The following is a 55,108-nucleotide window of genomic DNA, read 5'->3' on the forward strand; positions in this document are numbered from 1 at the left end:
AAAAAAAAACACGGCCGGGTTGCCCCGGCCGTTTTCAGTCATGCATCAAGCTCGATGGATCAGAACTTGTACTTCAGGGTCAGCTGCATCGACCAACGCGACACGCCGGTGTTGCCCTTGTCGTTGTTGTTTTCCTGGATGGTCGGGGTGTCGGTGGTACCGGTGAAGTTGTAGATGTACTTGCCGGTTGCCGGGTCGATACCCGCGTAGCTGGCCACGCGTGCGGTCGAGTTGAAGCCGTAGTCTTCAATGCGACCCCACTTCTTGTTGATCAGGTTGCCGACATTCATGATGTCCAGCGCCAGCTCACCCTTGTGCTCCTTCATGAAGCCCGGGAATTCCTGGGCAACGTGCAGGTCGAAGCTGTTGACGAACTTGGTGCGGAAGGCATTGGCCGGGGCGATCTGGCCCTGGTACGCCTTCAGTTCCGGGTTCTTGGCCAGCCAGTCGAAGAACGACTGCTCCATCGCCGCGCCGCCAACCCACTTCACATCGCCCGGGCCGTTCGGCACGTAGAACAGGTCGTTGAAGTAGCCGGCACCCGAGGTGGAGGCGGCATCGCCGTTCATGTCGTTGTAGTAGATGTAGCTGAACGGACGACCCGAACGGCCTTCGTAGAACAGGCCGACGCTGGTGTTGTAGTCGCCGAAGAACGCCTTCTTCCAGTTGATCGAGCCGGTGATACGGTCCTTGATCGCGTAGCGCGAGTCATAGGCCACGTTCTCGTTGGCGTTGCCGATCAGGGTGCTGCCCCAGTTGGAGGTGTTCTGCGAGCTGGTCAGCGGGCTGACTTCGCTGGCGGCGGTGTAGGTGTAGGCCAGCGACCAGCCCCAGTTCTCGGTCAGCGGCTTGTTCAGGCCGGCGGTGAACTGGCGGCTGCTGCCCTTGTCCGTGTTGCGCATGAGCATGACGTCGCCCATGTCGGTCGGACGGTTGGCCTTGCCGCTGACCGCGCCACCCTGCTGCACCGAGCAGGTGGTTGCGGGCGCAACCGGTACGCACGGGCGGTAGCCAGCGGCGTTCCAGAACAGATCACGACCATCCTGGCCGACGCGGGTCGCACCCACGCCATTCTGGTCGTACAGGTCCAGACGCTCGAAGAAGATCGCGTTGTTGACCTTGGTGTACAGGAACTCGGCCGACGCGACGATGCCGTACCACGGCAGTTCGTGGTCGAAGGCGATGTTGGTCTTCCACACCGACGGCAGCTTCAGGTCAGGCGCGGCGATGTCCACGTTCTGACGTGCACCGGCACCCGAGGCCGGGATGTACGGCGGGTTGGTGTTCGGGGTGAAGGTGCCCACCGGCGGGTTGTTCACCGTGTACTCGGTGTAGTTCAGACCGGTGTTCTGGTACACGCCGGCCAGCCACACGTTCGGGGCCGCGCCGCCGAACAGGCCCACGCCACCGCGCAGCTGGGTCGGACGGTCGGTGTCGAAGGTGTAGTTGAAGCCGAAGCGCGGCTGGACCAGCTTGTCATCCGGCAGCACGGTGTTGTCGTACCCGTACAGGTCCATGATGCGCTGGTTGTACAGCTTCTGGGTGCTGAAGTCCGGCATGTCGATGCGCACGCCGCCCTGCAGGGTCAGGTTGCTGTTGACCGCCCAGCTGTCCTGCAGGAACAGGCCGGTGTTCTTCAGGGTGTACTTGGCCGGGATGTCATCGTAGCTGCCACCGGCACGCGGGGCGCGCACGATGTACTGGTTGATGCGACCCGCGGCGAAGTCGTTGAGGTTGTTGAACACGTACACGCCGTTGATGTTGCGGCCGTAGTAGTTCAGCAGGTCATTGTCCGAGTAGTCGAAGCCGAACTTGACGGTGTGGTCGCCCACATACCAGGTGGCGGCACCGAAGGCGCTCAGTTCCTTGCTCTCGACGGCGTTGACGTGCGAGTTCTGCTCGGTACCGAAGTACAGCGAGTTGTTCGCGGTGCCGCCGAAGCCACGGACCTGGATCTGCGGCAGGGTCGAGTTCGGCTCACGGATGGCCGTGTATTCCTTGTGCGACAGCTTGAACTCGGTCGAGAAGTTCTCGGACCAGTCGCTGAACAGCTCACCCATCCAGGATTCGTAGGTCTTCGGCTGCTGGTACCAGAAGCTGCTGAGCGACACGGCGCTGTTGCTGATCTGCGGGAAGCGGACGACGTTCTGCTCGAGCTTGTTGTAACGAACGGCAGCGCGGTGGTTTTCGCTGATGTTCCAGTCGATCTTCAGCGCGTACTCTTCGACTTCGGTGTTGTTGGCCGGAACGTTGAGCGAACCTGCGTCGAAGCCGTAACCGGTGGCGATCTGCTGCGCACGGGCGATGTCGGCGTCGGTGATGGTGCCCTTGCCGTACGGCGAGTCGGTCAGGCTGACGCCCGGGGCCGAACGCTCCATCTTTTCGTAGTTGGCGAAGAAGAACAGCTTGTCCTTGATGATCGGGCCACCCAGGGTCATGCCGTAGGTCTTTTCGTCATCGAAGCCGTTGAAGCGGACGCCGTCCAGCTCCTTGCGCACCATGTCCTTGTCGCGGTACGCGTAGTACACGGTGCCGCCGAAGTTGTTGGTACCCGACTTGGTCACGGCGTTGATCACCGCGCCCGTACCACCGGAAATGGTGGTGTCGTAGTTGGCGATGTCGATGTTGATTTCCTGGATCGCATCCATCGACACCGGCTGACGCTCGGTCGGCAGGTTGTTGGATTCCAGGCCGAACGGATCGCCGGCGCCGATGCCGTCGATGCGGATCGCGTTGTAACGGGTGTTCTGGCCGCCCACCGAGATGGCGCCGTCGGCCTTGCTGACCTGCGAGATGCGCGGGTCGAGGCGGACGTAATCCTGGATGTTGCGGTTGACCGACGGCAGCGACTCGATGGTCTCGCGGGTCACGTTGGTGCCGGTGCCCATCTTGTAGGCGCTGAACACGTCCGAACCACCGGCCACGGCCACGACCTGCACGGCATCGAGGTTGGTGGCACCGGCGACGTCGCCGGCCAGGTTGGCGTTGATGGTGTTGACCTGATTCAGGTTCAGGTAGACACCCTCTTCGGTCTTGGTGCCTTCACCGGCCTTGTTGATGGTGATGGTGTACGGACCACCCACGCGCAGACCGCGCGCGGCGTAACGGCCGGAGGCGTCCGTGGTGGCACGGCTGACGGTGCCCGACTCGGTGTGCGTGATGGTGACTTCGGCACCAACCACAGGCGCACCTGCGGAAGACGTGACCTGACCGCCGACACCGGCAGAGGTGCTCTGGGCGAAGGCGGGAGCGGCAGCAAGTGCGGCCACGAGACCAAGGGTGAGCTTGGACATCCGAAGATAGCGCGGGTGGGTCATTGGGAAGTAGCCTCGATGCGAGTTGGCGATGGCGGAAAAAAAAACGCGCCCAAGCAGCCATTCAGGCGGCTGTCTGGACTTTTATCTGGGTTCCCTTGCCGCAGGCTGGTTTCAGCCGCAACGGTTAACACTAGATTAACACGATAAGCCCGCTATATGACCGTTTGGCGACAAAACACACGCCATCACAACGCAACCGTGACAAGAACTTCACATTTGGCTGAATGAGGGTGCTGAAGGGGTTGGTCGGGCGTTCAGGGGGCCGCGTGGCGGTCCATGGCTGGCGAGAGCCAAAGGGACGCTGGGCAGAGCCTGTCAAACAGCCGGGCAGAGCCCGTAAAGCAGCCGGGCAGAGCCCGGCTCTACGCCGCGGGGATTATCGGGGGGGTGCGTTGCGCGCTTATGACGCCAGGTCGAGGACCTGGCCCCGATAGACGGCGCCGGCGGGCGACAGCAGCGTGACGGCGGCGGCGGCGCACAGGGCCGGATCGCGGGCGGTGCCGTCCTCGTCGATCGAGAAGGCCCGGGCCCGCAGGGCCGTGCGCATCGGGCCGGGATGCAGGCCGGAGACCCGCACCGGGCCGCGGGCCAGTTCGTCGTCCAGCGCGGTGATCAGCCCACGCAGGCCGTGCTGGGCGGCGCCATAGCCGCCCCAGTAGGCCTTCCCTACCCTGCCCGGATCATCGACGGTGAACACCAGCGCGGCATCGTCGCGCTGGCGCAGCAGCGGCAGGCAGGCCTGGGCCAGCCAGGCCGGGGCGGTGAGGTTGACGTGCACCGCGCGGGCGAACGCGGCCGGGTCGGCCAGTTCGAACGGGGTCAGGCCGGCGAAATCGGCGGCGCAGTACAGCACGCCGTCCAGGCGGCCCAGTTCGGACTGCAGGCGGTCCGCCAGCGTGGCGTAATCGTCCGGGGTGGCCCCTTCCAGGTCCAGCGGATACAGCAGCGGCTCCGGCCCGGCGGCCTCGACCGCGCTGTAGACCCGGTCCAGCCGGCGCGGCTTGCGCCCCAGCAGGACCACGGTCGCACCGGCAGCGGCACAGGCCACGGCGGCGGCACTGCCGAACCCGCCGCCTGCGCCGGCAATAAGAATGACGCGATCGACCAGCGATCCGGTCCCGACCACCACGGACGGGACCGCACTCATGGCTGGGAGGCCTCTTCGACGATCCGCTTGAGTTCGCCGGACTCGAACAGCTCCAGCACGATGTCGCAGCCGCCGATCAGTTCGCCGTGGATGAACAGCTGCGGGAACGTCGGCAGGTTCGAGAAGCGCGGCAGGTTGGCGCGGATCTCCGGTTCTTCCAGCACGTTCACGGTGCGCAGCGCGACGGCGCCGGCGGCCATCAGGGCCTGCACGGCGCGGCTGGAGAAACCACACATGGGGTACTGCGGGGTGCCCTTCATGAACAACACGAGGGGGTAACGCTCCACTTCGGTCTGGATCTGCTGCATCACCGCCACCACGTCTCTCCCTGCACTGGGGACAACCCGGCCTCGCCGGTCGGATAGACTTCCCTACACGGTCATTGTAATCCTACTGGCCCTGCCTCCGGCGCCCCGTCTCCAGCCCGCAGCGACCCATGCCCCTCGAATTGCCCCGCCTGCCCTACGACCGCACTGCCCTGCAGCCCCATTTCTCGGCACCTGCGCTGGACCTGCACCTCGCCCGCCACCGCGCCTGCGTGGAGGCGGTGAACGCGCGTATCGAGGGCACCGAACTGGCCGAGCTGGGCCTGGACGAGATCGTCCGGCAATGCCAGGGCAACCTGTTCGACATGGCCGCCCAGGCCTGGAACCACGCCTTCTACTGGCAATGCCTGCATCCGCGCGGGGGCGGCGATCCGGCCGGGCTGCTGGGCGAACTGACCGGACGCCATTTCGGCGATGGCAAGCGCCTGCGCGAGGAATTCGACCGGGTCGCGCTGGCCGTGTTCGGCTCCGGCTGGGTCTGGCTGGTGCAGCACCCCAGCGGCGCGCTGGCGATCCAGTCCACCCGCAACGCCGGCACGCCGCTCACCGGGCAAAGCACGCCGCTGCTGGGCTGCAACGTCTGGGAACACGCGTATTACACCGATTACCAGAACGCGCGCGGGCGTTACCTCGAGGCGTTCTGGAAACTGGTCAACTGGGATTTCGTGGCCGCGCAGCTGCGCGATTGAAGCGCGTACCGACCAACGGTCGGTACCTACCCCGCCGGTAGGTCACGACCGTGACTCACCGGGCGAGCAGCGTCGCCACCGCAGGGGCCACCTGCTCCGCGCGATCCAGCTGCGCGCCCACCGCCTCCAACGACGTGGCCAACGCCGCTGCGCCATCTTCGCGCAACGTGGCATGCCCCACCTTGCGGCCGTCGCGCGGCTGCTTGCCGTAGTCGTGCCAATGGCCGCTGGCCTGCGCCAGCACCGCCGCGGCGTCCGGCATCTCACCGATCCAGTTGAGCATGCAGGCATGGCCGAGCATGCGGGTGTCGCCCAGCGGCAGACCCAGCACGGCACGCAGGTGATTCTCGAACTGCGAGGTCTCGCTGCCTTCGATGGTCCAGTGGCCGGAGTTGTGCACCCGCGGCGCCATCTCGTTGGCCAGCAGCTCATCGCCGCGGCAGAACAGCTCCAGCGCAAACACGCCCACGTAATCCAGCCGCTCGGCCAGCGCCTGCGCGTAGCCGATGGCCGCCTCGTGCTGCGCGGCGCTGAGCTGGGCCGGGGCCAGGCTGGCCGACAGCACGCCCTCCACATGCCAGTTGCCGGTGACCGGCCAGGCGCGGAACTCGCCATCCTGGCCGCGCACGGCGACCACGCTTACCTCACGCTCGAAGGCGACGAAGCCCTCCAGGATCAGGCCGGTGCGCTCCACCTGGCCACCCAACGCGGCCCAGGCGGCGTCGATGTCGGCCTCGATGCGGAGGCGGAACTGGCCCTTGCCGTCGTAGCCGAAGCGGCGCGTCTTGAGAATGCAGGGCAGGCCGAATTCGGCCACGCTCGCAGCCAGCGCGTCGCGGCTGCGGATATCGGCGAATGCCGGCAGCGGAATGCCCAGTTCGCGGAACAGGGTCTTCTCGCTCAGGCGATCCTGCGCCACGGCCAGGGCATCGGGGTTGGGATACACCGGCACCCGCCCGGCCAGGAACTGCGCGCTGCGCGCGGGCACGTTCTCGAAGTCGAAGGTCACCACGTCCACCCGTTCGGCGAACGCGGCCAGCGCAGCCTCGTCCTCGAACGCGGCCACCTGCAGCGGCGCCACTTGCCCACCGCAGGCATCCGCCGCCGGGTCGAACAGTTCAAAGCGCAGCCCCATCGGCGCACCGGCCAGGACCATCATGCGGGCGAGCTGGCCGCCGCCCAGGATGCCAACGGTCAACGAGGTCATTGGCGCGGGTCGTCGTGGGCCATGACGTCTTCGGTCTGGCGGGCGCGGAAGCCCTCCAGCGCCTGGCCGATGGCAGGCTGTTCCGGCGCCAGCATGGCGGCGGCGAACAGCGCGGCATTGGAGGCCCCGGCATTGCCGATGGCGAAGGTGGCCACCGGGATGCCGGCCGGCATCTGCACGATGGAGAGCAGCGAATCCATGCCGTTGAGGGCCTTTGACTGCACCGGCACGCCCAGCACAGGCACCGCCGTCTTGGCCGCGATCATGCCGGGCAGGTGCGCCGCGCCACCGGCGCCGGCGATGATGGCACGCAGGCCACGCGGGCCGGCCTGTTCGGCATAGGTGAACAGCACGTCGGGCGTACGATGCGCCGACACCACTTTCACTTCGTAGGGAACACCGAGCGCATCGAGCTTCTGCGCGGCGTGCTGCATGGTCTCCCAGTCGGAGCGGGAACCCATGACGATGCCGACGAGCGGCGCGGATTGGTTGGGGGTCATTGGCCGTCACCTGCCTTAAAGACGTATTCTAGCCGCCTTCCACGCAAGACGAAGAATTCATGGATCGCAAGCTGATCGACCTGCTGTGCTCGCCCGACACCCGCCAGCCCCTGTCCCTGCTCGATGCCCGGGGCCTGGACGCGCTCAACCACGCCATCGGCGCCGGTGGCGTGGTCAAGGCCGACGGCAGCGCACAGGCCCATACCCTGCGCGAGGCGCTGCTGACCCGCGACCGCAAGCAGGTGTTCCGCGTCGACGACGGCATTCCGGTGCTGCTGGCCGAAGAGGCCATCGCGACCGCGCAGATCGCCGATTTCCCGGAAAAATGAGCCGCGCCCCGCTGACGGCCCCGGCGGCCGGCCAGGTCCAGGACGATGTGGCGCGCGCCCTGGCCGAGGACATCGGCAGCGGTGACGTGACCGCCGCCCTGCTCCCCGACCAACCCGAACGTGCCTACCTGCTGTGCAAGCAGGACGCGGTGATCGCCGGCCGGCCCTGGTTCGACGCCACCCACCAGGCGCTGGATCCGGACGTCACGATCGACTGGCGCGTGGCCGAAGGCGACGCGGTATGCGCGGGCACCGTGCTGGCGATCCTGCACGGGCGCAACCGCAGCCTGGTCAGCGCCGAGCGCACCTCGCTGAATTTCCTGCAGACCCTGTCCGGCACCGCCACCACCACCGCGCGCTATGTGGCTGCGGTGGCCGGCACCGGCACCCGCATCCTCGACACGCGCAAGACCCTGCCCGGCCTGCGCGCAGCCCAGAAGTACGCCGTGCGCTGCGGTGGCGGCGACAACCATCGCCAGGGCCTGTTCGACACGGTGATGCTCAAGGAAAACCACATCCGCGCGGCCGGCTCGCTGACGGCGGCAGTGCAGGCTGCGCGCACGCAGTGGCCGCAGTTGCCGCTGGTGGTGGAAGTGGAAGACCTCGAGCAGCTGCGCGAGGCGCTGGCGGTGGGCTGTGACCGCATCCTGATCGACGACTTCGACGCGGCCATGCGCCGCGACGCGGTGCGCATCGCCGCCGGGCAGATCCCGCTGGAGGTGTCCGGCAGCGTCGACCTGGCCGGGCTGCGCACGATCGCCGAGGACGGCGTGGACTGCATCTCCATCGGCGGCCTGACCAAGCACGTGCAGGCCATCGATCTGTCGTTGAAGCTGGGCGATCCGCCGGGCTGAAATGCCCCGGCGCTACCCCGGCTTCACGGTATGGGCAGACGTTGTCTGCGAGGCTTCGCTTGCCCCCCTCCGGACACCGCGCATGCGCCCCCTGCTCCTGCTCGCCTGCCTGTCACCCCTGGCCACCCTGCTGTTGCCGGGTACCGCCGCCGCCGCCGAAGTCTGTGACATCCCTCCACGCTACGGCCTGAGCCCGCTGGCCGTGAGCATCGTGCGCACCGCCTGCAACGAACATCGGCTGTGGTACCGGCCCTTCATCGACGGCGAAGGCCGCGCCGCCAACCTCGGCGTCAGCGAGGCCGAGCGCGAGTACCTGGCCGACAACGGCATGGTCGCGTGGCAACGCGTCGTGGGCTACTGGCGCGACAGCGGCACCCTCGGGCCGATGGGCAGCCAGCCCGGCGCGAGCAGTTGCATGGAGCCCTTTGGCTCGCGCTACACCGACAGCGATTGCCGCGCGTTCCTGATCGACAACCCGTGGTCGGCCGCCTTCATCTCCTGGGTGATGAGCCGCGCCGGCGTGCCCGGCTTCACCCGCTCGCCGCGCCACATCGACTACATCCGCGCGGCGTACCAGAACAGCGGCCCGTACCGGATGACCGACCCCGCACAGGAAAAGCCCGCCCCCGGCGACCTGCTCTGCTACCTGCGCGACCGCAGCGAAACGCTCAGCTACGCCGGGCTGGTGCAGCAGTTCAGCAGCGGCAAGGTGGCCAACTGGAAATCGCACTGCGAAGTGGTGATCGCAGCCAACATGGGCGGTGACCACACGCTGTACCTGATCGGCGGCAACGTCATGAACACGGTGGCGATGCGCAAGCTGTCGCTGGATCGAAATGGCCGCATCGAACTGCCACCTGCCCGCTCCAGCGACCCCTATGACGTGGGCTGTACGCCCGGACGCGAGGACGAGTGCAACTTCAACCGCCAGGACTGGGCGGCGCTGTTGAAGCTGGTGGTGACCACGCCGATGGGGGCGACCTCCAGCTACCCGCCACCGGTCACGCCGGCATCCGCACTGCCGCTCCCGCCCGCCCAGCCCGGCGCACCCGCCACGAATCCCCCGCCCAAACTCACCTTCCCGCGCGTTGTGCCGCCGCGGCCGACGCCGGCGGCCCCGCCGCAACAGCAGCAACCGCCCCAAGCGCAGCCACAGCCGCAGCGACAGGATCCACCACCGCGCCCGTCCTGAGCCGCGTTGTCGGCATCACGACCAACGGTCGCGATCTACCGGCAGGTGCAATGGCTTGATCCACGGACGGTTCGTCGCCATGTTGGGCGTTCCTGACCCGATTCCGCACCGAGCCGCCGATGCCCAGTTTGATCCTGATCATGATTGCCGGTGCGTTTGTCTACGCCTTCTGGAACTCGTCGCGCGCTGCGGCCGAACGCGCCATCGAACTGGGCCGCAATGCCTGCCGCGCGGCCGACGTGCAGTGGCTGGACCAGGCCGTGCACGCCAGCGGCATCCGCGTGTGCCGCAAGGACAACGGCTGGCTGGGCTGGGAGCGCACCTACCGCTTCGAGTATTCGTATGACGGCATCGACCGCCATACCGGCCGCATGGTGCTGCGGGGCGACCAGCTGATCGCCTTCGTGGGACCCTCGGCGGCGCGGATCAGCGAGATCCGGCGCAGCGTGGATACCAGCGACGCCGAGGATGTGTAAATGAACACGCCGCCCGAAGGCGGCGTTGTTTTTTTTATTTCACCACCCGCAGATGCGGGCGGCCGCTGGGCTTGGGCGGGGTGTCGTCCGGGGTCGGCGTATCGTCCGGCGGCAGCTCGTCGTCCGCGCTCGGCTCGTGGCCGGGAATATCGTCCGGGAGCGCCATGCCCTGCCCCGTCTCGCGCGCGTACACGGCCAGCACGGCCGAGATCGGCACCTGCACCGGGTAGCTGGTGCCGGAGAAGCGGGCCGAGAAGCTCACGGTCTCGTTGTCGATGTGCAGCCGGACCACCGCGCGCTCGGCGATGTTCAGGACCACCCGACCGTCCTTCACCGCGCTCTGTGGCACCTGCACGCCAGGCATGCCGGCGTCGACCAGGATGTGCGGGGTCAGTTCGTTGTCGTTGATCCATTCCACCAGGGCCCGCAACAGGTACGGACGGTGGCTGGTCATGCGGAAAGTGTCTTCAGTCATTATGTGGCGCCGCGTATCGCTAGACGGCTCTGGATTCTGGTTGCCTGGTGCAAGTGTACGCGCCAGCCCCTGCAGTGGTCAGCATGCGGACGCCCGGACGTAAAGCGTCGATGCAGGCAGGCCGTTGCGAAGCCCCGCAGCGGCTGCCCCCGCATCGATCAGACCGGCAGATCGCGCAGCTTCTTTTCTTGGTCGGTCAGGCTGCGGATGAAGCCAGGGTGGCGGAAAATGCGGTTGCCATAGTCTTCGATGGACTTGCCATCCTTGGGCAACGGCACGTCCAGCGACTGCAGGCGCCAGATGATCGGGGCCATCGCGCAGTCGGCCAGGCTCATTTCCGGATTGAGGAAGAACTTGCTGGCCTTGAACAGCGGCACCGCGCTGGTCAGCAGTTCTTTCAGGCGCTTGCGCCCGGCTTCGGCCTGGGCCTTGTTGCCCAGCTGGATGGCCTGCACCTGCGGCACCCAATCGTGTTCGATGCGCAGCATGGCCAGGCGGATGCGCGCGCGTGACAGCGGGTCGACCGGCATCAACGGCGGATGCGGGTAGCGCTCGTCCAGGTACTCGCTGACCACCGACGCCGCGTACAGCACCAGCTCGCGTTCCACCAGCGTGGGCACCGAGTGGTACGGATTGAGGTCGATCAGATCCTCGGGCGGGTTCTGCGGGTCGACCGGGACGAAGTCATAGGTAACGCCCTTGGCAGCAAGCACCAGGCGCACGCGATGGCACAGCACGTCGTCGTTCGAGGAAAACAGCGTCAGGGTATTCCGCATGCGTACGCTCGCCGCCATCAAAGGCTCTCCAGCGACCGATATCCGCCGGCCGCGTCGGCGCCGCCGGCCCATTGCCGACGGTCGTCACAGTACCCGAGTGTGCAACTGAGCCTCACAAAAGCCAATAGGCCATTCGGCGACCTCAGTGCACGTCCTTCCAGTACTCTTTCTTCAACAGATACGCCAGGAAGGTCAGCAGGGCCAGGAACAGGATCACCCATACGCCCAGCTTCTCCCGCTTCAACGCCGCCGGCTCGCCCGCGTATTCCAGGAAGTTGGTGATGTCACGCACCGCCTGGTCGTACTGCGCAGGAGCAAGCGTGCCCGGCTCGGCCAGCTTCAGGCCGATCACCGGCGCGTCGGCACCGGCCGTTTCCGGCTTGCCGAGCACCGGGTGCTGCAGGCCCTGCATCTCCCACAGCGGGTTGGGCATGGAGGCATTCGGGAACAGCGTGTTGTTCCAGCCCAGTGGCCGGCTCGGGTCGAGGTAGAACGACTTGAGGTAGGTATAGATCCAGTCGCTGCCGCGTACCCGCGCAATCAGGCTCAGGTCCGGCGGCATCTTGCCGAACCACTTCTCCGCCTGCGCCTTGGGCATCGTCACCGGCACCGGCTCGCCGATCGGCACGCCGCTGAAGTTGAGGTTGTTCATGACCTCTTCTTCGCTCAGCCCCAGGTCTTCGGCCATGCTTGAATAGCGCAGGTACTTGAGCGCGTGGCAGCCTGAGCAGTAATTCATGTAGAGCTGCGCGCCGCGCTGCAGCGAGCCGCGGTCACCCAGGTCGTTGCCCGCCTGCAGGGTCTTGCCGCCTTCGGCGGCCCCGGCCACGGCGCTGGCGAACATCAGGGCGGCCGCGCAGGCCAGCCGGACAATCCAGTGGTCAGTCATGCGTGGTCACCCGGTCCGGTACCGGCAAGGTCCTGTCCAGCTTGGTCCATAGCGGCATGGTGATGAAGAAGGCGAAGTAGAGGAAGGTCAGCACGCGCCCGATGTAGGTTTCATGCACGTCGGTACCGGGACCGGAACCGATCACCCCGAGCCAGACGAAGCACACCGCGAACACGCCCAGCAGCGCGCGCGACAGCCAGCCGCGGTAGCGGTAGGACTTCACCCGCGCCCGGTCGAGCCAAGGCACCAGGAACAGGATCGCGATGGCCGAGAACATCACCAGCACGCCGCCGAGCTTGTTGGGCACCACGCGCAACATGGCGTAGTACGGCGTGTAGTACCACACCGGCTTGATGTGCTCGGGCGTGACCAGGCGGTTGGCCTCGGTGAAGTTGTCGTGCTCCAGGAACAGCCCGCCGAAGCCCGGTGCGAAGAAGATGATGAAGGCGGCGATGATCAGCAGGAACCCGGCACCCACGCCGTCCTTGAGCGTGTAGTACGGATGGAAGGGAATGCCGTCGGTCGGTGCGGTGGCAGACCAGCGGTTGCCCTTCGGGCCCTTCTTGATCTCCACGCCGTCGGGGTTGTTCGACCCCACCTCGTGCAGTGCACCCAGGTGCAGCACGACCAGCAGCAGGATCACCAGCGGCAGCGCGATGACATGCAGCGCGAAGAAGCGGTTGAGGGTGGCATCGCTGGGCAGGTAGTCGCCCATGATCCATTCGGTCAGCCCGTTGCCGATCACCGGAATGGCGCCGAACAGCGAGATGATCACCTTCGCGCCCCAGAACGACATCTGGCCCCATGGCAGCACGTAGCCCATGAAGGCTTCGGCCATCAGCACCAGGTAGATCAGCATGCCCAGGATCCACACCAGCTCGCGCGGCTTCTGGTAACTGCCGTACATCAGGCCGCGGAACATGTGCAGGTAGACCACGATGAAGAACAGCGAGGCCCCGGTGGAGTGCATGTAGCGGATCAGCCAGCCCCACTCCACATCACGCATGATGTATTCGACGGAGTTGAAGGCCTCCAGTGCACTGGTCTTGTAGTGCATCGTGAGGAAGATGCCGGTCACGATCTGGTTGACCAGGATCAGCAGCGCCAGCGAACCGAAGTAGTACCAGAGGTTGAAGTTCTTCGGCGCGTAGTACTCGCTCACGTGCTTGCGATACACCGGCATCAGGCCGGGGGCGCGTGCGTTGACCCAGTCGGCCACGCCGGTGGCGGTGCGGGAAAGGATATTGGCCATGATCAAGCCGCCCCCTGCGGATCAACGCCGATGATGATGGTGTTGTCGTCCTGATAATGGTGCGGCGGCACCAGCAGGTTGATCGGCGCCGGAACATCCTGGAACACGCGACCGGACATGTCGAAACGCGACTTGTGGCAGGGGCAGAAGTAGCCGCCCTTCCACTGGGGGTCGAACGGCTCGGGGCGGATTTCGCCGACCATTTCCGGCGAACAGCCCAGATGGGTGCACAGCCCGACCAAGACCGAGATCTCGGATCGGATCGAGCGGAATTCGGGATTCTGCTTGAGCACGTAGGCCGGCTGCTGGTCCACCACGGTGGACTCGGGATCCTTCAGGCGTCCGTCCAGCCCGTGCAGGGCCTCGAGGATCGCCTTGGAGCGTTTGACGATCCAGATCGGCTGTCCACGCCACTCCATGACCAGACGCTGGCCCTCCTGGAGCGCGCTGATATCGGCAAGCACGGGCGCACCGGCCAGTTTGGCGCGGGCACTGGGATTCCAGGACTTGATGAACGGAACTGCTGCGAAACCGACGCCGACTGCGCCCACAACTGCGGTGGTTGCTGAAAGAAATCGTCGACGTCCAGTGTTGACTGGATCGTTTACCCCATCGTTGGCCATCCGGCACTCCGATATTGATTTAGGTAGCTTGAGGCTGCCAGTAGACCGGTGGGGGCCAGTCCACAATGAATCCTGATCGACTATAGCGGAACCTGACTCGGCGACACAATGGTGGTCGCGTGCGTGCCTGCCGCGCAGGCGAGTCGGGCTTATTGCGATGACGCAGTAGCACCCCGGTAGCGGTCCGCGAGCAGCGCGACGCGCTTCACGTAGTACTGGGTCTCGCTGTAGGGCGGCACGCCGCCGTGGCGGTCGACCGCGCCCTCGCCTGCGTTGTAGCCGGCGGCCGCCAGGGTGAGGTTGCCGTTGAACCGCTTGAGCAGCCACGACAGGTACTGCACGCCGCCGCGGATGTTCTGCGCGGCATCGTACGAGTCGGTCACGCCGAAGCGCCGCGCGGTCGGCGGCATCAACTGCATCAGGCCCTGAGCGCCGGCGCGGCTGAGCGCGGTGGGGTTGTAGGCCGATTCGGCATGGATGATGGCGCGTACGACCGCTTCTTCGACGCCGAACTCGCGCGCGGCGGCGGCGATCTCGCTCTGGAAGGCAGTCGTATTGAGCCTCACCGAGCCGAAGTTCACGCCGGGATTGGCGCCGCACGCGTAGCAGCGCTCGATGAAGCTGTAATGGATGGTGCGGACCTGGCCCAGGCTGGCCAGCTGCGCCGGACGGCTGCTGGTGTAGTGGCGCACCCCATCCTTCATATAGGAGTAGACCTGCCCGCTGACCACCCGGCCGGCCTTGCCGGTGCGCGCTGCCGGCGCCGGGGCGGCGGTCAACACGGTGGCAGCCTGGGCGGGTGCCGGGGTGGGGGCGAGTGCGGTGCTGCCTGCGGCGCCATCGGCGGGCGCCGGGGCTGCCACGGTCGCGGCGACGGCGGAAGGCGTGGCGACCGGCGCAGGCGCCGGCGGGGGAATATAGCGCCGGGGCGCATTGCGGTCGGGCCGGTAATTGCTGACCACGCTGCAGCTGGCGCCGGAGACCCGCTTGCTGACATAGCTGGGGATGCCGTCGGCGCCGACACACTTGTACAGCGTGCCCGCACTGGCCGGCAATGCGGTCAGCGCAGCCAAGGCCAGCGCAGCGATCCCCAAGATCCCCTTCATGGGGCGGAGTGTCCCTGTTTCGCGCGCCCTTGCCAAGCCTTTGACGCGTCCCCCACACCGGACCGTGTTCCCCGTCGCGGATTGGTGCACCTGACGGCAGCCACGCATGGCGTGGCTCTACCGGCCGTGTGAACGCCACGCCCCCCGGTGGTAGAGCCACGCCCTGCGTGGCTGCCCTGCCGACCGCGCTACAATGGGCGGCTATCCGCAGCCCTCCAGGGCTGCCTGCCCGCCCACCCGACTGGAATAAGCGCCATGACCGGGACGCCAGCTTCGACCCTGCCGACCTCGGCCGGCACCCCCGTGCCCGCCCCCCCTGACACCGCCTCGCCCCGCCCCGACCTGCTGCCCCTGCCCGGCACCCGGCCGCAGGTGGCCGGCCCCGTGCGCGGCAAGCTGTACATCAAGACCCACGGGTGCCAGATGAACGAGTACGACTCGTCCAAGATGGCCGACGTGCTCGCCGCCGAGGAGGGCCTGGAGCTCACCGACGACCCGGCCGAGGCCGATGTGCTGCTGATGAACACCTGCTCGATCCGCGAGAAGGCGCAGGAGAAGGTGTTCAGCCAGCTCGGCTACTGGAAGGCGCTGAAGAACAACGGCCGTGGCGTGATCATCGGCGTGGGCGGCTGCGTGGCCTCGCAGGAGGGCGAAGCGATCATCAAGCGCGCCCCGCACGTGGACCTGGTGTTCGGCCCGCAGACCCTGCATCGCCTGCCGGAGCTGATCCGGCAGCGGCGCGAGTCGGGCAAATCGCAGGTCGACATCAGCTTCCCGGAAATCGAGAAGTTCGACCGCCTGCCCGAACCCCGCGCCGAGGGCGGCTCGGCCTTCGTGTCGATCATGGAAGGCTGCTCCAAGTACTGCTCGTTCTGCGTGGTGCCCTACACCCGCGGCACCGAAGTCAGCCGCCCGTTCGAGGACGTGGTGGTGGAAGTGGCGCAGCTGGCCGCGCAGGGCGTGCGCGAGATCAACCTGCTCGGCCAGAACGTCAATGCCTACCGTGGCCCGTATGGCGAAGGCGAACACGCCGACCTCGGCCTGTTGATCCGCACCATCGCCGAGATCGACGGGGTGGACCGCATCCGCTTTACCACCTCGCACCCGCTGGAGTTCAGCGATTCGCTGGTGGATGCCTTCCGCGACGTGCCGCAGCTCGCCAACTTCCTGCACCTGCCCGTACAGGCGGGCAGCGACCGGGTGCTGTCGGCCATGAAGCGCGGCTATACCGCGCTGGAGTTCAAGGCCAAGATCCGCAAACTGCGCGCGGTGCGCCCGGACATTTCGATCAGCTCGGACTTCATCGTCGGTTTCCCCGGCGAGACCGAGGCGGACTTCGAGAAGACGATGAAGCTGATCGAGGACATCGGCTTCGACCACAGCTTCTCCTTCATCTATTCGCGTCGCCCGGGCACGCCGGCGGCCGACCTGGAAGACACGATCAGCGACGCCGAGAAGCATGCGCGGCTGGCGCGGCTGCAGGCACGCATCAACGAACAGGCCGCGGCGATTTCCCACGGCATGGTCGGCACCGTGCAGACGGTGCTGGTGGAAGGCCCGTCCCGCCGCGACCCGAACGAACTGACCGGCAAGACCGAGAACATGCGTTCGGTGAATTTCCCGGGGCAGGCGCGGTTGGTCGGCGAGCTGGTCGATGTGGAGATCACCGAGGCGTACAGCAATTCATTGCGCGGGCGGTTGGTCGTCGTCTGATCAATCCAACCGTTTGCGGAACCGCGCAATGGCCAGGGTCATCATCACCGCGATGAAGGCCAGCAACGCCAGCACTTCCGGCCACAGCTCCCACCAGCGCGCGCCGCGCAGCATGATGCCGCGCACCAGTCGCAGGAAATGGGTCAGCGGCAGCACCTCGGCCAGCCACTGCACGACGCGCGGCATGCCCGCGAACGGGAACATGAAACCGGACAGCAGGATCGACGGCAGGAACACGAACATCGTCATCTGCATGGCCTGGAACTGCGATTGCGCCTTGGTCGAGATCAGCAGGCCCAGCGACAGGTTGGCGGTGATCAGCAGCATCGCCGCCAGGTAGACATCCAGCACGCTGCCGCGCACCGGCACGTCGAACAGCCACATGCCCAGCACCAGCACCAGGGTGGTCTGGATCAGGCCGATCGCCGCGTACGGCAGCACCTTGCCCACCATCAGCTCGCTGCGGCTCAATGGCGTGGCGATCAGCAGTTCCATGTTGCCGCGCTCGCGTTCGCGCACGATCGCCACGGCGGTGAACATCACCATGGTCATGGTCAGGATGATGCCGATCAGGCCGGGCACGATGTTGACCGCCGAGCGCCGCTCGGGGTTGTAGAACGCCACCACGCCGATCTGCCCGGCGGCGCCGGACGGACTGGCGCGCAGGGGGCGGTCGTTGCTGAGCGGCTGGCTGTTGAGCGGCACCTGCGCCAGCTGCACCGCCGCGCTCTGCACCACCGTGTCGCTGCCATCCACCAGCACCTGCACCGCCTCGCGGCCATCGAACCGGCGGCGCTCGAAATCGGCGGGAATCACGATGCCGACGCTGATCTTTCCCCGGCGCAGCGCCGCCATCAGCTGCTCGGGCGTGTCCGCATGCAGGGTCGGCGTGATCACGCCGGTGGCGACCATGTCCATCAACAGCGCACGCGAGGCCGAGGTGCCGGCCTGGTCGGCGATGCCGGTGTCCAGGTGGCGCAGGTTGAGGTTGATGGCGTACCCAAACAGCACCAGCTGCATCACCGGGATGCCGACGATCATGGCCAGGGTGACCCGGTCGCGGCGCATCTGGCGCAGCTCCTTCAACACGATCGCCCAGAGCCGGCGCAGGTTCATGCCGCGGCCCCGCGATCGGGCGCGTCGCGGCCGCGCGTGGCGGACACGAATACATCCTCGAGATTGGGCACGCTGCGCACCACCTCCGCGCCCTGCCCCGCCGCGCGCAGCGCCCGCTGCAGGCGATCCTCGGCATCGTCGGCGCGGTCCAGCAGCACCCGCAGCGTGTTGCCGATCTGCGCCACGCTGAGCACGCCCGGCACCGCCGTCAGCGTGCGCTGGGCCTGGCGCGGCTGCGTCGCGTGCACCTCCAGGGTGCGCTCCTGCAACGCGGCCGTCAGCTCGGCCGGACTGCCGTCGGCGACCAGCACGCCGCGATCCAGAATGGCCAGCCGGTGGCAGCGCTCGGCTTCGTCCATGTAGTGGGTGGACACCAGCAGCGTCGTGCCCGCATCGGCCAGGTCGAACAGTTTTTCCCAGAAGTCGCGGCGCGATTCCGGGTCCACCGCGCTGGTCGGCTCATCCAGGAACAACAGTTCCGGCTCCTGGATCACCGCACCGGCCAGCGCCAGGCGCTGCTTCTGGCCACCGCTCATGGTGCCGGCCAGCTGCTTCTGGCGGTCCTGGAAATGGTACTGCTCGAGCAGCGTGTCGATGCGATGCGCCGCCTTCGCGCGCGGGATGTCCTGCACCGCGGCGAGAAACTCCAGGTTCTCGCGCACGGTGAGGTCCTCGAACAACGAAAAGCGCTGGGTCATGTAACCGATGCGCCGCCGCAGCGCCTCGGCCTGCTCGGGGATGCGCAGGCCAAGCACATCGATTTCGCCCTCGCTGGGCGTGAGCAGCCCGCACAGCATGCGGATGGTCGTGGACTTGCCCGAGCCGTTCGGGCCAAGGAAGCCATACACGTTGGCGCGCGGCACGCTCAGATCGACATGGTCGACCGCGACCAGCGCGCCGAAGCGCTTGGTCAGCCCGCGCGCACGGATCGCCAGGTCGGTTTCCGGCGCCTCTGTGGGCGCTGCCGGCGCCACCGCGTTCAAAACTCGACCCGCACCGGTACACCGGCCGGCAGGTCGGCCATCCGTGCCGGCGGGTCGCCAGGATCCAGCTCCACCTCGGCCAGCCAGCTCAGCCGCGACACGTCATTGCCGCTGAGCGCGTAATACGGGGTAAAGGCGGGGTCGCTGCGGATGCTGCGCACATGTCCGGGCAGGCTGCCCTCGCGCCCTTGAAGGAACACCCGGGCCGCCTGACCGACCCGGACCTGCAGCCGTAGCGGCTGCGCCAGGTACACCCGCGCATAGGGACGCTCGCCGACCAGCAACACCACCAGCGGCGCTCCCACCGGGGCCTGATCGCCGAGCTTGTAGGGCAGCGCGTCGACACGGCCGGCGCGCGGCGCGACCAGATCGAGCTTGCGCAGCGTCACCGCCTGCGCGGCGGCCTGGGCCTGGGCGGCCTGCAGCGCGGCCTGGCCCTGCGCGACCTGTTCGACGCGGGTGCCATGCTCCAGCGCCAGCAGTGCCTGCTCGGCGGCGCGCACGGTGCCCTGCGCGCTGCCCGACGCCGCCCGCGCACGGTCGACGTCGGCCGCCGCCACCAGTTGCTGGCGCCCGAGGGGCTGCAACCGCGCGTAGTACGCCGCGGCATCGACCGCCTGCGCGCGCGCCGAGGCCAGCGTGGCCCGGGCCTGGTCGATGTCCTCCCGGCGCGGACCCTGCTGCAGTTCCAGCAGGGCCTCGCCGGCCTGGCGGGTCTGCGCGTCCAGCGCCTGCAACTGGGCCGCCGTGCGGGTCGGTTCCAACTGCAGCAACGCCGTGCCGGCGGCTACCTGCTGGCCCTCCTGCACCTGCACCGCGACGATGGTTTCCGCGGCGGGCGCCGGCACGGTGACGCGGTCCCATTCCAGCGTTCCCAGCGCCGGCTCAACCGCGGGGTTGCAGCCACCTGCCAGCAACGCCACACCTCCCAGCGCGACCGTACGCCGCAGCCCCTGCACGAACCGGTTGTTGGCTGCGGACATCGGATCGACTCCGGCGGGAAGGTCGCGGTGGCGGGAGCCGTCACCTTGCGCACACAGGCGTGAAGGGCTGGTCAGACCGTAGCTGCCGTGGTCATGAAATGATCACGGCCGCGCAACCGTTGCGGGCATTGGGGTGCGGCGGCTTATCCACATGTTTCTCCCGCAACCGCCCACAGCGCGTGTGGAAAACCTCGGCGGTCTTGACGCTTTTTTGACCACTGCTGCCGAACCGTTGCGGCACTAGGGCCGGCGCCGACTATCCACAGGTTGCTGCACCGTCGCTGCACAGCCGCTGTGGAAAAGCGCCGCGCGGCCGGCGGCTGTGGCGGCGCCCGGGTGCGCGCGCTACCCTGTGCTTCCTTTCCCAAGCTCGCGGCACGGTCGTTGCGACCGCGGCCGCCGGACGCAATGACAGCACTGGCACATCGCGACTTCACCCTGGCCCCGGAAGACAACGAACGCCTGGCCAACCTGGCCGGCCCCTTCGACGAGCACCTGCGCCAGATCGAACTCAAGCTCGGCGTGGAAATCGCCAACCGCGGGCACGTGTTCCGCGTGACCGGCCCGGCGGTCGTGGCCGAGGAAGCGCAGAAGCTCATCGAAGCCCTGTACATCGAAGCGGGCGAAGCGGCGTTCGACAGCCACGCCATCCACCTGCGGCTGAACCAGGCCAACGTGGAGCACCTGGTGGAGCGCAGCTACGAAGCCCAGGAAGTGGCCATCAAGGTCAAGCGCGGCACGGTGCGCGGGCGCGGCGCCAACCAGGCCCGCTACCTGCACCAGATCACCACCCACGACATCAACTTCGGGATCGGCCCGGCCGGCACCGGCAAGACCTTCCTGGCCGTGGCCAGCGCCGTGGATGCGCTCAACGAATCGCGCGTGCAGCGGTTGATCCTGGTGCGCCCGGCGGTGGAAGCCGGCGAAAAGCTGGGCTTCCTGCCGGGCGACCTGAGCCAGAAGGTCGACCCCTACCTGCGCCCGCTGTATGACGCCCTGTACGAAATGCTGGGCGTGGAAAAGGTGATCAAGCTGCTGGAGAAGAACGTCATCGAGATCGCGCCGCTGGCCTATATGCGCGGGCGCACGCTCAACGATGCGTACGTGATCCTGGACGAGGCACAGAACACCACCGTCGAACAGATGAAGATGTTCCTGACCCGGCTGGGCTTCGGCTCCACCGCCGTGGTCACCGGCGACCTCACCCAGACCGACCTGCCCAAGCACGTGAAGTCCGGGCTGCGCGATGCCATCGAGGTGCTGCGCGACGTGGACGGGGTGAGCTTCACCTTCTTCGAGGCGCGCGACGTGGTCCGCCATCCGCTGGTGGCGCGCATCGTCAGCGCCTACGATCGCCGCGACCTGCAGCAGGTCAAGCCGGACGCGTGATGTCGCCATCCGGCACCCCCTTGAGACACGCATTGCGTGTCGCCCCCCCACCTCACTTATTGATACACCGGAACTGCCATGACCAAAGGCCCCATTCGACTCGATGTCGCCGTCAGCTACGCCCTGCCCCGCGCCGGGTTGCCGTCGGCGGTGAGTTTCCGCAAGTGGGTGGGCGCCGCGCTCAAGGGCCGCATCCGCGAAGCCGACCTGGCGATCCGCGTGGTCGACGCAAAGGAAGGCCAGTCGCTGAACCGGCACTACCGTGGCAAGGACTACGCCACCAATGTGCTCAGCTTCCCGGCCGAGCTGCCCGAGGGCCTGCCCAAGGGCGTCAAGTTCCCGCTGCTGGGCGACCTGGTGATCTGTGCGCCGGTGGTGGCCGCCGAGGCGGAGGAACAGGCCAAGGCGCTCAATGCGCACTACGCGCACCTGACCGTGCACGGGGTGCTGCACCTGCTGGGCTGGGACCACGAAGACGACAAGGAAGCCGAGGCCATGGAGCAGCTCGAGCGCGACATCCTGGCCGAGCTCGGCATCGACGACCCCTACGCCGGCGAGCGCTGAGCGCGCTCCCCCTTGATGGATGCCTTCCGCATGTCCCTGCTGCGCCCCGCCTGCCTGACCCTGCTCGCCCTGCTCTGCAGCCCGGCCCTGGCCGCCGCCGCACCGCTGGATATCACCGCGCTGATCGAATGCCGCCAGCGCGTGGCCGACTACGACGCCGTGGCCCCGGTCGTGGCCGACCCGCTCAAGGCCGTGGCCAACGGGCTGCAGCCGTTGCCGCAGAGCAACCAGTTCATGAGCGAGTTCCGCCTGGCCGCGCCGGTGACGGTGTTCGGCCAGCGCACCGAATACGTGGCCGTGTCCGGCGCCAGCATCATGGCGATCCTGGACCTGGCCGACCCGCGCCCGCTGGCCAAGGCGCTGGCGCTGGAGGACGGCGTGGACAACCCGGACAAGTTCATGGCCGGGCGCGAGGTGGTCAGCCGCGACGTCACCGACCCGCGCACCGGCGAGCCGATGATCGAATCGATCGTCCTCGGCCTGTCCACGGTCAAGAGCCACCCGGGCAAGACCCTGGCCGGCTGCACCTACAGCCTGGACCTGCCGGCCGAGGAGGAGCTCCCGGACGACGCCCCGCCGGCACCGGCCGCCCCGCTGCCCCCGTCCGTGAATACCCCGCCGGACAGGCGCTGACAGCGGCCCGCATCCTGATAGACTGGGGCCAACGCCCGGCTCGCCGGGTGCCTTTTTTCCAGAGATGTCTGACGACGACAGTAGTGGCTCCATCGCGGAGCAAAATGAGAAGAAGCGCAGCTGGCTTGAACGCCTGACCTCTGCCTTCTCCGGCGAACCCCACACCCGCGACGAGCTGGTGGCGGTACTGCACACCGCGCACGACGACGGCCTCATCGCCGCCGATACGCTGCGGATGATGGAAGGCGCGATCTCGGTGGCCGAGCTCACCGTCGGCGACGTGATGATCTCGCGCTCGCAGATGGTCTCGCTCCCGGTGGAAGCGCCCTTCCTTGAACTGATGAAGCAGGTGGTCGAATCCGGCCATTCGCGCTTCCCCGTACACGGCGACAACAAGGACGACATCCTTGGCATCCTGCTGGCCAAGGACCTGCTGCGCGGCGTGGTCGCCGACAACGGGCCGGCCAACGTACGCGAGCTGCTGCGCCCGGCGGTGCTGATTCCCGAGGCGAAGAAGCTCAACGTGCTGCTCAAGGAGTTCCGCCTGTCGCGCAACCACATGGCCATCGTGGTGGACGAGTACGGCGGTGTTGCCGGCCTGGTCACCATCGAGGACGTGCTGGAGCAGATCGTCGGCGAGATCGACGACGAGCATGACGAGGCCGAGGACCACACCGCGCAGATCGCGATCCAGGCCGACGGCCAGTACGTGGTCGACGCGCTGACCCCCATCGAGGACTTCAACGAGCGCTTCGGCGCCACGTTCCCCGATGACGACTACGACACCATTGGTGGCCTGGTCACCGAGGCGATCGGGCACCTGCCCGAAACCGGCGACGAGCTGACCCTGGACCGCTTCGTGTTCCGGGTGGCGCGCGCCGATGCGCGCCGCGTGCAGGCCTTCCACGTGACGGTGCTGCCGCCCGACACGAACCACGAGGATTGAGTCACGCCATGCGGCCCCTGCTGATGCGGTGGCCGTTGTGCCGCCTGTTGTTCCTCCTGGTCCTGTGCGGCCTGTCCAGCCTGCCCGTGGCGGCGCTGGCCAGCCCCGAGCCCGCCCCTGCCGCAGTACCGTCGGCGCCGGCCGAGGCCCCTGCGCCGCGGATAGGCATCGTCACGATGCAGCCCGGCTCGATCTTCTTCGAGCGCTTCGGGCACGACGCGATCGTGGTCCAGGACCCGGTCAGCGGCCAGGCCACCTCGTACAACTTCGGCTACTTCGACCCGTCCGAGCCGGACTTCATCGGTCGTTTCATCCGCGGCGAGATGATGTACTACCTGGTGGCGCTGCCGCTGGAGCAGGACCTGTCGTACTACCGTGAGAGCGGTCGCGGCGCCAACCTGCAGTGGCTGGACCTCAGCCCGGCGCAGGCGCGCACCCTGGCCGCCTCGCTGGCCGAGCGCGCCAAGCCGGAAAACGCCCGCTACCGCTACGACTACTACACCGCCAACTGCGCCACCATGGTCCGCGACGCGATCGATGGCGCACTCGGCGGCGGCCTGCATTCGCAGCTGTCCGGACGCTCGCGTGGCAACACCTACCGCAGCGAATCGGTGCGCCTGGCCTCGCCCGCGCCGTGGATGTGGCTGGGCTTCGACATCGGGCTCGGCCCGTTCGCCGACCAGCCGCTGTCGCGCTGGCAGGAAGCCTTCGTGCCGATGCGGCTGGCCGATGCGCTGCGCCAGGCACGCAACAGCGACGGCCGGCCGCTGGTACAGGCTGAACAGGAACTGTTGCCGCACCGGGTTGCCCCGGAGCCGCCGGAATCGGCGCGCCACTGGTGGCCGTGGCTGCTGTGCGGGCTGGTGCTGGCCGCTGGCGTGCTGGCCCTGCGACGCCGGCGCCGACTGCTGGGCGGGCTGGCGCTGCCGCTGTGGCTGTTCTGCGGTATCGCCGGTGCGCTGCTGACCTTCCTGTGGGGCTTCAGCGCCCACCAGGCCGCCTGGGCCAACCGCAACCTGCTGCAGCTCTCGCCGCTGTGCCTGCTGTTGCTTCCCGGCGCGGTCACGCTGCTGCGTGGACGCGTGCCGCGGGCCTGGTTCCGCTGGACCCTGTGGGCGGTAGCCGTGCTTTCCCTGCTCGGGCTGGTGCTGCACTGGCTCAGCCTGCAGGCGCAGGTGAACCTGCAGTGGATCGTGCTGCTGCTGCCGCTGCACGTCGCCCTGGCCTGGGTGCTGGGCCGTCGTGACCCGCCCGTCACGGGTCGCTGACGCAGGATGCCGCCCATGGAAAAGACTGCCACCGCCAATCCGCCCTGCGTCATCAACTGCGTTCACTACGACGACCAAGGCAAGCGCCACGACATCAGCCTGGACGCGATCAGCGATGTGATCGAGAGCGGCAACGGCTTCGTCTGGGTGGGCCTGTACGAGCCCGCCGACAGCGTGCTGCTCAAGCTCCAGGAAGAATTCTGCCTGCACTCGCTGGCCATCGAAGACGCGCGCAACGCGCACCAGCGGCCCAAGGTGGAGGCCTACGGCAATTCGCTGTTCGCCGTGGTCACCACCGCGCAGATGGTGAACGAGCGCATCGAGTACGGCGAGACCCACGCCTTCCTCGGCCCGCGCTTCCTGGTCACGGTGCGGCATGGTGCCTCGCTTTCCTATGCCGCGCCGCGTGCGCGGGTGGAACGCGAGCCCGAGCTGCTGCGCCGGATGGGGCCGTCCTACTGCCTGTACGCCGTGCTGGATTTCGTGGTCGACAACTACCTGCCCATCACCCAGCGCTACCGCGACACGCTGGAGCTGCTGGAGAAGGACATCTTCTCCGACAGCTACAAGCGCCACACCGTGGTGCGCCTGTACGAGCTCAAGCGCGAGCTCAACAAGATGCGCATGGCGGTCGCACCGCTGCAGGACATGCTGGCGCAGATCAAGCGCTACCAGGGCGAGCTGGTACCCGAGGAAGTGAAGCTGTACCTGCGCGACGTGCACGACCATGCGGTGCGCATCAGCGATGTGATCGACACGCTGCGCGAGATGCTGGGCACGGCGTTGAGCGTGAACCTCTCGCTGGTGACGCTGGCCCAGGGCGAAACGGTCAAGCGCCTCGGTGCGTGGGCCGCGCTGCTGGCCGCACCGACCCTGATCACCAGCTGGTACGGCATGAACTTCAGCCACATGCCCGAGCTGGACAAGCCGTGGGCCTATCCCGCGATGATCATCGGGGTAGGCGCGATCTGCGTGGGCCTGTATCGGTTGTTCAAGCGCGTGCGGTGGCTGTAACGGCGTGACCACCAACGGTGGTCACCTACCGGACCCGGGTCGATATCTGCCCGGTACGGAACGACCGTTGCGACCTCGTGGGTAGGGCACGACCGTTGGTCGTGCCGCGCCTCAGGCGACGTAGACGGTTTTGATGTTCATGAACTCGTGGATGCCGTGGTCGGCCAGTTCGCGGCCGAACCCCGAGCGCTTGCTGCCGCCGAACGGCAGCCGTACATCGCTCTTGACGATGGCGTTGACGAACGCGGCGCCGCATTCCAGCCGCTTGGCGATGCGTTCGCCACGCACCGGGTCGCCGCTCCATACGCTGCCGCCGAGCCCGAACGTGGTGTCATTGGCCACCCGCAGCGCGTCATCGTCGTCGCGGACGCGCAGGATCGCCGCCACCGGCCCGAACAGCTCCTCGTCGTAGGCCGGCATGCCCGGCGTCACGTTGTCGAGGATGGTCGCCGGATAGCCCGCATGCGTACCGGCCACCGGCTCGCCGCCAAGCACTACCTTCGCCCCCTTGCCGACGCTGGCCTGCACCTGCTTGTGCAGCTCGTCGCGCAGATCGGCACGCGCCATCGGCGCCAGCGTGGTCTTCTCGTCCTGCGGGTCGCCGTACACCCGCTGCGCCGAGGCGGCCACGAACTTCTCGACGAACGCATCGGCAACGGCATCGACTACGATGAAGCGCTTGGCCGCGATGCAGGTCTGCCCGCTGTTGTCGAAGCGCGACTTCACCGCCGCGGCCACCGTCTTGTCCAGGTCGGCGTCGTCGAGCACCACGAAGGCATCGCTGCCGCCGAGCTCCATGACGCACTTCTTGAGCTGGTCGCCCGCGTTGGCCGCGATCGAGCGCCCGGCGCGCTCGCTGCCGGTCAGCGTGACCGCCTTGACCCGCTTGTCGCGCAGTACCTCGGCGGCCTGGTCGTTGTCGATGTGCAGCACGTCGAACACGCCCTCGGGCAGCCCACCGTCACGGCACACGGCCAGGATCAGGTCGGCGCACTGCGGCACGTTGCTGGCGTGCTTGAGCAGGGCCACGTTGCCGGCCATGAAGGCCGGTGCGAGGAAGCGGAACACCTGCCAGATCGGGAAATTCCACGGCATCACCGCGAATACGCAGCCGATCGGCTCGTAGCGCACGTAGCTGCGCTGGGCCTCGGTGTCGATCAGCTGGGGCTTGAGGTAATCCGCGGCGTGGTCAGCGTAGTACTCGCAGGCCTGCGCGCATTTCTCCACTTCCGCCAGCGCCTCGCCCTTGAGCTTGCCCATCTCGGTGGTCATCGCCTGCTGCAGGTCGTCCTTGCGCGCCCGCAGCTGGGCGGCGATGCCGCGCAGGATCGCGCCGCGCTCCTGCAGTGAGCGCGCCGACCACAGCGGGAAGGCCGTGGCAGCGCCGGCGAGGCGCTGCTCGATCTCGGCAGACTTGAGCAGCTCGTGGCGGTAGGCCACCAGGCCGGTGGCGGGGTTGACGATTTCGACGGTCATCGCGGTGCTCCGAAAGACAGGCACCCATTCTGCGCCCGGCCCTGTGAGCCGGGTGTTGCCGGTGATGGCGGTGATGCGCACGGCGCCGCGACACAACGTCGCGGTGGGGTGGACCGCACCGACGGCGGCCGGGCAGAGCCCGGCGCTACCGGTCTTGTAGCGCCATCTGCATGTCGCGCTGGCGGCGCTTCTCGCTGCGCGAGGTGATGAACCAGCCCACCACCGCTGCCACCGACACCGCCAGCACCATCAGCGTGGCCAGCGCGTTGATCTCCGGCTTGATGCCCATCCGCACCGAGGCGAACACCTTCATCGGCAGCGTGGTCGAGTTCGGCCCTGCCACGAAACTGGCGATCACCACGTCGTCCAGCGACAGGGTGAACGCCAGCAGCCAGCCGGCGACCAGCGCCGGCGCGATGATCGGCAGGGTGATCTGGAAGAACACCTTCAGGCGGCTGGCGCCCAGGTCCATCGCCGCCTCTTCCAGCGATCGGTCCAGCTCCTGCAGCCGCGACGACACCACCACCGTCACGAACGACAGGGTGAAGGTCACATGCGCGATCCAGATGCTGGTCACGCCGCGGCGGGGGAAGCCCGGAATGCCGCCCATGGCCACCAGCAGCGTCATCAGCGAGAAGCCCAGGATCACTTCGGGCATCACCAGCGGCGCGGTGATGAGCGCACCGAACAGCGTCTTGCCCGGGAAGCGTTTGAAGCGCGTCATCACCATCGCCGCCATCGTGCCCAGCACGGTGGCCGCGCTGGCCGTCCAGAACGCCACCTTCAGGCTGATCCACAGCGCATCCAGGATCTGCCGGTTGTTGAACAGCTCGCCGTACCAGCGCGTGGAGAAGCCCGACCACACGGTGGCCAGCTTGGACGCGTTGAACGAGTAGATCATCAGCAGCAGGATCGGCAGGTACAGGAAGGCGAAGCCCAGCCCCAGGACCGTCCAGCCCAGCCAGCGGCTGCGCCGCACCATGCTCATGTCAGCTTCCCTTCCAGCTCACGCTGCTGCACCCGGTTGAACAGCAGGATCGGCACCAGCAGCAGCGCCAGCATCACGATCGCCACCGCCGAGGCGGTCGGCCAGTCGCGGTTGTTGAAGAACTCGCCCCACAGCACCCGGCCGATCATCAGCGTGTCCGGGCCGCCGAGCATTTCCGGAATCACGAACTCGCCCACCGCCGGGATCATCACCAGCATGCAGCCGGCGATGATGCCGGTGCGCGACAGCGGCAGCGTGATCTTCAGGAACGCCTGCCACGGCTTCGCACCGAGGTCGTAGGCGGCTTCCAGCAAGCGGTGGTCCAGCTTGACCAGGTTGGCATACAGCGGCAGCACCATGAACGGCAGGTAGCAGTACACGATGCCGATGTAGGCGGCCGTCGGGGTGTACAGGATCTGCAGCGGCGCATCGATCACCCCGATCTTCAGCAGCAGCTGGTTGAGCAGGCCGTTGCGGTCCAGGATGCCGATCCACGCATACACGCGGATCAGGAACGAGGTCCACGAGGGCAGCACCACCAGCATCATCGCCACGTTGCGTGCGGCCGGGGTCATCCGCGAGATCACGTACGCCATCGGATAGCCGATCAGCAGCGTGAACAGCGTGGCGATCACCGCGATCTTGATCGAACTCAGGTAGGCCAGCAGGTACTGGCTGTCCTTCACCATCGCCGCGTAGTTGCCCAGGTTGAGCTTGAGCGAGAACGCGCCGTCGACGTATTCCAGCAGCCATGTGTACGGCGGCGAGCCGACCTGGGTGCGCGCGAACGAGATCATCAGGATGATCACGAACGGCACCGCGAAGAACAGCAGCAGCCACAGGTACGGCGCGGCGATCACACCGCCGCGCGTCCCGGGGAGCCAGCGCTTCCAGCCAGTCGCGTTCATGCGGTGAGCACCACGCCGTCGTTGTCGCGCCAGTGCACCCACACGCTGTCGCCCCAGGTCAGGCCATCGCTGGCCCAGCGCTGCGAGTTGGCGAAGTTGGACAGCACCTTGGCCCCGCTCGGCAGGCGCACGTGATACACCGAATGGCTGCCAAAGTACGCGATCTCCTCGATCACGCCCTGTGCCTTGTTGGTATCGCCGGCCGGCTCGTCCTTGCCGATCATCACCTTCTCCGGGCGCAGCGCGAACGCGACCGGCTGCCCTTCATACCCGGTGATGCCGTGCGCGACGTAGATCGGCGCCGGGAACAGCGGCGTACGCACGGTGACGTACTCCGGCAGGTCCTCGTCGATCACACCCTCGAACAGGTTGACCGAGCCGATGAAGCTGGCCACGAAGCGGTTCGCCGGCTGCTCGTAGATCTCGTCGGGCTTGCCCACCTGCTGGATCCAGCCCGCGTCCATCACCGCGATGCGGGTGGCCATGGTCATCGCCTCTTCCTGGTCATGGGTGACCATCACGCAGGTCACGCCCGAGGTTTCGATGATGTTGACCAGCTCCAGCTGCATCTGCGAGCGCAGCTTCTTGTCCAGCGCGCCCATCGGCTCATCGAGCAGCAGCAGCTTGGGCCCCTTGGCCAGCGACCGCGCCAGCGCCACGCGCTGCTGCTGGCCGCCGGACAACTGGTGCGGCTTGCGCTTGGCCAGCTTCTGCAGCTGCACCAGTTCCAGCATCTCGCCGACCCGACGGCGGATCGCGTCGCGGGCCAGGCCGTCCTGCTTCAGCCCGAAGGCGATGTTCTGCTCCACCGACATGTGCGGAAACAGCGCGTAGGACTGGAACATCATGTTGAGTGGCCGCTGGTACGGCGGCAGCGCGTTGATGCGCTGGCCATCCAGATCGATCGTGCCGGCGGTGGGGGTCTCGAATCCGCCCAGGCAGCGCAGCAGGGTCGACTTGCCGCTGCCCGAGCCGCCCAGCAGCGCGAAGATTTCGCCCTTTTTCACGTCCAGGCTCACATCGTCGAGCGCGACGAAGCCGTCGAACTCCTTGCGCAGCGCGCGGATGGACAGATAGCCCGGCTCCAGGACCGGGACGACCTCGCCTTCCGGCTTGGCTTCAAATGGCATGGGCAGCGGCTCCAGGAGCGGCGTCAGGACGGGGGGATGGCCCATTTTAGCGGCCGTTGGCGACAGCAGCGATACCGGATCGTGGTTTTGGGGGGGGCCGGGACGGGTTCGCCCCCGCCCAACCTAATCAGGCCCGTGCCGAGAGGGGGTGAACATGCGCCGCTGCACAGAGGCGGCTTGACACGGCCGCGCCCTGAGCAGCTGGCCGTCGGGCCGGTTGCGAACCCGGCGCTGACGTTTGCGGTCACGTGCGGGGGCGAATCGCCCGGTTTCTTGATCGGCACCCCACCTTGCGCGCAGCCGGGTGTGCGCCTTACGCGGCCCGTCACAGTCTGGAGGAGATCGCGTTGACGCTGCGGCGGCGGGAAGGCGATATCTGCGTGGACGGCGCACGCGCACGAACGCAAGGAGAGAGCCATGCATGCCACTGACGCAACCAACCCGCTCACGGGCAGCGAACGGTCACCCAACGCCCTGCAGCTCGATGTAGCCATCATCGGCGCCGGGCATTCCGGCCTGTCGCTCAGTGCCACGCTGGCCGATGCAGGCGTGGCGCATCGGGTGCTGGAGGCCGAGACCATCGGCGCCAGTTGGAGCCGCCGCTGGGATTCGTTCCGCCTCAACACCCCCAACTTCCTGACCGCCCTGCCCGGCTATCGATACGACGGTCCGGACCCGACCGGTTTCGCCACCGCGCCGGAGGTCATCGACATGCTCACCGGCTACGCACGACGGCGACAGCTGCCCGTGCTGGAAGGCTGCGGCGTGCGCCGGGTGTTCGCCGCCGGCAACGGCTACCGCGTCGAAACCGGCAAAGGGGCTTTCCAGGCCCGCTGCGTGGTCGTGGCCACCGGCGAGTACCGACAGCCGCGCTGGCCACAGGTGTTCTTCTCGCCCGCCGCCGGGCTGGAGGTGGTTCACTCCCGCGATTATCGGCGCCCGCAGCAGCTTGGCCAGGGTGGGGTGCTGGTCATCGGCGGCGGCCAGTCCGGCGCGCAGATCGCGCAGGACCTGCATGCAGCCGGGCGCGAGGTGTTCTGGTCCATGGCCGAGCGCTACTCGCACATCCGAAGGGTCCGCGGCCGGGATTCCATGCACTGGTGGGACATGCAGGGGCTGCTGCACCGGCATGTGCGCGAGCGTCCTGACGTGGTTGCCGGCGTGGCGGGTGCGCTGCAGAAGGCGAGGCGCGCCGAATTCCCCCTCGTATCCGGCACCGGCGCGCTCGGCGGGGGCAGTTCGATCAGCCTGCTGTCGATGCACCGCGACGGCATCGTGCTGCTCGGCAAGCTGGAACAGCTGGACGGCCACATCGCGCACTTCCGCGACGTGCGCCCGCAGATCCGCGCCGCCGTGGCCGGCACGCGTGCGGAGTACAAGCACCTGAATGACATGGCCGATGCGCACTACGCCCGGGTCGACGAAGTGCCGACCGACGACGCCCGCTACCTGCCCGAGGAGGTCTATCTGGAGTGGGAACCCGACGCCTCGCCGCGCTGCCTCCGGCTGGACGCCGCAGGCATCGGCACCGTCGTGGTCGCCACCGGCTTCGAGGCGGAGTGGCCGTGGCTGGATGTGCCTGGCGTGCTCGACTCTCGCGGCTATCCGCTGGGTGACTACGGTGTGTCAGCGCAGCCGGGCCTGTTCTTCATCGGCATGTACAACCTGCAGCGGCCGAGCTCGAACTTCCTGTGCAATGGCGGGCGCGATGCCGCCGAGCTGCTGCCGGCGATCCTGCGCCACCTCGCTGTCGCACCTGCACGCCACAACGCGGTTGCATGAAAAAGGCCGCCGATCTTCACCGGCGGCCCCTCTGTTCGTGTCTCGACCCGTCGCCTCAGCGACCCGTCTTTACCTCGGTCCACAGGCGGGTGTAGAGCTTGTCCACGTCCGGCGGGTTGATCGAGTAGGTGAACATCTTCGCGGCCACGTCGGCCGGCGGGTAGATGGTCGGGTCGGTGCGGATCGCCTCATCCACCAGCGGCGTGGCCGCGCCCACCGGGTTGGCGTAGTGGATGAAGTTGGTGTTGGCGGCCGCGACCTTCGGGTCCAGCAGATAGTTGATGAAGGCATAGGCCGCTTCAGGGTGCTTGGCATCCTTCGGAATGGCCAGCATGTCGAACCACTGCGGCGCGCCTTCCTTTGGAATCGAGTAGGCCACGGTCACGCCGTTGGCCGCTTCGGCGGCGCGGTCGCGGGCCTGGATGATGTCGCCGGACCAGCCCACCACCAGGCAGGTGCCGCCGTTGGCCAGAGAACCCACGTACTGCGAAGAGTGGAAGTTCTGCACGTACGGACGGATGCTCTTGAGCAGGTCGGCCGCCTTCTGGATCACCGCCGGATCATGGCTGTGCGGATCCTCGCCCAGGTAGTGCAGCGCGATCGGAATCATGTCGGCCGGGGTATCCAGGATCGTGATCCCGCAATCCTTCATCTTGGCGATGTTTTCAGGCTTGAAGATCAGGTCCCAGCTGTTGGCGATCTCGGTGCTGCCGCCGAAACGCTCCTTGAGCATCTCCACGTTGTAGCCGATGCCGGTGGTGCCGATCATGTACGGCACGCCGTACTTGTTGCCCGGATCCTGCTGCGCGATGCGCTTCATCATCTCCGGGTCGAGATTGGCCAGGTTCGGGATCTTGCTCTTGTCCAGCGGCAGGAACACGCCGGCCTGGATCTGGCGGCCGAAGAAGTTCAGCGTGGGCACCACGACGTCGTAGCCGCTGCCGCCGGCGAGCAGCTTGGTTTCCACCATCTCATCGCTGTCGAACACATCGTAGGTCACCTTGATGCCGGTGGCCTTCTCGAAATTGGGGATGGTATCTTCGGCGATGTAATCGCTGTAGTTGTAGACGTTCAGCACCTTGCTGTCGTCCTGCTTGGCACCGCCGCCACAGGCGCTGAGCATCGAGACGGCAATGCCGAGGGTGAGGATTCGCAGCTTCATCGGACTCTCCAACAGGTCAGGTGCGAGGGGGAGGAACCGGCCGGGCCGGCGTGACCGGTGCCAGCCTAACGGGCAGGCGACCATTTTCCCAGCACGCGACGCTCACGGCCATGCCTGATCGGGCGGCTGGGCGGCGCAGCGCCCTGCCCCGCGCGGGTCACACATTCAGCAGCAGGAATTCGCGCTCCCAGGAGCTGATCACCCGGAAGAAGGTCTCGTATTCCTTGCGCTTGACCGACACGTAGGCGCGGCAGAAACGCTCGCCCAGCATCTCGCGCAGTTCCGGGCAACGTTCCAGCCCGTCCAGTGCCTCGCCCAGCGAGCGCGGCAGGTCGTAGCCCAGCTCCTTGGCGCTGCCGCTGATCGGCGCGGTGGGCGAGCCCTGTTCGCGGATGCCCAGCAGCCCCGCCGCCAGCGTGGCCGCCATGGCCAGGTAGGGATTGGCGTCGGAGCCGGCGAAGCGGCTCTCCACGCGCATGTTTTCCGGGGTATCCAGCGGCACGCGCAAGCCGCAGGTGCGGTTGTCGAAGCCCCAGTGCACGTTGCTCGGCGACACCTCGCCGAACACCAGGCGGCGGTAGGAATTCACGTTCGGGGCGAAGAACGCCATGGCCGCCGGCACGTACTTCTGCAGGCCGGCCAGGTAGTGCCCGAACAGCGGGCTGAAGTCCTCGCCACCGTTGTCGCCGCTGAACACGTTGTGGCCGTCGCTGATCCGCACCAGGCTCTGGTGGATGTGCATGGCGCTGCCCGGCTCGGTCTCCATCGGCTTGGCCAGGAACGTGGCATACACGCCGTGGCGCATGGCCGATTCGCGCATGGTGCGCTTGAACAGGAACACCTGGTCGGCCAGGTCCATCGCGTTGGCGTGGGTGAAATTGACCTCCAGCTGCGCCGCGCCGGATTCGTGGATCAGCGTGTCCACGTCCAGCTTCATCGCGTCGCAGTAGTCGTACATCAGGTCGAGGATCGGGTCGAACTCGTTGACCGCATCGATCGAGTACGACTGCCGCGCCGTCTCCGGGCGGCCGGAGCGGCCGGCGGGCGGCAGCAGCGGGAAGTCCGGGTCGGTGTTCTTCTGCACCAGGAAGAACTCCAGCTCCGGTGCCACCACCGGGCGCAGGCCCAGCTCGGCGTAGGCGTCCAGCACCCGGCGCAGCACGTTGCGCGGCGCCAGTTCGTGCGGCTCGCCGTGCTTGGTGTAGCAGTCGTGGATCACCTGCGCGGTGGGATCGGTGGCCCAGGGCACCATGCGCACCGTGTCCGGGTCGGGCCGCAGGATCATGTCCGAGTCCGACGGCGAGGTGAGCTCGTAGTAGTCGTCCGGGAACTCGCCGGTGACCGTGGTGGCAAAGATGCCCTCGGGCAGGCGCGTGCCGTAGTCGTGCGAGAACTTGTCGGCGGGGATGATCTTGCCGCGGGCATTGCCGGTGATGTCCGGCACCAGGCATTCCACCTCCGTGATGTGCCGCTCCTTGAGCCAGCGCAGCAGCGCGCTCTCCTGGGCCACGGGCTTGACGGCCTTCTTGCGCGCGGGTGCCTTGCGCGAGGGCGCGGCGGCCTTGCGCGACGGAGTGGGAACTTTGCGCGAACGCGGTCGGGTAGCCATGAAAGGTCTGCTGTGCGGGAGCAACGGCGACAAGCATCGCCGAAGACGTGGAAAGTACCGTGAGCAACCGGGTTCTGGATGACAGGGCCCGGGGCCTGCCTGCACGGTACCCCTGCCCGCCTCACCGCTGCAACCAACCGCCGTCACGGCGGGCGCACCTGTCCTAGACACCGGTTGCTGGCATGCTGTGGGCATGAGCGAGCCCCCGATGAGCCTGGCCGGACAGGCGCATGCACCCAGCTGGTATGCCGACAGCGTGACTGAAACGCCGCTGCGCGCGTCGCTGCGCGGCGACCACGCCACCGACGTGTGCGTGCTCGGTGCCGGCTACACCGGCCTGTCGGCCGCACTGTCGCTGGCCGAGCGCGGCTACCGGGTGACGGTGCTCGAGGCCCATCGCGTGGGCTGGGGCGCGTCCGGCCGCAATGGCGGGCAAGCCATCGTCGGGTACGGCTGCGAGGTGGACACGCTGGAACGGCTGGTCGGCAAGGCCGATGCACGCCGGCTGTTCGACTTCTCGCGCGAGGGCATGGCCCTGCTGCGCCATCGCCTTCGGCACTACGCCATCGACTGCGACTGGCGCGATGGGCATGCCAGCGTACCGATCAACGCGCGCCAGGAGCGTGCGCTGCGCGCGGGCATGGACACCCTGGTGGAGCGCTATGACTACCCACTGCAGTGGTGGGACAGGCAACAGCTGCAGAGCCAGCTCGACAGCCCGCGCTACCGCAGCGCCATGTTCGATGCGGCCAGTGGCCATCTGCATCCGCTGGCCTACGCGCAGGGGCTCGCCCGCGGGGCGGAGGGCCTGGGCGTGGTGATCCACGAGGCCAGCCCCGTCCTCGAACTGGTGCGCGGGGAGCGGCCGCAGCTGCGAACCGCCAGCGGCACCGTGACGGCCAACCAGGTGGTGATTGCCGGCAACGCCTGGCTGCAGGGCATCGCGCCGGAACTGGAGAGCCGGATCATGCCCGTGGGCACCTACATCGGAGCCAGCGCCCCGCTGGGCGAGGAACGCGCGCGGGCGCTGATCCGCAACGACATGGCCGTGGCCGACGTCAGCTGGGCACTGGACTACTTCAAGCTCAGTGCCGACCACCGGCTGCTGTTCGGCGGCCGCGCCAGCTATTCGGCCCTGCCGCCGCCGAACCTGCGCGGCGTAATGACCCGGCGCATGCACCAGGTGTTCCCGCAGTTGGCCGATGTGGGCATGGAGCAGGTGTGGGGCGGCTACGTGGACATCACCCGCAACCGTGCGCCCCATTGGGGCCGGCTGACCCCGAACGTGTATTTCGCGCAGGGGTTTTCAGGGCACGGCGTGGCGGCTACCGGGCTGGCCGGGGCGATCATCGCCGAGGCCATCGCCGGGCAGAACGAACGACTGGATGTATTCGAGCGCATCCCGCATGGGCGGTTCCCCGGTGGGAAGTTGCTGCGCACGCCACTGCTGGTGGCGGCGATGTCCTGGTACAAGCTGCGGGATGTGGTGGGGTAGAGCCACGCCGTGCGTGGCTGCGTTTCGTTCCGGGGTCATGAACGCCTGACGAGCGGCTTCGGATTGTCCAATCGTCGGTCGCATGTTCGGTGCCGTCGTTGCATTGGCTTCGGGTGCTTGTACCGCGCTGCGCGCGGTTGCCACGCATGGCGTGGCACTACGAGTTGTTACGGGGCCATTGAGATTTGGGTCAATCAACACCGTAGAGCCACGCCATGCGTGGCTGCGCCACGTTCGGGGGTTGCCGTTCACAGATCTGCACATTGACCCTAAAGTCGCGTGTGAAGACGCCGATATTCCTTCCGACCCTCTCGGAAATCGAGCGTACGCGACATGCCGGCACTGTTTCAGGGCGCCTTCGACAGCGACCCCGCTGACTCCCTCCCCCAGCGGATCCTGCTGGTGGAGAACTCGCGCACGTTCACCAGCATGCTCAAGGAAGCCATCGAACAGCGGCTGGAGCTGCCCGTGTCGGTGGCCACCACCCTGGCCGAGGCCGGGCGCCTGCTGGACGAGGAGGAAGGCTGGTTCCTGGTCCTGACCGGGCTGGTGCTGGCCGACGGCGACCGCGACAAGGTGGTGGAATACTTCCTGTCACGCGGGCTGCGTACGGTGGTGGTCAGCGGGGTGTACGACGAAGACCTGCGCAAGCGCGTGCTGCAGCAGCAGATCATCGACTACGTGCTGAAGAACACCCCGGGCAGCATCGACTACCTGGTGTGGCTGGTGCAGCGGCTGGAGCGCAACCGCCGCATCGCCGCGCTGGTGGTGGACGACTCGATGTCCGCGCGCATGTACGCCGCCTCGCTGCTGCGCATGTACGGCCATGATGTCTACGAGGCCGCCGACGGCGCCGAAGGGCTGAAGGCGATCGAGGCGCATCCGGCGATCCGGCTGGCCGTGGTCGACCAGGAAATGCCGGGCATGGAAGGGGTGGAATTCACCCGCCGGCTGCGGACCCTGCGCTCGCGCGACAAGGTGGCGGTGATCGGCATTTCCGGCAACACCGACCCCTCGCTGATTCCGCGCTTCCTCAAGAACGGCGCCAACGACTTCCTGCGCAAGCCGTTCTCGCGAGAGGAGTTCTTCTGCCGCGTCTCGCAGAACGTGGACCAACTGGAGCTGATCGGCACGCTGCAGGACCTGGCCACGCGCGACTTCCTGACCGGGCTGCCGAACCGGCGCTGCTTCCTGGAGCAGAGCCAGCGCCAGCTGCCGCAACTGCAGTTGGACGGCGAGCAGGTCGCCGTGGCGATGATCGACATCGATCATTTCAAGCACATCAACGACACCCATGGCCACGAGGCGGGCGACGACGCGCTGCGCGCGGTGGCCGCCGCCGTGGCCGACCATGCACGCGACCAGGACCTCACCGCACGCTTCGGCGGCGAAGAGTTCTGCCTGCTGGTGCCCGGGCTGGAAGAAGACGAGGCCATCGGCTATTTCGAGATCCTGCGCCAGCGCATCGCCGCGCTGGAGGTCGACCTGGGCCATACCACGCTGCGCATGACGGTGAGCATCGGCCTGTGCTGCCTGCGCCCGCAGCGCGACTCGCTGCACCGGCTGATCTCCGAAGCCGACCGCCAGCTCTACCTGGCAAAGGCCGGCGGCCGCAACCGGGTCAACAGCACCCGCGTGACCACTACGGTGCGGGAACCCGCGCTGGCGCCTTGATCCAGATCAACGCGCGGGCGCCCTGCCCTGCCTACAGTCGCTCCCAGTTGAAAAGCACAGGGAACGCGACATGGCACTTCTGGTCTGGCAAGACGACCTGAACATCGGCATCGACGTCATCGACCACCAGCACATGCGGATCGTCGAGATGCTCAACCACCTGCATGTGGCCCAGTCCAGCCTGCACAAGGTGGCGGTGGCCGAGGTGATCGACGAACTGGTGGACTACACCATGTCGCACTTCGCCTTCGAGGAAGAGCTGATGGAGGAAGCCGGCTATCCGTTCTGCGCCGCGCACAAGCGGGTGCACGAGATCTTCGTCAAGCGCGTGGCCGAGTACCGGCTGCGTTTCCAGGCCGGTGAAGATGTCACCGATGAGCTGCGCACGATGCTCTCGCGCTGGCTGTTCAACCACATCCGCGGCGATGACAAGGCCTACGCCGAGTCCGTCAAGCAGCACCTGAACCAGTTCGCCCGCGAGCACCAGCAGGGCAGCTGGCTGGGACGCACGCTCAAGCGGTTCTTCCGCTGAGCCGTGCCGGGCGGCCCATCGCCAGCAGCGCGAGGATGGTCACCACCGCGGTCAGGCACAGGTAGTAGCCGACCGCGACCAGGCCGAACCGCTCGGCCAGCCAGGTCGCCACATACGGGGCGGGCGCGGCGCCGAGGATGCCGGCCAGGTTGAACGACAGCGAGGCACCGGTGTAGCGCACCTGCACCGGGTAGATCTCCGCCAGGAACGTGCCGCACGGCCCGTAGGTCAGGCCCATCAGGAACAGGCCGAGCGACAGGAAGCCCAGCACCATCCACGGGCTGCCGGCCTGGAACAGGGGCGCGAACACCACGCCGAAGCCCAGGATCAGGCCGCTGGCCACGATCATCGTGCGCCGCGTTCCCCAGCGGTCGCCGTACATGGCCGAAAGCGGGATGCCCAAGGCGAAGAACAGGATGCCCACCATCTGCATCAGCAGGAACTGCTCGCGCGTGTAGTGCAGCACGGTGGTGCCGTAGCCCAGGGTGAACACCGTCATCAGGTAGAACAGCACGAACGTGGCGAAGGCCCCCAGCGTGCCCAGCACCAGGCTGCGGAAGTGATGGCGGAACACGGTCCACATCGGCAGCCGCACCCGCTCGTTGCGGTCCAGCGCCGCCTGGAACTGCGGGGTCTCGTGAATGTTCAGGCGCACCCACAGACCCACCGCCACCAGCAGCGAACTGGCCAGGAACGGGACGCGCCAGCCCCACTGCAGGAAGTCCGCATCGCTCATCGCGCGACCCAGCAGCAGGAAGATGCCGGCCGACAGCAGGAAGCCCAGCGGCGCGCCCAACTGCGGAAACATGCCGTACCAGGCGCGCTTGCCGGGCGGTGCGTTTTCCGTCGCCAGCAGCACCGCACCGCCCCATTCGCCGCCGAGGCCAAGGCCCTGGCCGAACCGGCACAGCGCCAGCAGCGCCGGCGCCACCAGGCCGATGCTGGCATGCGTGGGCAACAGGCCGATCGCTACCGTGGACACGCCCATGGTCAGCAGCGCCGCCACCAGCGTGGCCTTGCGTCCGATGCGGTCGCCGTAGTGGCCGAACACCGCCGAACCGACCGGCCGGGCGATGAAGGCCACCGCGAAGGTCGCCAGCGACTGCAGCAGTGCGGCACCGTCACTGCTGTCGGGGAAGAACAGGTGCGGGAACACCAGCACCGCCGCCGTGGCGTAGATGTAGAAGTCGAAGAACTCGATGGTGGTGCCGATCAGGCTGGCCAGCAGGATGCGGCGGGGAGAATTGACGGCATTTGCAGCGGCAGGAGTGGACATCGTTCACGCACGGGATATTCAGCTGCCCGATTCTGCCACGCCGGTCGCGCCACACGGCGGGATGGTTGCACAAGCAACGGTAACGCCGGGTCACAATTTGATCCAGGTCGCCTTGAGCTCGGTGTACTTGTCGAAGGCATGCAGCGACTTGTCGCGGCCGATGCCGGACTGCTTGTAGCCGCCGAACGGCGCGGTCATGTCGCCCCCATCCCACTGGTTGACCCACACGCTGCCGGCACGCAGCTGGCGCGCGACCCGGTGCGCGCGGCCGAGGTCGCGCGTCCACAGTCCCGCCGCCAGACCGTACGGGGAATCGTTGGCCATTCGCAGCGCATCTTCCTCGCGGTCGAAGCCCATCACCGCCAGCACGGGCCCGAAGATCTCCTCGCGGGCGATCACGTGTCCAGCATCGACCTCGTCGAAGACGGTGGGCTGCAGGTAGCTGCCACCGGCCACCACCTCCACCCGCTTGCCACCCAGCAGCAACCGCGCGCCTTCGGCCTCCCCGCGGGCGATGTAGTCCAGCACCTGCCCGGCATGGGCGTTGTCGACCAGCGCCCCCATGGGCGCCTGCGGCTCGAACGGGTGCGCCGGCTGCATGCGGCGCGCATGGGCCAGCACGCGGGCGACGAATTCGTCTTGGATCGAACGCTGCACCAGCAGCCGCGACGCGGCGGTACAGACTTCGCCCTGGTTGTAGAAGATGCCGATCGCCGCCGCCTCGGCGGCGGCGTCCAGGTCCGGCGCATCGGCGAACACCAGGTTGGCGCTCTTGCCGCCGCACTCCAGCCAGGTGCGCTTGAGGTTGGAGCGCCCGGCGCACTGCAGCAGGTGCTTGCCTACCTGGGTGGAACCGGTGAACGCCAGCGCATCCACGTCCATGTGCAGGGCCAGTGGCTCGCCCGTGCGCTGGCCGTGACCCGGCAGCACGTTGAACACGCCGTCCGGCACGCCCGCCTCGGCCACCAGCGCGGCCAGCCGGATCGCACTCAGCGGCGAGCGTTCGGAGGGCTTGAGCAGCACCGAGTTGCCGGCCGCCAAGGCGGGGGCGATCTTCCAGGTGGCCATCAGCAGCGGGAAGTTCCACGGCACGATCGCGGCGACCACCCCGACCGGTTCGCGGGTGACCAGCCCCAGCGTATCCAGCGCGGTGGGCGCAATCTCGCCGTAGATTTTGTCGACCGCCTCGGCGGTCCAGCGCAGGCAGCGCACCGCGCCGGCCAGGTCGTCATGCAGGGCATCGCGGACCGGCTTGCCCATGTCCAGGCTTTCCAGCAACGCCAACTCCTCGGCGTGCTGTTCGACCAGCTCGGCCAGCCGCAGCAGGATCTTCCTGCGCTGCGTGGGCGCCGCGCGCGACCACTGCCCGCCATCGAAGCTGCGCCGGGCGGCGGCCACCGCGCGGTCCACGTCCTGTGCGGCGCAGTCGGCCACCCGCGTCACCACGCGTCCGTCGATCGGGCTGATGCAGTCGAACCGCGCCCCGTCGGCGGCATCCACGTAACGCCCGTCGATGAAGGCACGGCCTTCCAGCACCAGCGCATCGGCGCGTTGCTGCCAGGTCTCGCGGCTGGAATGTGCGTCCATGAATGGCTCCACTACTGACCGGAAAGGCCACCGTTATACCCGCTGCCCTCACAGCGCTTCGTGATGCAACTGCGATAGAGTCGTTGGCATCCGGAGCCCACGGAGTCGCCCATGCCGCACACCGAATTGCCGCCGTCGTCGCTGTCCCAGCAGGCCCCGGCGGCACTGGATGCCTGGTGGATGCCGTTCACCGCCAACCGTCAGTTCAAGGCGGCGCCACGCCTGCTGGTGCGTGCCGAGGGCATGTACTACCACGACGTGGACGACCGCCCGATCCTCGACGGCGCTGCCGGTTTATGGTGCTGCAATGCCGGCCATGCACGGCCGCGCATCGTGCAGGCCATCCAGGCGCAGGCCGCCACGCTGGATTTCGCGCCGCCGTTCCAGATGGGCTCGCCCCTGCCCTTCGTGCTGGCGCAGCGGCTGGCCGCACTGGCGCCGGGACCGCTGAACCACGCGTTCTTCACCAATTCCGGTTCGGAGGCAGTGGATACGGCGATGAAGATCGTGCTCGGCTACCACCGCCTGCGCGGCGAGGGTCAGCGCACCCGCTTCATCGGCCGCGAGAAGGCCTACCACGGGGTCGGCTTCGGCGGCCTGTCGATCGGCGGCCTGCCCAACAACCGCAAAGGCTTCGGTCCGTTGCTGGCGGGCAGCGATTTCCTGCGCCACACCCTGGACCTGTCACGCAATGCGTTCACCCCCGGCCTGCCCCGGCACGGCGCGGAGCTGGCCGAGGACCTGGAGCGGCTGATCGCGCTGCACGACGCCTCGACCATCGCAGCGGTATTCGTCGAACCCATCGCCGGTTCGGCCGGGGTGATCCTGCCGGCGCCGGGCTACCTGCAGCGCCTGCGCGAGATCTGCGACCAGCACGGCATCCTGCTGGTGTTCGACGAGGTGATCACCGGCTTCGGCCGCGTTGGCCATGCGTTCGCGGCACAGCGCTTCGGCGTCACCCCCGACCTGCTCACCCTGGCCAAGGGCCTCACCAACGGCGCGGTGCCGATGGGCGCGGTGATGGTCTCCGACGCCATCCACGCCGCCTACATGCAGGGTCCGCCCGGCGCCATCGAGCTGTTCCACGGCTATACCTATTCAGGCCACCCGCTGGCCTGCGCGGCCGCGCTGGCGGCGCTGGACACCTATGCGGCCGAAGGCCTGTTCGACCGCGCCATCGAGCTGGGCGAGTACTGGCAGACCCGCCTGCACAGCCTGCGCGGGTTGCCGAATGTGGTGGACATCCGCAATTTCGGCCTGATCGGCGCGGTGGAGCTGGCCGCACGCAAGGACGCGCCCGGCGGCCGCGGTTACGAGGTGTTCGAGCGCTGCTTCCGCGACGGCCAGCTGCTGGTGCGCTGCACCGGCGATGTGATCGCCTTGTCGCCGCCGCTGATCATCGACCGGGAGCAGATCGACCGGCTGGTGGACGTGCTGGGCGAGATGATCCGCGCCACCGGGTGACAGCGTCAGGCAGGGTCCGGCACGGCGCGACGGGTACAATGGGCGGTCAATAACCGCTCGCCTCCCGGATTGCATGGACATCGTCGTCAAAGAAGAACTCAAGGCCTATATCGATCCGCTCACCGCCGACGAACACGACGCGCTGGAGCGCAGCATCCTGGCCGAGGGCTGCCGCGACGCGCTGGTGCTGTGGAACGACGTGCTGGTGGACGGACACAACCGCTACGGCATCTGCCAGAAGCACGACCTGCCGTTCCAGACCGTGCAGAACACGCGTTTCCAGTCGATGGACGACGTGCACCTGTGGATGATCGAGCAGCACCTGGGCCGGCGCAGCGTGTCCGACTTCCAGCGCGGCGTGCTGGCACTGCGCAAGCGCGACATTCTGGCCGAGCGCCACCGTGCCGAGCAGGCGCAGCTGCAGAAGGAAAGCGACGGCGAGGCTACCGATGCCACGCCGGAAGGCAATGAGGACAGCCCGCCGTGGGCGCCGGCCACCAAGGTCAGCCGCGCCGACATGGCGCGCGAAGCCCGGCTGAGCAGCAGCCAGGTGACGATGATCGAGCGCATCCACAAGCAGGCGGCGCCCGAGCTGGTGGAGGCGGTCAAGAGCGGCGTGATCTCGATCAGCGCCGCAGCCGCCGTGGCCGCGCTGCCGGAAGATGAACAGCGCGCGGCCGCCGTGGCCGGCAAGGACGAACTGAAGCAGGCCGCCAAGCGCGTGCGCGAGGCCAAGCGCAAGCCGCGCAAGCCGGTGCAGGAGGTGCTGCACAGCCCCGATGGCGACCTGGAGATCGACGCCAGCCGCGAAGCCGAGGTCGCCGACGCCCTCAACGCACTGGGCGAAGGCCCGGCCGAGCTGCGCCAGCGGGTGATTGCGCTGACGCTGGAGAACGATGCGCTGCGCGCGCAATTGACGATGCTTCGCCGACAGGTCGCCGAAGCGGCGTAGTGCCACCCCATGGGTGGCAACCGCAATAGACTTCGGCGAAGAATCCGTGGTTGCCGGCCATGGGCCGGCACTACCGCGTCGTCATTCGACGCTGGGTAGACTTGGAGCATGAATTACACGCCCCCGGTTGACCCACGCCGCGCGCAGCTGCGCCGCCTCAAGGCCATCGCCCTGGCGATGCTGCTGGCCATGCTGGCCGGTTTCGTCATCAGCCATCTGCAGGGCGAACGCGGCATCTGGGCCTGGGTCTCCGCGTTCTGCGAGGCCGCGGCGGTGGGTGCGCTGGCGGACTGGTTCGCGGTGGTGGCGCTGTTCCGCCGTCCGCTGGGCCTGCCGATTCCGCATACCGCGATCATCCCGCACAGCAAGGAGCGCATCGCCGACAGCCTGGCGGTGTTCGTGCGCGACCAGTTCCTGGAGCCGCAGGCACTGCTGGCGCGGCTGCAGGTCTTCGACCCGGCCAGCCGGCTGGGCAGCTGGCTGGCCGACCCCGCCCGTTCGCGGCTGCTGGCCGACATGGCGCGCGGCTGGGCGCTGCAGGCGCTGGACTTCCTGGACGAGGCGGCGGTACGGCGCAGCATCCAGGCATTCGTGGTCGAACAGCTGCGCCAGTGGAACGCCGCCGCCACCGCCGGCGAACTGCTGGGGCTGCTGACCGCCGACAACCGCCACCAGCGCGTGCTCGATGAAGGCCTCACCCGGATCAGCGAGTGGCTGGACAACGAGGCGGTCAAACAACGCGCGTCCGAGCTGATCGTGCGCTATATCCAGCGCGAATGGCCGAAGCTGGCCAGCACGGTCAACTGGGTCAAGCCGATCGACGAGATTGGTGACAGCCTGGCCGAGCGGATGGCGCATGCGGTGCTGGCCGAACTGCAGCAGATCCTGGCCGAGCCCGCGCACCCGTTGCGGCGCGACTACGAGACCTGGCTGGGCGACTACATCCAGCGCCTGCGCAGTGACCCGGCGCTGGCCGAGAAGGTCGACCAGCTCAAGCAGCAGGTCATCGACCATCCGGCCGTGCAGGAATACGTGCAGGGCCTGTGGGCACGCATCCACGCCAGCCTGCGGGCCGACCTGTCACGCGAGGACTCGGCGCTGGCGGGCTACCTGCACCGCAGCCTGGCGAAGATCGGCCAGGCGCTGCAGGACGACCCCTCGCTGCGCGAGGCACTCAACCAGCACCTGATGGACGGTGCCGAGCGGCTGACCAGCCGCCTGCGCGACGGGGTCACCACCCATATCGCGCAGACGATGAAGGGCTGGGACGAGCGCCATCTGGTGGAACAGCTGGAACTGAGCGTCGGCCGCGACCTGCAGTTCATCCGTTTCAACGGCACGCTGGTGGGTGGGTTGATCGGGTTGCTGCTGCATGCCCTCACGGTGTGGATGCACTGGTAGGTCACGCAAGGAACGGCGTCGCCGTTCCTAACGTCGGACCCGACGGCCCGAAGGGTGCCCGGCCTTGGCGGGCATACCGTTGGTCGTGACCGGCGGGACCGTCGGTTGACGGTCACGACCAACGGTCGTGACCTACCGGATGCGGCATCCGTCGACGGTGGTCGTGACGCCGGGAGGTTGACAGTTTGACCGGGTGTTTTTGCGACGGGGTTCGCGTATTCTGCCGCGCATTCAGGGCTGGAGTGGCCCACCGGGGGATCCATGCGAAGGACGATCGTGATGCTGGCGCTGTGCGCGCTGGCCGGCAATGCCCATGCCGGGCGCGTGTACAAGTGCCTGGCCAACGGCCAGACCATCTACCAGACCGTGCCCTGCGCACCCGAGCACGACACCGGCGTGACCCGGCCCATCACCCGGGACCCCAACCTCACCTGAGAAGAGCGCACCCGCGCCCAGCGTGACCTGTACCAGGCGCGCCGCCGCATGCAGGAAGATGCGGGGCGCGGCCAGCCGCCGGTGCGCGGGTCGGTGATCGACGGTGCGGCCAATCCCGAGCAGTGCGAAGAACTGCGCGCGCGCCGCCAGATCAGCCAGATATTCGGCCGCCCGACGCCGCAGCGCATCAACGACGACATCACCCGGGCCTGCGCGGCGCGCTGAGCCCGGGTGTCGCGTCGCCCGCCGCGCTACCCCGCCACCGCGCGTACCGCCTGCACCAGCGCGTCGATCTGCGTCGGCGTACTGAAGATCCCCGGGGTGACGCGCAGGCAGGCACCGGAAGCCAACCCCTCGCGCGCCACCACGAACACACGCGACTGCACGAGCATGCGTTCGGCGGTGGCGGCGTTGGCGTCCATGTCCCGCTGACCCCGCAGCCGGAACGCGGCAATCGCGCTGGACAGGCGCGGGTCCGCACTGGCCAGCAGCTGCACCCGCGCATCGTCGCGCAATGCATCCAGCCATTGGTTGCGCAGGCGCAGCAGCCGCGCGCGCTTGTTCGCCACGCCGATGCGCTGGTGCAGCGCCAACGCCACCGGCAGCGCCATGCAGGCCGCGAAATTGACGGTGCCGGTATGCAGGCGGGTGCGGATGTCGTCATTGTCCGGCTCCCCCATGTAGGGGTCCAGGTCACGCACGCGTCCACGCCGCACGTACATGGCGCCCAGGCCGACCGGCGCACCAAACCACTTGTGCAGATTGATGCCGACGAAGTCCGCGCCGAGTTCGCGCAGCGGTGTGTCCACCTGGCCGATGCCGTGGGCCGCATCGAGGACCACGTCCACGCCCGCCGCGCGGGCCAGCGCGCAGATCTCCGCCACCGGCAGCAGCATGCCGTTGCGGTGGTTGACCTGGGTGAGCAGCAGCAGACGCGTGCGCGGATAGCGCGCCAGGGCCTGGCGGTAGGCATCGACGATGCCGTCGTGGTCGAACGGCTCGGGCAACGCAATGCGCTGCACCTCCACGCCACGGCGCTGCTGCAGCCACTGCATCGCACTGACCATGCTGTCGTAGTCGATGTCGGCATACAGCACGCCATCGCCGGGCGCGAGCCGGCGATATCCGCCGATCAACAACTGCATCGCCTCGGTCGCCCCCCGGGTCAGCACGATCTCGTCGGACGCCACGCCCAGCACCTGCGCCAACTGCGCGCGCGCCTGTTCGAACAGCGCCGGAAAGGTACGCCGCCCGAACCAGGCGTTGCCCTCGTTCACCGTGACCGTGGCCTGCTGGTAGGCCTGCAGGACCGGGTTGGCCATGGCGCCCCAGTAGCCGTTGTCGAGCATGACCACCTCGTCGGTCAGCGCGTACAGGGCCCGTATCTGGTCCCACCAGCCTTCGTCGAGTGCCAGCTCCGCGGGGTCGCATCCCGCGTGATCAGGCAACGCCTCAACGGTCTCCAGCCAACGCTCTGCTTCGTTCATGCCGCCAGTATCGCAGCGAAGCCATCGATCCTGCTTGCCCTCTCAAATGATAATGCCTATCATTACAGAATCCGCTGCACGCTCAGCCGCACCCCCGGAACCGCTCCCGCGCACGCGCCCCTCGATGGGCTGCACCGCGCTGCGCGCACCCCGGGGCGCGACGTTCTCCAGGGAAACCACCGTTACGCGCGGTGGCTGGGCCAAGGACGGCCACCTATCACCCGTCACCGGCCCTTGCCGCTGACGCCCGTTGCAGGACCCGACATTGCAGGAACCCGTGGAAAGCACGCCTGACGCCCGCTGGTTGAACCGTTTCGGACAGTACCTCGCCCGTCCCTGGCTGGGCGTGCTGTCACGCACGCTGGCCGCCATCGTCGGCGGCTACGCACTGGCGGCAACGTGTTCGATGTTCTTCGCCGTCGCCCTGCCCGTCGCGCGCGCGCAGGCGGTGTTGACCGGGATGCTGGTGGCCATCGTGCTGTGCGCCTGCGCGGCATTGTGGGCCTTCGCCACGCGCACCGCCCTGCGCGCCTGGCTGGGCATCGCGCTGCCGACAGCGCTGTTCTGGTTGGGCACGATCGTGCTGGGAGCACGCGCATGAAGAATGGATTCCGCCAGTCGATGGCCTGGCTGCACACCTGGACCGGGTTGCTGGTGGGCTGGCTGCTGCTGCTGATCTTCATGGCCGGTACGGCGAGCTACTACCGCGAGGAAATCAGCCGCTGGATGCGACCGGAGCTGCCGCGCACACACGTGGCCGCCGACGTTGCCGCCGCGCGCGCGCTCGCGTTCCTCGAACACAAGGCGCCGCAGGCCGACAGCTGGAACGTGACCCTGCCCGACCCACGCAACCCGGCCATGCGCATGTTCTGGCGCAATCCGGAATCCATGGTCAAGCCGCCGGTCGAAGGCGAGAAGCGCCGCCGTGGCGGTGGTCGCTTCGGCGACGCCACCGTGGACCCGGCCAGCGGCCAGGAAGTGGCGGCGCGTGAAACGCGCGGGGGCGACTTCTTCTACCGGCTGCATTTCGACCTGCACTACATCCCGGTGCTGTGGGCGCGCTACCTGGTCGGTTTCTGCGCGATGTTCATGCTGGTGGCGATCATCACCGGGGTGATCACCCACAAGAAGATCTTCAAGGACTTCTTCACCTTCCGCCCGGAAAAAGGCCTGCGTTCCTGGCTGGACTTCCACAACGTCAGCGCGGTCATGGCCCTGCCCTACCACGCCATGATCACCTATACCGGCATCGTGACCTTGATGTTCATGTACCTGCCGTGGGGCGTGAACGTGGCCTACCCGAAGGACCCGGACGCGTTCTTCAGCGAGGCCTTCGCGCGCCTGGCCGACGTGGACGGTCCGGCCGAGGGTCGCGCGCCGTCGCTGCCGGTGCAGCAGTTGCTCGACAGCGCGCGCGCCGAATGGAAGGGCGCCGAGGTCAGCGGCTTCACCGTGTTCCGCCCGGGCGCGGGCAACGCGGTCATCGACATCTACCAGCGTGACGGCAAGCGCCTGTCGGTGGACACGCCGTCGCTGCGCTACAACGCGGTGAGCGGCGCGCTGATCGAGGGCAGCCCGTTGTCCGGCGGCGCCACCCAGACCCGTGGGGTGATGTACGGCCTGCACCTGGCGCGGTTCGCCGACTGGGGACTGCGCGCGCTGTTCTTCCTGTGCGGCCTGGTCGGCTGTTTGATGGTGGCCAGCGGCGTGGTGCTGTGGGCGGTCAAGGAGCGCCCCAAGCACGCCAAGTCCGGTCGCATCGGCTTCGGGCTGCGCCTGGTCGATGCGCTCAACATTGGCGCCGTGGCCGGCCTGCCGATCGCTTTCGCCGCGTACTTCTGGGGCAATAGGCTGCTGCCGGTGCAGCTGGCCGAACGCGCCGATGCCGAAGCCAACGTGTTCTTCTATGCGTGGGGCGCCGCCCTGCTGGCCGCCTTCGTCTGGCCCAAGCGGCTGATGTGGGCGTGGCAGCTGTACCTGGGTGCCGCGATGTTTGCGTTGATTCCGCTGCTCAACGCGCTGACTACCCATGCGCATCTGGGCGTGACCCTGCGCAACGGCGACTGGGTGCTGGCCGGGTTCGATCTGGTGATGCTCGCCTTCGGCGCGATGCTGGCCTACTGCGGCCTGCGCATGCAGCGCTGGCAGCCGGCGCTGAGTGCGGCCGAGAAGAAGAAGCGCCAGGCCGCTGTGGCGGCGGCCACGGCACGTGCACCTGCGGAGGCCGGCGCATGATGCTGCTGGCGATCACGTTGAGCTTCGCTGCGTTCGCCGCGTTGTCGCTGGCGATGGAGAAGCATCAGCTGGAGCTTTACGGAAAAGCGGCGGCCGCCCGTGCACGCCCGCGCCTGTGGCGCTGGCTGGGCTGGGTGTTGCTGGGCCTGGCGTTCGGCATCTGCGTGGCCGATCACGGCTGGGCCGCTGGCCCGGTGCTGTGGCTGGGGGCGATGACGATCAGCGGTCTGGTGATCGCGTTCGGCCTATACCCGTGGCGCCCGCGCTGGTTGATGCCGCTGGCGTGCGCGCTGCCGGTGCTGGGGTTGATTGCCGCGGTGGTGTAACTGCCGACGGGCACCGACTGGATGGATCCCGACGGGGTAGAGCCGACTGTTAGTCGGCTGGCTTCGTGCCGGCGGGGAGCAGCCGACTAACAGTCGGCTCTACCCCGTCGCCTCTACCCAGTCGAATCCCCCGTCGGGGTCGCGTTGCCCGGTAGGTGCCGACCGTTGGTCGGCACACATTGATCAGGCGGTGAACCGCCGCAGTTCCCACGCGCGATGGATGCGCGGGTTGCGCTCGAAATCGTCGCCGATGGTGTCGGCGGAGATCTCGCGGCACTGGGCGAACTCCTTGATCGCTTCCTCGTCCAGCTTGAAACGACGGAAGTTGTTCGAGAAATACAACACGCCTTCCGGGCTCAAGCGGGCCACCGCCGCGCGCAGCAGCCGCACGTGTTCGCGCTGCACATCGAAGTCCTCGGCGCGCGCCGAATTGGAGAACGTCGGCGGATCGCAGAAGATCACGTCGAAACGATGCCGTTCCGCCTCCAGCCACGCCAACGCGTCGGCCTGGATCAGCTGGTGCTGGCTGCCGCCCTTGCCGTTCAAGGCCAGGTTGTCGGCACACCACTGCAGGTAGGTACCGGACAGGTCCACACTGGTGGTCGAGGCCGCGCCGGCCACCGCCGCCTGCACGCTGGCCACGCCGGTGTAGCAGAACAGGTTGAGGAAGCGCTTGCCGATCGCCTCCTTGGCCATGTGCCAGCGCAGCGGGCGGTGGTCCAGGAACAGGCCGGTGTCAAGGTAATCGAACAGATTCACCCGCAGCAGCGCATCGTTCTCGCGCACCAGCACGAACTCGCCGCGCTGTTCGAAGCGACCGTACTTGCTGCCGCCCTTGCCACGCTCGCGCGACTTCAGCGCTACCTGCTCGGCCGGCACCTGGAACACCTCGCGCGCGGCCGACAGCAGCTCGTTGCGCCGGCGGCGCACGTCCACGTCCGGAATGGTCGCCGGGGCCGCGTATTCCTGCACATGCAGGAAGGTGCGGCGCGCACCGGCATCCTCTTCGTAGACGTCGATCGCGGCGGCGTACTCGGGAAGATCCGCGTCGTACACGCGGTAGCAGGTGATCGCCTCGCGGGTGCGCCAGTTCTTGAACTTCTTGATGTTCTTGCGCAGCCGGTTGGCCACCATCTGCGCGCCTTCGCTGAGCTCACGCGGCTGGCCGGTGTTCTCGCGCTGCGGCACCGCGATCGGATCGCAGACGATCAGCGCGCACTCGATGGCCCCATTGAACAGCTGGTACTTCTTGCTCGCGCGCAGGCCGGTGGCGAACGCCAGCTCGGCACTGCCGCACAGCAGGCTGGCGCGCCACTGCGGCACCGCGCGCTTGAGCGCATCGCCCAGGCGGCGGTACAGCACCGCGTCCGCGGCGAGGCGTTCGTCATAAGGGGGGTTGCACACCACGCAGCCGGTATCCTGCGGCGGCACCTGCACGTCGGCCACGTCGCGCACACCGAACCAGATCGCCTCGGCGACACCGGCCGTTTCCGCGTTTTCCTTCGCGGCGCGGATCGCATGCGGGTCGATATCGCTGCCGTGGATGACCTGCTTCAGCGCGGCGCGACCGGCCTGCTCGCGGGTGCGCGCCTCGGCCATCATCGTGTTCCAGGCGTCGCGATCGAAGCCCAGCCAGCGGCTCGGCGGAATGCTGCCGTGGCGCTGCAGGCCCGGGGCCACGTCGGCGGCCATCAGCGCGCCTTCGATCAGCAGCGTGCCGCTGCCGCACATCGGGTCGAGCAGGCCACCGCCTTCGGCGTGGATCTTCGGCCAGTTGGCGCGCATCAGCACGGCGGCGGCCAGGTTTTCCTTGAGCGGCGCCTCGTTCTGCGCCATGCGCCAGCCGCGGCGGTGCATCGGGCCACCGCCGAGGTCGATGGAAATCGTGGCCCGGCCCTTGCGCAGGGACAGGTTGATGCGTACGTCGGGGAACTCGGTGTTCACCGACGGCCGTTCCAGGCCCTGCGAACGCAGGCTGTCGACCACGCCGTCCTTGACCCGCTGCGCGGCGAATCGCGCGTGGGTGATCTCGGTACCGGACACATGGGCGTCCACCGACAGGGTCAGCTCCGGGCTGATGTGCTGCTCCCAGGCCATGGACGAAACGCCCTGGTACAGCGAGCCCTCGTCGGGGCAGTCGAATTCGGTCAGCGGCCACAGCACCCGGCTGGCCAGGCGCGACCAGAGCACCACCTTCAGCGCCTGCGGCAGCTCGCCTTCGGCGTTCACGCCGGAGATCGTGGCGGTGGCCTTGTCCAGGCCCAGCGCCAGCAGTTCATCGGCGAGCAGGTACTCCAGGCCCTTGGCGCAGGAAACAAAGAATTTCACGGGATCGGTATCGCAGGTCAGCAAGAGGGGGAGCGCCGGGCGGGCACGGGGATGCGCCCAGCCGTCGGGCCGGGGGTGTCATTGTACGGTAGTGCCGGGTCTCTGCCCGGAAGGTAGCGCCGGGTCTCTGCCCGGCAGGTAACCGGCAGTAGCGCCGGGTCTCTGCCCGGCAGATGAAAAGCCGCGGGGCAGAGCCCCGCTCTACGGCAAGTTCTTCAGCAGGGCCTCGAAGGCCTGGGCCGAGGCGTCCACGTGGTTGTTGAGGCGGTGGCCGTCGTCGACCAGCAGCAGCCGCGCCGAACGGGCCTGCGCCCAGGCGATGACGTCGGCGGCGGGAATCAGTTCGTCGTGCCAGGCGTGGACCACGCTGGTCGGCACCGGCGCGGCGTCCAGCGCGGGCATCGGCCCTATCCGGGTCGGCGGAACCATCAGGAACAGGCCGCGCACCGGGACCTGCAGCGAGGCGATGGCCGAGATGTAGGCGCCCAGGCTGGACCCGGCCAGCACCACCGGGCCGCGCGCGGCGGCAGCGGCGGCGTGTTCCACCAGCCGTTGCAGGCGGGCGCGCACGTCGCCGACGCTGCTGACCTCGCGCAGGGCGTCCAGGTCGGTGTAGTCCGGGCGTTCGTGGGTCCAGCCGAGCCGCTGCGCGACCTCGGCCAGTGCCGTCACCTTGGTGGCGTCCGGACCGCTTTCAAAGCCGTGGGACAGGATGCAATGGCCGCGGCTCATGCCGGCACCGCGTGGGAATCGATGTAAGCGCTCATGGCGGAATGCTAGCATCGCCGCATGCCCGACCGTGCCCTGCCCCGCATCGACCTGCAGCCGCTGCCTTATGTGGCGCAGCTCACGCCGCGCGCGCCGGCGGACGTGGAGCTGGTGGTGATCCACTGCACCGAGCTGCCGGACCTGGCAATGGCGCGCGACTACGGCGAGCGCGTGCTGTACGACAGCGGCAGCGGCAACAGCGGGCACTACTACATCGACCGCGACGGCAGCATCGTGGAATACGTGCCGGTCGAGCGCGTGGCCCACCATGTGAGCGGCTACAACCCACGCTCGATCGGCATCGAGCTGGTCAACACCGGGCGCTACCCGAACTGGCTGGACTCGCGCCACCAGGCGATGGACGAACCGTATCCGGACGCGCAGATCGCCGCACTGATCGATCTGCTGCAGCACCTGTGCGACACCCTGCCGGCGCTGCAACACATCGCCGGCCACGAACAGCTGGACACCCGCGAAGAACCGGCAACCGACGATCCCGAACGCCGCGTCCCGCGTAAACGCGACCCGGGCCCGCTGTTCCCGTGGCCGCGGGTGCTGGCGGCAACGCCATTGAAACCGCTGGTGCCTTGATCCATTACGCGCCCGTTGCCACCGGTCGGCTCGAATCGCTCACCCACCCGCTCCATGAATCGGCATAGATCCGCGCGCCGTGCAGGCCGGCCACTTCCATGGCCAACAGCAGATGGCAGGCGGTCACGCCCGAGCCGCACATCAGCACCACCTGCTGCGGATCCTGCGTGCCGATCAGCGGCAGCAACGCCGCCTGCAGGTCTGCCGCCGGGCGCAGGCGTCCATCGGCCACGTTCAATCCAAACGGCCGGTTGACCGCCCCGGGTACATGTCCGGCCACCGGATCCAGCGGCTCGACCTCGCCACGGAAGCGCTCGCCGGCACGCGCGTCCAGCAGCCAGCCCGGCGCATGCTTCAGGCGCGCGGCGATTTCCTCCACCGACGCGACCTGCGTCGTGTCGAAACGCCCCGGATAGGCCGGCGCCGGGGCCACTTCCGGCACCGCCGTGGTCAACGGCAGGCCGGCCGCCTGCCAGGCGGCGACGCCGCCATCGAGCACCGCCACCCGCGTGTGTCCGATCAACCGCAGCAGCCACCACGCACGCGCGGCCGCCATGCTGCCGTCGCCGCCGTCGTAGACCACCACCTGCGTTTCCGGGCCGATGCCCCAACGCCCCAGCGTGGCGGCAAAGGCATCGCTGTCGGGCAACGGGTGGCGCCCGTGGCCCACCACCGTCATGTCGGCCAGGTCGCGGTTCACGTCGGCGCGCAGCGCGCCGGGCAGATGTCCCTGGGCGTACGCCTGCGCGCCCGCCTGCGGGTCGGCCAGCGAAAAGCGCGCGTCGAGCACACGCGGCGCCGCGCTGGCGGTGGCACGCGCATCGAGCAGGCGCGGCGCGCCCGGTTCGAGGGCAGCGGCGAGCGTGACCACGTCGACAAGCGTGGTCCAGCCAGGGGAAGGAGACGTAGTCATTCGAGCTGCTCCAGGCGGCGTCGCAGGTTGTAGAGAATGGCGGCGGTGGCGCCCCAGATGCGCTGGCCGGGCCAGCCGTATTCGAGCACATGGCGGATGCGGCCGCGATGGTCGATCTCGACCTGGTGCAGGTTGGCCGGGTCCATCAGGTACGCCAGTGGCACTTCGAATACTTCGGCGACCTCATCGGGCTGCGCCACGGGCACGAACGCGGGATCGATCACCGCCACCACCGGCATCACCCGGTAACCGGTGATGGTCACGAACGGGTCCAGGTAACCCAGGGCCTGTGCGCGTTCCGGAGGCAGCGCGATTTCCTCCTGGCTTTCGCGCAGCGCGGCGGCGACCGCATCGCGGTCGTCGGCTTCGGTACGCCCGCCCGGAAAGCCGACCTGGCCGCCATGCTGGCGCAGGGTTTCGGTGCGTCGGGTCAGGATCACCTGCGCGCCACCGGGCCGCGGCACGATGCCGGCCAGCACCGCGGCCTCCACCGGCGGGCCAGGCGGCAGCAGGTCGATCAGCTCGCTGCGGTTCCAGCCATCGCCTGCGGGTGGGGCATCCAGTGGATGCAGCGCGCGCAGCAGCCGCTCGTGGTCGGCCAGCGTGCCACGCAGCGATTGCCGCAGTTGTTCGCGCAGGGGCAAGGTGTGCTGCATGACGTCGCGTTGCTGCTGGCGGCTCATGGCACCCCAGCCCGCGATTTCGTCAATGGTGCGCAGGCAACCCGTACACACCCCCGCACGATCGAGCGCGCAGATGCCGATGCAGGGCGTGGGTATCGCATGCATTGAGTCTTCCATGGAATGCACCGGGCAACAGTAG

Annotated in this window: 52 protein-coding genes; 25 read left to right on the forward strand and 27 right to left on the reverse strand. The window is 67.9% G+C overall.

Annotated elements, in window-relative coordinates; translation table 11 throughout:
* Positions 1-59 precede the first annotated feature (59 nt).
* The 3 genes from ACREPD_RS02625 to grxD all read right to left on the reverse strand — a co-directional run bounded on the left by ACREPD_RS02625 (position 60) and on the right by grxD (position 4,781).
* On the reverse strand, positions 60-3,317 hold the full coding sequence (locus ACREPD_RS02625; RefSeq protein ID WP_431597846.1) for a TonB-dependent receptor: 3,258 nt from the start codon (positions 3,315-3,317) through the stop codon (positions 60-62).
* Positions 3,318-3,717: 400 nt separating this feature from the next.
* Positions 3,718-4,464 carry an SDR family NAD(P)-dependent oxidoreductase gene (locus tag ACREPD_RS02630; protein ID WP_431597847.1) on the reverse strand — a complete coding sequence of 249 codons (747 nt, stop codon included), beginning with the start codon at positions 4,462-4,464 and terminating at the stop codon, positions 3,718-3,720.
* A complete protein-coding gene (gene grxD, locus ACREPD_RS02635) occupies positions 4,461-4,781 on the reverse strand; it encodes a Grx4 family monothiol glutaredoxin (protein WP_421570131.1) in 321 nt (106 codons plus the stop codon). The genes ACREPD_RS02630 and grxD overlap by 4 nt, the downstream gene beginning before the upstream one ends.
* 119 nt (positions 4,782-4,900) lie before the next feature.
* Here grxD and ACREPD_RS02640 point away from each other — a divergent pair, with 119 nt between their 5' ends.
* A complete protein-coding gene (locus tag ACREPD_RS02640; protein WP_431597848.1) occupies positions 4,901-5,479 on the forward strand; it encodes a superoxide dismutase in 579 nt (192 codons plus the stop codon).
* Positions 5,480-5,534: 55 nt separating this feature from the next.
* Here the strand turns inward: ACREPD_RS02640 and ACREPD_RS02645 are convergent, their stop codons facing one another.
* Together ACREPD_RS02645 and purE are read right to left on the reverse strand one after the other, a co-directional pair.
* Complete coding sequence (locus ACREPD_RS02645; protein WP_431597849.1) at positions 5,535-6,686, reverse strand: 5-(carboxyamino)imidazole ribonucleotide synthase; 1,152 nt, start codon at positions 6,684-6,686, stop codon at positions 5,535-5,537.
* A complete protein-coding gene (gene purE / locus ACREPD_RS02650) occupies positions 6,683-7,186 on the reverse strand; it encodes a 5-(carboxyamino)imidazole ribonucleotide mutase (protein WP_431597850.1) in 504 nt (167 codons plus the stop codon). The genes ACREPD_RS02645 and purE overlap by 4 nt, the downstream gene beginning before the upstream one ends.
* A 59-nt stretch (positions 7,187-7,245) precedes the next feature.
* On the opposite strand from purE, the gene ACREPD_RS02655 reads away from it, so the two are divergent.
* The 4 genes from ACREPD_RS02655 to ACREPD_RS02670 all read left to right on the forward strand — a co-directional run bounded on the left by ACREPD_RS02655 (position 7,246) and on the right by ACREPD_RS02670 (position 10,037).
* A complete protein-coding gene (locus tag ACREPD_RS02655) occupies positions 7,246-7,515 on the forward strand; it encodes a Trm112 family protein (RefSeq protein WP_431597851.1) in 270 nt (89 codons plus the stop codon).
* The gene (gene nadC / locus ACREPD_RS02660) at positions 7,512-8,369 is read left to right on the forward strand and encodes a carboxylating nicotinate-nucleotide diphosphorylase (RefSeq protein ID WP_431597852.1); all 858 of its coding nucleotides are present in this window, start codon (positions 7,512-7,514) and stop codon (positions 8,367-8,369) included. Before ACREPD_RS02655 ends, nadC begins: the two co-directional genes overlap by 4 nt.
* A gap of 82 nt (positions 8,370-8,451) precedes the next feature.
* On the forward strand, positions 8,452-9,561 hold the full coding sequence (locus ACREPD_RS02665) for a DUF2272 domain-containing protein (RefSeq protein ID WP_431597853.1): 1,110 nt from the start codon (positions 8,452-8,454) through the stop codon (positions 9,559-9,561).
* Between the two features lie 119 nt (positions 9,562-9,680).
* On the forward strand, positions 9,681-10,037 hold the full coding sequence (locus tag ACREPD_RS02670; protein WP_431597854.1) for a DUF3301 domain-containing protein: 357 nt from the start codon (positions 9,681-9,683) through the stop codon (positions 10,035-10,037).
* Between the two features lie 34 nt (positions 10,038-10,071).
* On the opposite strand, the gene ACREPD_RS02675 is transcribed toward ACREPD_RS02670, so the two are convergent.
* From ACREPD_RS02675 to ACREPD_RS02700, 6 genes are all read right to left on the reverse strand, one after another.
* On the reverse strand, positions 10,072-10,512 hold the full coding sequence (locus ACREPD_RS02675; protein ID WP_421570124.1) for a ClpXP protease specificity-enhancing factor: 441 nt from the start codon (positions 10,510-10,512) through the stop codon (positions 10,072-10,074).
* A 158-nt stretch (positions 10,513-10,670) separates the two neighbouring features.
* A complete protein-coding gene (locus ACREPD_RS02680) occupies positions 10,671-11,306 on the reverse strand; it encodes a glutathione S-transferase N-terminal domain-containing protein (RefSeq protein WP_421570123.1) in 636 nt (211 codons plus the stop codon).
* A gap of 124 nt (positions 11,307-11,430) precedes the next feature.
* Positions 11,431-12,177: a cytochrome c1 gene (locus ACREPD_RS02685; protein WP_431597855.1), complete on the reverse strand. Its 747-nt coding sequence runs from the start codon at positions 12,175-12,177 to the stop codon at positions 11,431-11,433.
* Positions 12,170-13,429, reverse strand: coding sequence for a cytochrome b (locus ACREPD_RS02690; protein ID WP_421570122.1), 1,260 nt, complete (start codon positions 13,427-13,429; stop codon positions 12,170-12,172). Before ACREPD_RS02690 ends, ACREPD_RS02685 begins: the two co-directional genes overlap by 8 nt.
* A gap of 2 nt (positions 13,430-13,431) precedes the next feature.
* Positions 13,432-14,052 (reverse strand): ubiquinol-cytochrome c reductase iron-sulfur subunit, encoded by a 621-nt coding sequence (gene petA / locus ACREPD_RS02695; protein ID WP_431597856.1) that lies wholly within the window; start codon positions 14,050-14,052, stop codon positions 13,432-13,434.
* Between the two features lie 149 nt (positions 14,053-14,201).
* Positions 14,202-15,158 (reverse strand): lytic transglycosylase domain-containing protein, encoded by a 957-nt coding sequence (locus ACREPD_RS02700; RefSeq protein WP_431597857.1) that lies wholly within the window; start codon positions 15,156-15,158, stop codon positions 14,202-14,204.
* 255 nt (positions 15,159-15,413) lie between these two features.
* On the opposite strand from ACREPD_RS02700, the gene miaB reads away from it, so the two are divergent.
* The gene (miaB, locus tag ACREPD_RS02705; protein WP_431597858.1) at positions 15,414-16,871 is read left to right on the forward strand and encodes a tRNA (N6-isopentenyl adenosine(37)-C2)-methylthiotransferase MiaB; all 1,458 of its coding nucleotides are present in this window, start codon (positions 15,414-15,416) and stop codon (positions 16,869-16,871) included.
* On the opposite strand, the gene ACREPD_RS02710 is transcribed toward miaB, so the two are convergent.
* The 3 genes from ACREPD_RS02710 to ACREPD_RS02720 are packed head-to-tail and all read right to left on the reverse strand — an operon-like array spanning position 16,872 to position 19,953.
* Positions 16,872-17,987 carry an ABC transporter permease gene (locus ACREPD_RS02710; RefSeq protein WP_431597859.1) on the reverse strand — a complete coding sequence of 372 codons (1,116 nt, stop codon included), beginning with the start codon at positions 17,985-17,987 and terminating at the stop codon, positions 16,872-16,874.
* The gene (locus tag ACREPD_RS02715) at positions 17,984-18,916 is read right to left on the reverse strand and encodes an ATP-binding cassette domain-containing protein (protein WP_431597911.1); all 933 of its coding nucleotides are present in this window, start codon (positions 18,914-18,916) and stop codon (positions 17,984-17,986) included. The genes ACREPD_RS02710 and ACREPD_RS02715 overlap by 4 nt, the downstream gene beginning before the upstream one ends.
* A gap of 50 nt (positions 18,917-18,966) precedes the next feature.
* On the reverse strand, positions 18,967-19,953 hold the full coding sequence (locus ACREPD_RS02720) for an HlyD family secretion protein (RefSeq protein ID WP_431597860.1): 987 nt from the start codon (positions 19,951-19,953) through the stop codon (positions 18,967-18,969).
* A 408-nt stretch (positions 19,954-20,361) separates the two neighbouring features.
* Here ACREPD_RS02720 and ACREPD_RS02725 point away from each other — a divergent pair, with 408 nt between their 5' ends.
* The 6 genes from ACREPD_RS02725 (at position 20,362) to ACREPD_RS02750 (ending at position 25,767) form a co-directional block, all read left to right on the forward strand.
* On the forward strand, positions 20,362-21,342 hold the full coding sequence (locus tag ACREPD_RS02725; protein WP_431597861.1) for a PhoH family protein: 981 nt from the start codon (positions 20,362-20,364) through the stop codon (positions 21,340-21,342).
* Between the two features lie 78 nt (positions 21,343-21,420).
* Positions 21,421-21,906, forward strand: coding sequence for an rRNA maturation RNase YbeY (ybeY, locus tag ACREPD_RS02730; protein WP_421570115.1), 486 nt, complete (start codon positions 21,421-21,423; stop codon positions 21,904-21,906).
* A gap of 30 nt (positions 21,907-21,936) precedes the next feature.
* Positions 21,937-22,539: a hypothetical protein gene (locus ACREPD_RS02735; RefSeq protein ID WP_431597862.1), complete on the forward strand. Its 603-nt coding sequence runs from the start codon at positions 21,937-21,939 to the stop codon at positions 22,537-22,539.
* 64 nt (positions 22,540-22,603) lie between these two features.
* Complete coding sequence (locus tag ACREPD_RS02740; protein WP_431597863.1) at positions 22,604-23,485, forward strand: HlyC/CorC family transporter; 882 nt, start codon at positions 22,604-22,606, stop codon at positions 23,483-23,485.
* Positions 23,486-23,508: 23 nt separating this feature from the next.
* A complete protein-coding gene (locus tag ACREPD_RS02745; protein WP_431597912.1) occupies positions 23,509-24,753 on the forward strand; it encodes a DUF4105 domain-containing protein in 1,245 nt (414 codons plus the stop codon).
* 15 nt (positions 24,754-24,768) lie between these two features.
* On the forward strand, positions 24,769-25,767 hold the full coding sequence (locus ACREPD_RS02750; protein ID WP_431597864.1) for a magnesium and cobalt transport protein CorA: 999 nt from the start codon (positions 24,769-24,771) through the stop codon (positions 25,765-25,767).
* 111 nt (positions 25,768-25,878) lie between these two features.
* Here ACREPD_RS02750 and ACREPD_RS02755 read toward each other — a convergent pair whose 3' ends face one another.
* The 4 genes from ACREPD_RS02755 to ACREPD_RS02770 all read right to left on the reverse strand — a co-directional run bounded on the left by ACREPD_RS02755 (position 25,879) and on the right by ACREPD_RS02770 (position 30,269).
* Positions 25,879-27,243: an NAD-dependent succinate-semialdehyde dehydrogenase gene (locus ACREPD_RS02755; protein ID WP_431597865.1), complete on the reverse strand. Its 1,365-nt coding sequence runs from the start codon at positions 27,241-27,243 to the stop codon at positions 25,879-25,881.
* Positions 27,244-27,388: 145 nt separating this feature from the next.
* On the reverse strand, positions 27,389-28,231 hold the full coding sequence (locus ACREPD_RS02760) for an ABC transporter permease subunit (RefSeq protein WP_431597866.1): 843 nt from the start codon (positions 28,229-28,231) through the stop codon (positions 27,389-27,391).
* Positions 28,228-29,139 (reverse strand): ABC transporter permease subunit, encoded by a 912-nt coding sequence (locus ACREPD_RS02765; protein ID WP_431597867.1) that lies wholly within the window; start codon positions 29,137-29,139, stop codon positions 28,228-28,230. The genes ACREPD_RS02760 and ACREPD_RS02765 overlap by 4 nt, the downstream gene beginning before the upstream one ends.
* Positions 29,136-30,269, reverse strand: coding sequence for an ABC transporter ATP-binding protein (locus ACREPD_RS02770; RefSeq protein WP_431597868.1), 1,134 nt, complete (start codon positions 30,267-30,269; stop codon positions 29,136-29,138). Before ACREPD_RS02770 ends, ACREPD_RS02765 begins: the two co-directional genes overlap by 4 nt.
* A 417-nt stretch (positions 30,270-30,686) precedes the next feature.
* Here ACREPD_RS02770 and ACREPD_RS02775 point away from each other — a divergent pair, with 417 nt between their 5' ends.
* Positions 30,687-32,051: a flavin-containing monooxygenase gene (locus tag ACREPD_RS02775; protein WP_431597869.1), complete on the forward strand. Its 1,365-nt coding sequence runs from the start codon at positions 30,687-30,689 to the stop codon at positions 32,049-32,051.
* Between the two features lie 55 nt (positions 32,052-32,106).
* Here the strand turns inward: ACREPD_RS02775 and ACREPD_RS02780 are convergent, their stop codons facing one another.
* Together ACREPD_RS02780 and ACREPD_RS02785 are read right to left on the reverse strand one after the other, a co-directional pair.
* Complete coding sequence (locus ACREPD_RS02780) at positions 32,107-33,213, reverse strand: polyamine ABC transporter substrate-binding protein (protein WP_431597870.1); 1,107 nt, start codon at positions 33,211-33,213, stop codon at positions 32,107-32,109.
* A 157-nt stretch (positions 33,214-33,370) separates the two neighbouring features.
* Positions 33,371-34,822 (reverse strand): glutamine synthetase family protein, encoded by a 1,452-nt coding sequence (locus ACREPD_RS02785; RefSeq protein WP_431597871.1) that lies wholly within the window; start codon positions 34,820-34,822, stop codon positions 33,371-33,373.
* A gap of 193 nt (positions 34,823-35,015) precedes the next feature.
* Between ACREPD_RS02785 and ACREPD_RS02790 the strand changes: the two genes are divergently transcribed.
* From ACREPD_RS02790 to ACREPD_RS02800, 3 genes are all read left to right on the forward strand, one after another.
* Positions 35,016-36,317 carry an NAD(P)/FAD-dependent oxidoreductase gene (locus ACREPD_RS02790; protein WP_431597872.1) on the forward strand — a complete coding sequence of 434 codons (1,302 nt, stop codon included), beginning with the start codon at positions 35,016-35,018 and terminating at the stop codon, positions 36,315-36,317.
* A gap of 333 nt (positions 36,318-36,650) precedes the next feature.
* A complete protein-coding gene (locus tag ACREPD_RS02795; RefSeq protein ID WP_431597873.1) occupies positions 36,651-37,991 on the forward strand; it encodes a diguanylate cyclase in 1,341 nt (446 codons plus the stop codon).
* Positions 37,992-38,061: 70 nt separating this feature from the next.
* Positions 38,062-38,523, forward strand: coding sequence for a bacteriohemerythrin (locus ACREPD_RS02800; RefSeq protein ID WP_431597874.1), 462 nt, complete (start codon positions 38,062-38,064; stop codon positions 38,521-38,523).
* On the opposite strand, the gene ACREPD_RS02805 is transcribed toward ACREPD_RS02800, so the two are convergent.
* The gene (locus tag ACREPD_RS02805; RefSeq protein WP_431597875.1) at positions 38,504-39,799 is read right to left on the reverse strand and encodes an MFS transporter; all 1,296 of its coding nucleotides are present in this window, start codon (positions 39,797-39,799) and stop codon (positions 38,504-38,506) included. The two genes, ACREPD_RS02800 and ACREPD_RS02805, sit on opposite strands and share 20 nt — an antisense overlap.
* 90 nt (positions 39,800-39,889) lie before the next feature.
* Complete coding sequence (locus ACREPD_RS02810; protein ID WP_431597876.1) at positions 39,890-41,386, reverse strand: aldehyde dehydrogenase; 1,497 nt, start codon at positions 41,384-41,386, stop codon at positions 39,890-39,892.
* Positions 41,387-41,497: 111 nt separating this feature from the next.
* On the opposite strand from ACREPD_RS02810, the gene ACREPD_RS02815 reads away from it, so the two are divergent.
* The 5 genes from ACREPD_RS02815 to ACREPD_RS02835 all read left to right on the forward strand — a co-directional run bounded on the left by ACREPD_RS02815 (position 41,498) and on the right by ACREPD_RS02835 (position 45,863).
* A complete protein-coding gene (locus ACREPD_RS02815) occupies positions 41,498-42,850 on the forward strand; it encodes an aspartate aminotransferase family protein (RefSeq protein WP_431597877.1) in 1,353 nt (450 codons plus the stop codon).
* A gap of 73 nt (positions 42,851-42,923) precedes the next feature.
* The gene (locus tag ACREPD_RS02820; protein WP_431597878.1) at positions 42,924-43,802 is read left to right on the forward strand and encodes a plasmid replication/partition related protein; all 879 of its coding nucleotides are present in this window, start codon (positions 42,924-42,926) and stop codon (positions 43,800-43,802) included.
* Positions 43,803-43,910: 108 nt separating this feature from the next.
* A complete protein-coding gene (locus tag ACREPD_RS02825; protein ID WP_431597879.1) occupies positions 43,911-45,203 on the forward strand; it encodes a DUF445 domain-containing protein in 1,293 nt (430 codons plus the stop codon).
* 261 nt (positions 45,204-45,464) lie between these two features.
* Entirely contained in the window at positions 45,465-45,638 is a 174-nt protein-coding gene (locus tag ACREPD_RS02830; RefSeq protein ID WP_431597880.1) for a DUF4124 domain-containing protein, read from the forward strand.
* A gap of 48 nt (positions 45,639-45,686) precedes the next feature.
* A complete protein-coding gene (locus ACREPD_RS02835) occupies positions 45,687-45,863 on the forward strand; it encodes a hypothetical protein (protein WP_431597881.1) in 177 nt (58 codons plus the stop codon).
* Positions 45,864-45,889: 26 nt separating this feature from the next.
* Here the strand turns inward: ACREPD_RS02835 and ACREPD_RS02840 are convergent, their stop codons facing one another.
* Positions 45,890-47,125, reverse strand: a complete 1,236-nt coding sequence (locus ACREPD_RS02840) for an aminotransferase class V-fold PLP-dependent enzyme (RefSeq protein WP_431597882.1) — start codon at positions 47,123-47,125, stop codon at positions 45,890-45,892.
* A gap of 277 nt (positions 47,126-47,402) precedes the next feature.
* Between ACREPD_RS02840 and ACREPD_RS02845 the strand changes: the two genes are divergently transcribed.
* Genes ACREPD_RS02845 through ACREPD_RS02855 form a run of 3 tightly spaced genes read left to right on the forward strand, consistent with a single transcriptional unit; the run spans position 47,403 to position 49,686 of the window.
* Entirely contained in the window at positions 47,403-47,726 is a 324-nt protein-coding gene (locus tag ACREPD_RS02845) for a DUF3649 domain-containing protein (protein WP_431597883.1), read from the forward strand.
* Positions 47,723-49,360 (forward strand): PepSY-associated TM helix domain-containing protein, encoded by a 1,638-nt coding sequence (locus ACREPD_RS02850; protein ID WP_431597884.1) that lies wholly within the window; start codon positions 47,723-47,725, stop codon positions 49,358-49,360. The genes ACREPD_RS02845 and ACREPD_RS02850 overlap by 4 nt, the downstream gene beginning before the upstream one ends.
* Positions 49,357-49,686: a DUF3325 domain-containing protein gene (locus ACREPD_RS02855; RefSeq protein ID WP_431597885.1), complete on the forward strand. Its 330-nt coding sequence runs from the start codon at positions 49,357-49,359 to the stop codon at positions 49,684-49,686. Before ACREPD_RS02850 ends, ACREPD_RS02855 begins: the two co-directional genes overlap by 4 nt.
* A 183-nt stretch (positions 49,687-49,869) precedes the next feature.
* Here ACREPD_RS02855 and rlmKL read toward each other — a convergent pair whose 3' ends face one another.
* A complete protein-coding gene (gene rlmKL / locus ACREPD_RS02860) occupies positions 49,870-52,014 on the reverse strand; it encodes a bifunctional 23S rRNA (guanine(2069)-N(7))-methyltransferase RlmK/23S rRNA (guanine(2445)-N(2))-methyltransferase RlmL (RefSeq protein WP_431597886.1) in 2,145 nt (714 codons plus the stop codon).
* A gap of 201 nt (positions 52,015-52,215) precedes the next feature.
* Complete coding sequence (locus ACREPD_RS02865; protein WP_431597887.1) at positions 52,216-52,746, reverse strand: hypothetical protein; 531 nt, start codon at positions 52,744-52,746, stop codon at positions 52,216-52,218.
* 57 nt (positions 52,747-52,803) lie between these two features.
* Here ACREPD_RS02865 and ACREPD_RS02870 point away from each other — a divergent pair, with 57 nt between their 5' ends.
* Positions 52,804-53,373, forward strand: coding sequence for an N-acetylmuramoyl-L-alanine amidase (locus ACREPD_RS02870; RefSeq protein ID WP_431597888.1), 570 nt, complete (start codon positions 52,804-52,806; stop codon positions 53,371-53,373).
* A gap of 4 nt (positions 53,374-53,377) precedes the next feature.
* On the opposite strand, the gene ACREPD_RS02875 is transcribed toward ACREPD_RS02870, so the two are convergent.
* Both ACREPD_RS02875 and ACREPD_RS02880 read right to left on the reverse strand, forming a co-directional pair.
* Positions 53,378-54,286, reverse strand: coding sequence for a sulfurtransferase (locus ACREPD_RS02875; RefSeq protein ID WP_431597889.1), 909 nt, complete (start codon positions 54,284-54,286; stop codon positions 53,378-53,380).
* Positions 54,283-55,086, reverse strand: coding sequence for a CoA pyrophosphatase (locus ACREPD_RS02880; protein ID WP_431597890.1), 804 nt, complete (start codon positions 55,084-55,086; stop codon positions 54,283-54,285). Before ACREPD_RS02880 ends, ACREPD_RS02875 begins: the two co-directional genes overlap by 4 nt.
* Positions 55,087-55,108: the final 22 nt, after the last annotated feature.

The organism is Stenotrophomonas sp. (assembly GCF_050737075.1).
Classification (GTDB): domain Bacteria; phylum Pseudomonadota; class Gammaproteobacteria; order Xanthomonadales; family Xanthomonadaceae; genus Stenotrophomonas.

What these genes read in the sequence shown, in the direction of transcription:
- ACREPD_RS02800 (WP_431597874.1), top strand. Translation starts at nt 38,062, where the DNA reads ATGGCACTTCTGGTCTGGCAAGACGACCTGAACATCGGCATCGACGTC.
- miaB (WP_431597858.1), top strand. Translation starts at nt 15,414, where the DNA reads ATGACCGGGACGCCAGCTTCGACCCTGCCGACCTCGGCCGGCACCCCC.
- ACREPD_RS02790 (WP_431597872.1), top strand. Translation starts at nt 35,016, where the DNA reads ATGAGCGAGCCCCCGATGAGCCTGGCCGGACAGGCGCATGCACCCAGC.
- purE (WP_431597850.1), bottom strand. Translation starts at nt 7,186, where the DNA reads ATGACCCCCAACCAATCCGCGCCGCTCGTCGGCATCGTCATGGGTTCC.
- ACREPD_RS02675 (WP_421570124.1), bottom strand. Translation starts at nt 10,512, where the DNA reads ATGACTGAAGACACTTTCCGCATGACCAGCCACCGTCCGTACCTGTTG.
- ACREPD_RS02720 (WP_431597860.1), bottom strand. Translation starts at nt 19,953, where the DNA reads ATGTCCGCAGCCAACAACCGGTTCGTGCAGGGGCTGCGGCGTACGGTC.
- ACREPD_RS02710 (WP_431597859.1), bottom strand. Translation starts at nt 17,987, where the DNA reads ATGAACCTGCGCCGGCTCTGGGCGATCGTGTTGAAGGAGCTGCGCCAG.
- ACREPD_RS02865 (WP_431597887.1), bottom strand. Translation starts at nt 52,746, where the DNA reads ATGAGCCGCGGCCATTGCATCCTGTCCCACGGCTTTGAAAGCGGTCCG.
- ACREPD_RS02630 (WP_431597847.1), bottom strand. Translation starts at nt 4,464, where the DNA reads ATGAGTGCGGTCCCGTCCGTGGTGGTCGGGACCGGATCGCTGGTCGAT.
- ACREPD_RS02780 (WP_431597870.1), bottom strand. Translation starts at nt 33,213, where the DNA reads ATGAAGCTGCGAATCCTCACCCTCGGCATTGCCGTCTCGATGCTCAGC.
- ACREPD_RS02855 (WP_431597885.1), top strand. Translation starts at nt 49,357, where the DNA reads ATGATGCTGCTGGCGATCACGTTGAGCTTCGCTGCGTTCGCCGCGTTG.
- nadC (WP_431597852.1), top strand. Translation starts at nt 7,512, where the DNA reads ATGAGCCGCGCCCCGCTGACGGCCCCGGCGGCCGGCCAGGTCCAGGAC.
- ACREPD_RS02685 (WP_431597855.1), bottom strand. Translation starts at nt 12,177, where the DNA reads ATGACTGACCACTGGATTGTCCGGCTGGCCTGCGCGGCCGCCCTGATG.
- ACREPD_RS02875 (WP_431597889.1), bottom strand. Translation starts at nt 54,286, where the DNA reads ATGACTACGTCTCCTTCCCCTGGCTGGACCACGCTTGTCGACGTGGTC.
- ACREPD_RS02665 (WP_431597853.1), top strand. Translation starts at nt 8,452, where the DNA reads ATGCGCCCCCTGCTCCTGCTCGCCTGCCTGTCACCCCTGGCCACCCTG.
- ACREPD_RS02655 (WP_431597851.1), top strand. Translation starts at nt 7,246, where the DNA reads ATGGATCGCAAGCTGATCGACCTGCTGTGCTCGCCCGACACCCGCCAG.
- ACREPD_RS02700 (WP_431597857.1), bottom strand. Translation starts at nt 15,158, where the DNA reads ATGAAGGGGATCTTGGGGATCGCTGCGCTGGCCTTGGCTGCGCTGACC.
- ACREPD_RS02870 (WP_431597888.1), top strand. Translation starts at nt 52,804, where the DNA reads ATGCCCGACCGTGCCCTGCCCCGCATCGACCTGCAGCCGCTGCCTTAT.
- ACREPD_RS02785 (WP_431597871.1), bottom strand. Translation starts at nt 34,822, where the DNA reads ATGGCTACCCGACCGCGTTCGCGCAAAGTTCCCACTCCGTCGCGCAAG.
- ACREPD_RS02805 (WP_431597875.1), bottom strand. Translation starts at nt 39,799, where the DNA reads ATGTCCACTCCTGCCGCTGCAAATGCCGTCAATTCTCCCCGCCGCATC.
- ACREPD_RS02830 (WP_431597880.1), top strand. Translation starts at nt 45,465, where the DNA reads ATGCGAAGGACGATCGTGATGCTGGCGCTGTGCGCGCTGGCCGGCAAT.
- ACREPD_RS02740 (WP_431597863.1), top strand. Translation starts at nt 22,604, where the DNA reads ATGTCTGACGACGACAGTAGTGGCTCCATCGCGGAGCAAAATGAGAAG.
- ACREPD_RS02815 (WP_431597877.1), top strand. Translation starts at nt 41,498, where the DNA reads ATGCCGCACACCGAATTGCCGCCGTCGTCGCTGTCCCAGCAGGCCCCG.
- ACREPD_RS02645 (WP_431597849.1), bottom strand. Translation starts at nt 6,686, where the DNA reads ATGACCTCGTTGACCGTTGGCATCCTGGGCGGCGGCCAGCTCGCCCGC.
- ACREPD_RS02840 (WP_431597882.1), bottom strand. Translation starts at nt 47,125, where the DNA reads ATGAACGAAGCAGAGCGTTGGCTGGAGACCGTTGAGGCGTTGCCTGAT.
- ACREPD_RS02765 (WP_431597867.1), bottom strand. Translation starts at nt 29,139, where the DNA reads ATGAACGCGACTGGCTGGAAGCGCTGGCTCCCCGGGACGCGCGGCGGT.
- ACREPD_RS02680 (WP_421570123.1), bottom strand. Translation starts at nt 11,306, where the DNA reads ATGGCGGCGAGCGTACGCATGCGGAATACCCTGACGCTGTTTTCCTCG.
- ACREPD_RS02810 (WP_431597876.1), bottom strand. Translation starts at nt 41,386, where the DNA reads ATGGACGCACATTCCAGCCGCGAGACCTGGCAGCAACGCGCCGATGCG.
- ACREPD_RS02795 (WP_431597873.1), top strand. Translation starts at nt 36,651, where the DNA reads ATGCCGGCACTGTTTCAGGGCGCCTTCGACAGCGACCCCGCTGACTCC.
- ACREPD_RS02770 (WP_431597868.1), bottom strand. Translation starts at nt 30,269, where the DNA reads ATGCCATTTGAAGCCAAGCCGGAAGGCGAGGTCGTCCCGGTCCTGGAG.
- ACREPD_RS02690 (WP_421570122.1), bottom strand. Translation starts at nt 13,429, where the DNA reads ATGGCCAATATCCTTTCCCGCACCGCCACCGGCGTGGCCGACTGGGTC.
- ACREPD_RS02750 (WP_431597864.1), top strand. Translation starts at nt 24,769, where the DNA reads ATGGAAAAGACTGCCACCGCCAATCCGCCCTGCGTCATCAACTGCGTT.
- ACREPD_RS02825 (WP_431597879.1), top strand. Translation starts at nt 43,911, where the DNA reads ATGAATTACACGCCCCCGGTTGACCCACGCCGCGCGCAGCTGCGCCGC.
- ACREPD_RS02755 (WP_431597865.1), bottom strand. Translation starts at nt 27,243, where the DNA reads ATGACCGTCGAAATCGTCAACCCCGCCACCGGCCTGGTGGCCTACCGC.
- ACREPD_RS02820 (WP_431597878.1), top strand. Translation starts at nt 42,924, where the DNA reads ATGGACATCGTCGTCAAAGAAGAACTCAAGGCCTATATCGATCCGCTC.
- ACREPD_RS02880 (WP_431597890.1), bottom strand. Translation starts at nt 55,086, where the DNA reads ATGGAAGACTCAATGCATGCGATACCCACGCCCTGCATCGGCATCTGC.
- ACREPD_RS02760 (WP_431597866.1), bottom strand. Translation starts at nt 28,231, where the DNA reads ATGAGCATGGTGCGGCGCAGCCGCTGGCTGGGCTGGACGGTCCTGGGG.
- petA (WP_431597856.1), bottom strand. Translation starts at nt 14,052, where the DNA reads ATGGCCAACGATGGGGTAAACGATCCAGTCAACACTGGACGTCGACGA.
- ACREPD_RS02640 (WP_431597848.1), top strand. Translation starts at nt 4,901, where the DNA reads ATGCCCCTCGAATTGCCCCGCCTGCCCTACGACCGCACTGCCCTGCAG.
- ACREPD_RS02735 (WP_431597862.1), top strand. Translation starts at nt 21,937, where the DNA reads ATGTCCCTGCTGCGCCCCGCCTGCCTGACCCTGCTCGCCCTGCTCTGC.
- ACREPD_RS02725 (WP_431597861.1), top strand. Translation starts at nt 20,362, where the DNA reads ATGACAGCACTGGCACATCGCGACTTCACCCTGGCCCCGGAAGACAAC.
- ACREPD_RS02745 (WP_431597912.1), top strand. Translation starts at nt 23,509, where the DNA reads ATGCGGTGGCCGTTGTGCCGCCTGTTGTTCCTCCTGGTCCTGTGCGGC.
- ACREPD_RS02850 (WP_431597884.1), top strand. Translation starts at nt 47,723, where the DNA reads ATGAAGAATGGATTCCGCCAGTCGATGGCCTGGCTGCACACCTGGACC.
- ACREPD_RS02775 (WP_431597869.1), top strand. Translation starts at nt 30,687, where the DNA reads ATGCATGCCACTGACGCAACCAACCCGCTCACGGGCAGCGAACGGTCA.
- ybeY (WP_421570115.1), top strand. Translation starts at nt 21,421, where the DNA reads ATGACCAAAGGCCCCATTCGACTCGATGTCGCCGTCAGCTACGCCCTG.
- ACREPD_RS02835 (WP_431597881.1), top strand. Translation starts at nt 45,687, where the DNA reads ATGCAGGAAGATGCGGGGCGCGGCCAGCCGCCGGTGCGCGGGTCGGTG.
- ACREPD_RS02670 (WP_431597854.1), top strand. Translation starts at nt 9,681, where the DNA reads ATGCCCAGTTTGATCCTGATCATGATTGCCGGTGCGTTTGTCTACGCC.
- ACREPD_RS02625 (WP_431597846.1), bottom strand. Translation starts at nt 3,317, where the DNA reads ATGACCCACCCGCGCTATCTTCGGATGTCCAAGCTCACCCTTGGTCTC.